A 55,837-nucleotide genomic window follows, 5' to 3' on the forward strand; every position below is an offset into this window, starting at 1 on the left:
GAAGCCCACACCGCCCCCCGCCCCGCCCAACCCCGATCGAACAAACTATCCTTCTGATAGGTCAACCTTTAGGCGCGTCATCGCCGGCCCGTTAGCGCCGGATGACAGACCCGAAGACGATCCCGGAGGGATGCTGATCGTGCACATCGCCGACATCACCATGTTCTACGCCCCCGCCAGTGGCGGCGTACGTACCTATCTTGATGCCAAACACCACCGCCTCGACGCCATCCAGGGCGTCCGCCACAGCTTGCTGATACCCGGTGCCAGTGCCCAACACGCCGATGGCATCTACCAGGTGCCCGCACCGCCGCTGCCGTTCGGCAATGGCTACCGCTTCCCGGTGCGCCTGGCCCCCTGGTGCAATGTGCTGCGCAGGCTCAAGCCCGACCTGATCGAAGTCGGCGACCCCTACCTGACCGCCTGGGCTGCGCTGGAAGCGCGGCGCAAGCTCGATGTGCCGGTGATCGGCTTCTACCATTCGGATCTGCCGCTGCTGGTCAGCAACCGCATGGGTAACTGGTTCACCCCCAATGTAGAGGCCTATGTCAGCAAGCTGTACGGCAATTTCGACCGGGTCCTGGCCCCCAGCCAGGTCATGGCCGACAAGTTGCGCCGCCTGGGGGTGCGCGATGTGCACGTGCAGCGCCTGGGCGTCGACCTGGCCACCTTCCACCCCAGCCAGCGCGACCCGCAGCTGCGTGCCGAACTGGGCATTGCCGACACCAGTCGCCTGCTGATCTACGCCGGCCGTGGCTCGCGGGAAAAGAACCTGCCGGTGCTGCTCGAGTGCATGCAGCACCTGGGCCACCCCTACCACTTGCTGCTGGTGGGTTCGAACATGCCGGCCAACGTGCCGCAGAACGTCAGTGTGATCGATCACTTCTGCCCGGCTCCGGAAGTCGCCCGGCTGATGGCCAGCGCCGACCTGCTGGTGCACGCCGGCGACCAGGAAACCTTCGGCCTGGTCATTCTCGAAGCGATGGCCAGCGCCACGCCGGTGGTGGCCGTGCGCGCCGGTGCTTTCGGCGAAATCGTCAACGAACAGTGCGGGCGCCTGTGCCGCCCCAACGATAGCAAGGCCATGGCGACGGCCGTGCAGGAGGCGTTCGAGGCCGGCGTGCGCAAGCTCGGGGCTCAGGCCCGTCGCCATGCCGAGCAGCAGTATTCGTGGGACCACGTGGTCGCCGGCCTGCTGCAGCACTACCAGGCCGTGCTTGGCCACCAGCCGCAGGTCCGTGCCCATGGCTGAGCCACTGCCGCCAGCGCGCAGCCTGATGCTGGTGCTGCACGATGTTGCGCCCGAGACCTGGCCCGACTATCAACCCTTCGTCCAGGCCGTCGACGCCATCGGCGGCATCCCCATGACCTGGCTGGTGGTGCCGGACTTTCACCACCGCAACCCGCTGCAGCGCTCGCCCACCTTCTGCCGCTTGCTCGAACGGCGCCTGGCCCAGGGCGACGAGCTTGCCCTGCACGGCTTCTACCATGCCGACAACGGCCCGCCACCACGCACGCCCGGCGAATACTTCATGCGCCGCATCTATACCCACGAAGGCGAGTTCTACGCCCTGGACCAGCAGCAGGCCCTGCAACGTCTGGAGCACGGCCTGGCCCTGTTCGCCCAGCAGGGCTGGCCGGTGGCCGGCTTCGTCGCGCCTGCCTGGCTGATGAGCGAAGGCACCCGCCAGGCACTGCGCCGCCTGCCGCTGCGCTACACCAGCACGCCACAGCACTTGTACCGTTTACCAGACTTCACCGCGTTCAAGGCCCCGGGGCTGGTCTGGAGTGCCCGCAGCGCCTGGCGTCGCGGCCTGTCACGGGTGCTGTGCGACTGGCAATGCCGGCGCTGGCACGACGCCCAGACCCTGCGCCTGGGCCTGCACCCGGTGGACATGCGCCATCGCGCCTCCCGCGACTATTGGCTGAACACCTTGAACACGCTACTGGCACAGGGCCGCGAGCCCCTGACCAAGTCCACCTGGCTCGACCGCCAGGCCAACGCATGAACCGCCTGGCCTGGCTGGCCCTGGCACTGCTCGGTGCCGTGCTGGTGCCGGCCCTGCTCGGTGGCAGCGAGTTGCTGCCGAGGCTGCAGCGCTTCGCACCCAGCCTGATGTTGACCCTGCTGGGCATGATCTTGCTGTGCTGGGTCATCAACGCCATCCGCTTGCGCCTGTTGCTCGGCCAGCAAGGAGCAAGGCTTGGGCGCCTGCGCAGCCTGGGTGTGGTGATGGCCACCGAGTTCGCCATCTGTACCACCCCCGGCGGCAGCGGCGGCCCCTTGACCCTGATGGCCCTGCTGGCACGCGACCGGATCGGCCCGGCGCGCAGCGGCGCGGTGTTTGCCATGGACCAGCTGAACGACCTGGTGTTCTTTTTCTGCGCGATGCTGGCGATTGCCGGCTATGCACTGTTCCACAGCCTGGGCCGCAGCCAGGAAAGCATGTTGCTGGGCAGCGCGTTGCTGCTGTGCACGGCACTGGCCGGGGTGATCGGCCTGCTGCGCTACCGGCGCACGGTGATGCGCGTGAACGGCAGGTTGCTGCGCCGCCTGGGCATGAGCCGCCAGCGCAAGTGGCGCTGGGCGCGCAAGCTGCTGCGCTTCATCGACGCACTGGCGCAGACCTGGCGCCTGCCCAAGCGCACGCTGACCCTGGTGTTCACCCTGACCTGCGCCCACTGGGGCCTGCGCTACAGCGTGTTGTATCTGGTATTGAGGGGGTTGGGGGTAGACCTGGCGTGGATTCCCAGCTTTTTGGTGCAGATGCTCTCGCTCAGTGCCGGCCAGTTCAGCCTGCTGCCTGGCGGTGCCGGTGCCGCCGAGCTGACTTCGGCCAGCTTGCTGACGCCACTGGTGGGCAGTTCGACCGCGGCTGCGGCGATCCTGATATGGCGGGCGGTCACTTACTACTTTTATCTGCTGGCGGGTGGGCCGGTGTTTGTGTGCCTGCTGGCGCGCCCGCTGCTGGAGCGCTGGCGGCGTCAGGCGGGTTGAGCTGCTGCCAGAGTTCGGCGGCGCCGGGGAAATCGGTGCCATCGGTGTCGGCCAGGGCTTCGGGGTCGTAGCGGGCCAGGCAGCCTTCACCGAGGGTGGGTGGGGGTGAAGCGGTGGGGTTGTTACGGGTCTTCGCCATTGCATATCCCTCAAGATTGCCGGGGGCGCTTTGCGCCCCTTTCGCCGGCAAGCCAGCTCCCACACCGACCGCATCGACCTCAAGCCAGGTGCAAACCTGTGAGAGCTGGCTTGCCGGCGATGGGCTGCAAAGCAGCCCCAAGGCCATCAATCAAAAACTACAGTCTTGTTGCCATGCACCAGCACCCGGTCTTCCAGGTGATAACGCAGGCCACGGGCCAGCACCATCTTCTCCACATCACGGCCAAAGCGGACCATGTCGTCGATGCTGTCGGCATGGCTGACACGCACCACGTCCTGCTCGATGATCGGGCCGGCGTCCAGCTCTTCGGTGACGTAGTGGCAGGTCGCGCCGATCAGCTTCACACCACGCAGGGCGGCCTGGTGATACGGCTTGGCGCCGACGAACGACGGCAGGAAGCTGTGGTGGATGTTGATCACCTTTTCAGCATAGTCCTGGCACAGTTGCGGCGGCAGGATCTGCATGTAGCGGGCCAGCACCACCACATCGGCGGCATGCTCCTGCACCAGGCGCGACACTTCGGCAAAGGCCGGGGCCTTGTCCTTGGGGTCGACCGGTACATGGAAGAACGGAATACCGTGCCACTCGACCATGCTGCGCAGGTCGTTGTGGTTGGAGATCACGCAAGGGATCTCGCAGTCCAGTTCATCGGTGTGCCAGCGGTGCAGCAGGTCGGCCAGGCAGTGCGACTCGCGGCTGGCCATCAGCACCACGCGCTTTTTCTGCGCCGAGTCGGTAATGCGCCAGGTCATGGAGAACTCTTCGGCGATCGGCGCAAACGCCTCGCGGAAGGCTTCGATACCGAATGGCAGCGATTCGGCGCGGATTTCATGGCGCATGAAGAACCAACCGCTCTGCTCATCGGAGTGGTGGCTGGCTTCGTTGATCCAGCCATTGTACAAGGCCAGGAAATTACTGACTTTCGCCACGATGCCAACACGGTCGGGGCAGGCGATCACCAGACGATAGGTGCGCATGAATGAGACTCCAGAACTTCGCAAAGGCGCTCATTCTAGCGGCCCGCCAGGAAAAACGCAGTATTGATCGCAGCGGCCGTCGCCTGTGTTCCTGACGAGATGCACTGCCGGCATTCTCTGACAGACATGACGAAATGCAGGGTTAATTGTAAATTTTTGTTCACGTAGAGAAATGGTTGTCACAGCTTAGTTAACAGTTAATTGCCCAACAATATGTTTACTTGCGAGTATTGCCTGTCTATTATTGCCCCACACATTTCTGAACACGCATTAAGGAACACTCCATGTCCCTGATCAACGAGTACCGCGCTACCGAAGAAGCCATCAAGGAACTTCAGGCCCGCCTGGCCAACCTGTCGCAGGATGACAAGCTGAAGAAAGAACTGGAGTTCGAAGGCAAACTGCGCACACTGATGGGCGAGTACTCCAAGTCGCTGCGCGACGTGATTGCCCTGCTCGACCCAGAGTCGAAACTGAGCAAGGCACCTCGTGGTGCGGTCAAGACTACCGCCACCAAGCGTGCACGCAAGGTCAAGCAATACAAGAACCCGCACAACAATGAAGTGATCGAAACCAAAGGCGGCAACCACAAGACCCTGAAAGAATGGAAAGCCAAGTGGGGTGGCGATGTGGTTGAAAGCTGGGCGACCCTGCTGGACTGATTGTCCGCACACGCCTGCTGCTTATCGCAACAAGAACGCCGGCATATTGCCGGCGTTTTTGTTTGTCCGCGTTTTGTGTCGGCGCTCAGCCAATTGCAAACTGTGCCTGCAATTGCCGGGCATGTACCTGCCACGCGTCCAGCACGCGCCGCCCCGCCTCGTCGGCGCCCTCCCAGGCCTGCTGCCGCGCCTGTTCGAAGTCGCCCAGCGTATTCGGCGCGCCCCAATGCGGGTCGCTCAGGCGCTGCTGGCAGAAGCTGAACCAGCGTTGCCGCTCTTCGCCGGTCAGGGTCTCGGGGAAGTTGCGCGCCCGATAGCGGAACAACAGTTCAGGCAGGCGCGGGTCATCGAACATCCACTGCCCACGGCCCAACTGCGCCGGTTCCAGTGCACGAACTTGCTCACATAAGCGGCGGTCACGGTCCCCCAGAAAACCGTCATACAACTGTTGTTCCGGGTCTTCACTCGGGGCGAAGTCTTCCTTGCCATAGATGTTTTCCAGCTTGTCTTGCCATTGCGCCTGCTGCTTGGCCAATTCTTCGCCGCGCAATTGTAACAACGTCAAGTCCAGACCCAACCGTTGTTGATCAGCCGGGCGCAATACCGAAAGTGGCGCCAGTACCGGGCAGCGATTGATCTGCACCAATTTGAGCGGCACGGGTAATTCGCCTTCGGCCAGTTCTTCATGGCGGGTATACAAACGCTGGCGTAGAACTTCAGCACTTTCCCGTAGTAACGGTAGGGTTTCCTGATGCAGGTCGCACACAATCAGTGCATTGCGATTACGCGGGTGCCAGGCCAGTGGCAATACGACACCAAGGTAATTGCGTGCCGCCGAGAAGCGTCCGGATATATGCACCAGTGGCTGCAACAAACGGATCTGCTCCATCACTTTATGCTTGCTGCGCAACTGGAACAGCCAGTCATACAACTTGGGCTGTTTTTGCCGGATCAGGCGGGCCAGGGCGATGGTTGCCCGCACGTCGGAAAGCGCTTCGTGGGCATGCCCATGGTCGATGCCATTGGCCTTGCTCAGCAGCTCCAGGCGCAGGCTGGTGCGCCCGTCCTGCTGCGGCCACTCGATGCCGTCCGGGCGCAATGCATAGGCCGTGCGTACGATGTCGATCAGGTCCCAGCGGCTGTTGCCACCCTGCCACTCTCGGGCATAAGGGTCGAAAAAGTTGCGGTACAGGCTGTAGCGGGTCACTTCGTCGTCGAAGCGCAGGGTGTTGTAGCCGGCGCCACAGGTACCAGGGTGCGCCAGTTGTGCGTGCACCCGGGTCATGAACTCGGCTTCGCACAAGCCCTGCTCGGCCAGCAGTTGCGGGGTGATGCCGGTCACCAGGCAGGCGGCCGGGTGCGGCAGGATATCGTCGGAGGGCCGGCAATAAAGGCTGATCGGCTCGTCGATTTCGTTGAGGTCGAAGTCGGTGCGCACGCCGGCCACCTGCAGCGGCCGGTCGCAGCGCGGGTTGATGCCGGTGGTTTCGTAGTCGTGCCAGAAAATGCTGGAGGTCACGGGGTCGTCCTGTATCGAGGTCGACCCGATTCTAGCGCGATTCTGGCGCGACTCCAGCGAGCCTGGGCCCGAGGCTCAGGCAGAGGCGTTGGCGGGGCGGAAACTGAAATAGTCGCGCAACGAGCGGACGAATTCGTCGTACTCGCGGGGCGCCTGCAGCAGCATGAAGCCCGAATCGTAGTGCCCGGGCGTCTGGTCTTCACGGCACCACAGGCAGCTGGCGGTAAGGTTGACGAACTGATGCCCGCCACCAACCAGCGGCAGGCGTAATTGCAGATCGTAGTCGGGCCCGACCAGCACAGGTAGCTGGCTTATCAGCATCAGCCCGTCTTCGGAGGCGTTGCCCAGCTGGCCGATGGCCTGGCCGGTAATGCGGTTGAACACCTTGAGAACACAAGGCAGCTGATGGCGTTCGATGTGGCGCTTGTTGAACATGATCGCAAGTGCAGTCCGTATCCGATGCCAGGAATACGTGGAACTGGCGGTTGTTGTAACAGCTGAGTTACAGATTAGCGCAGCACGCGCGGCAAATCCCGTGAAATAAATCACACCTTGGTGTTAACGCCAAGGTGCGGCGCTCACCGGGTTTGCCACGGCGGCTTCGGCGCCGCGCAAATGGCCGAGTTTCTCCAGGGTCTGCAGGCGAGCCTGGGCGCGATAGGCGTATTCATTGCCCGGGTACTGCTGAATCAGGTACTGGTAGGTCTGCGCCGCATCCACGTACAAGGCCTGGCGCTCCAGGCACTGGCCGCGCAGCAGCGACACCTCGGGGTGGATGAACGGTCGCGCACGGCTGGTGCGGTCGACCTGCGACAGCTCGAGCATGACCCGTGCGCAATCACCACGGTCGTAGGCGCGGTAGGCATTGTTCAGGTGGTGGTCCATGGACCAGCGGGTGCAGCCGACGGCGCTGGCCGCCAGGGCTAAAACGATCAGGGCTCGCATGGGGGTCTCCTTTGATGCCAGTGTATCGGCCTTTGCCGGCAAATCTTCACACCCTTTTGCAAGGATACCCTGCCCGTTCAAATGCCACCCTGCCTTGGTCGCAGGTAGTGCAACGGAACAATGACTACAGCGAGATTCAGGAGTAGCCTTTCGCTGCGCTTCACTATAGGAGTCTGTGCATGAGCATCCGCCGTACCAAAATCGTCGCCACCCTTGGCCCCGCCAGCAACTCGCCGGAAGTGATCGAACAGCTGATCCTCGCCGGCCTGGACGTGGCACGCCTGAACTTCTCCCACGGCACTCCGGACGAGCACAAGGCCCGCGCGCGCCTGATCCGTGACATCGCCGCCAAGAACGGCCGCCATGTTGCACTGCTGGGCGACCTGCAGGGTCCGAAGATCCGCATCGCCAAGTTCGCCAACAAGCGCATCGAATTGAAGATCGGTGACAAGTTCACCTTCTCCACCGCCCACCCGCTGACCGAAGGCAACCAGGACATCGTCGGTATCGACTACCCCGACCTGGTCAAGGACTGCGGCGTTGGTGACGAACTGCTGCTCGACGATGGCCGCGTGGTGATGCGCGTCGAGACCGCCACCGCAGATGCCCTGCACTGCGTGGTGATCATCGGTGGCCCGCTGTCGGACCACAAAGGCATCAACCGTAAAGGTGGCGGCCTGACCGCACCGGCCCTGACCGAGAAAGACAAGGCCGACATCAAGCTGGCCGCGGAAATGGACCTGGACTACCTGGCCGTGTCCTTCCCACGTGACGCCAGCGACATGGAATACGCACGCAAGCTGCGTGACGAAGCTGGCGGCAGCGCCTGGCTGGTGGCCAAGATCGAACGCGCCGAAGCGGTGGCCGACGACGAAACCCTCGACAAGCTGATCCTCGCCTCCGACGCCGTCATGGTCGCCCGTGGCGACCTGGGCGTGGAAATCGGCGACGCCGAGCTGATCGCCATCCAGAAGAAGATCATCCAGCACGCCCGCCGCAACAACAAGGCGGTGATCGTGGCGACCCAGATGATGGAGTCGATGATCCAGAACCCGATGCCGACCCGTGCCGAAGTGTCCGACGTGGCCAACGCCGTGCTGGACAACACCGACGCGGTGATGCTGTCGGCCGAGAGTGCCGCCGGTGCCTACCCGATCGAAGCCGTCCAGGCCATGGCCCGCATCTGCCTGGGTGCCGAAAAGCACCCGACCAGCCAGAAGTCCAGCCACCGCCTGCACACCACCTTCGAGCGCTGCGACGAGAGCATCGCGCTGGCGGCCATGTACACCGCCAACCACTTCCCGGGCGTGAAGGCGATCATCGCCCTGACCGAGAGTGGCTACACCCCGTTGATCATGTCGCGCCTGCGTTCGCACGTGCCGATCTTCGCCCTGTCGCCGCACCGCGCTACCCAGGCCCGTGCCAACATGTTCCGCGGCGTGTACCCGATCGCCTTCGACCCGGCCTCGCTGCCGGCCGACAAGGTGAGCCAGGCAGCGGTCGACGAACTGCTCAAGCGTGGCCTGGTGGAGCAAGGTGACTGGGTAATCCTGACCAAGGGTGACAGCTACCACACCATCGGTGGCACCAATGGCATGAAGATCCTGCATGTCGGTGATCCGCTGGTCGGTTGATCTGCTTCAGAGGGGGCCGCTCTGCGGCCCAATCGCCGGCAAGCCAGCTCCCACAGGTACCGCGCAGGCCCAGGTCTGATGCAATCCTGTGGGAGCTGGCTTGCCGGCGATGAGGCCAGCCCAGGCTACACAAATGCCTCAGGCATGCTCGACAAACACATCGGCAAACACCTGCCCCCGCGGCACCCCGGCAATGAACAGCCGCCGGGCAAACCGCTCGACACTCCCCGGCGCCCCGCACACCAGCGCCACCGTCTGCCGCGATGATGGCCGCAACCCGGCCAACGCTTCATCCAGTTGCTCTGCCAGTACCAACTCGACATTCACATCCGCCATCTCCCGCAACGGCTCGGCCAGATAATGCCCAACGCCCTCGCGCGCCACATGCATGACCCTGATTTCCCCTTGGTGCCCCTGCCGCAGAGCCTCGCGCAAGATGCCCCACAACGGCGCCAGCCCGGTCCCCGCCGCCAGCAACCACAGCGGCCGCTGCTGCCAGTCCGGGTCGTAATGCAAGGCCCCACCCCTTAGCTCGCCCAGGCGCAGCACATCACCCAGCTGCAAGCCACGGGCCTTGTCACAAAAGGCGCCGGGGCGCTGGCAGTCGATATGAAACTCGAGAAAATCATCTTCGCCCGGCAGGCTGGCCAAGGAGTAAGGCCGCGCCACCGCGCCATTCCACAGCACCACATGCTGCCCCGCCTGGTAACGCATTGCCCGTTCGGGCCGCAGCCGCACGCGCAGCACATCGCCGAACCAGTCCAGGGCACAGACCTGCGCAGGCACGCCATCCTGCTGCGGGTCGAACAGCGCCACGCGCAGGTCCTCGACTACCCGGCACTGGCAGGCCAGGCGCCAGCCCTGGGCATGCTTGTCCTGCGCCAGGGCCTCGGGCATGGCATCCAGCGGTTGCCCGCCCAGGCAGTGCACCAGGCAGGCATGGCAACTGCCGGCGCGGCAACTGTAGGGCACGTTCAGCCCGGCCTCGTTCAAGGCATCGAGCAGGTTGCTGCCGGTCGGCACCGCCCAGCGGCGCTCGCCCACGCAAAGTTCGGGCATTTTCAGCTATCTCTTCCAGCTCTTGAGTTTCTGGGGCCGCTTTGCGGCCCTTCGCCGGCAAGCCAGCTCCCACAGTTAATGTGCAGGCTTCAGGCCTGGTGCAATCCTGTGGGAGCTGGCTTGCCGGCGAAGGGGCTGCAGGGCAGCCCCCTCCAAGCATCCTATCTCTACAACAAGTCAGCAAGAACAATGCCTGCCACCTGCCGACCATGGTCCAGACCGGCCGCAGGTGTGCCCGGCACGGATGCGCGCTATACTGCCGCGCCTTTTTCCGTCGGCCTGACCTGCCGGCGCCTTGCAAGGCGCTTCGACACGCTGGTCGGCACCGTCGAGCGCCGTAATGAATGTTCCCGTCTTTAAGAGGAGCGCGCTGCATGACCGTGATCAAGCAAGACGACCTGATTCAGAGCGTCGCCGACGCCCTGCAATTCATTTCGTACTACCACCCCGTCGATTTCATCCAGGCCATGCACGAGGCCTATCTGCGTGAAGAGTCGCCTGCTGCGCGCGATTCCATCGCCCAGATCCTGATCAACTCGCGCATGTGCGCCACCGGCCACCGCCCGATCTGCCAGGACACCGGTATCGTCACCGTGTTCGTGCGCGTGGGCATGGACGTGCGCTGGGACGGCGCCACCCTGAGCGTCGACGACATGATCAACGAAGGTGTGCGTCGCGCCTACAACCTGCCTGAAAACGTCCTGCGCGCTTCGATCCTGGCCGACCCGGCCGGTGCCCGCAAGAACACCAAGGACAACACCCCGGCAGTGATCCACTACTCCATCGTCCCCGGCGACAAGGTCGAGGTCGATGTCGCAGCCAAGGGCGGCGGCTCGGAGAACAAGTCGAAGATGGCCATGCTCAACCCGTCCGACTCGATCGTCGACTGGGTACTGAAGACCGTCCCGACCATGGGCGCTGGCTGGTGCCCGCCTGGCATGCTCGGCATTGGCATCGGCGGTACCGCCGAGAAGGCCGCCGTGATGGCCAAGGAAGTGTTGATGGAGTCCATCGACATCCACGAACTGAAAGCCCGTGGCCCGCAGAACCGCCTGGAAGAAATCCGCCTGGAGCTGTTCGAGAAGGTCAACCAGCTGGGCATTGGCGCCCAGGGCCTGGGTGGCCTGACCACCGTGCTCGACGTCAAGATCATGGACTACCCGACTCACGCCGCTTCGCTGCCGGTGTGCATGATCCCCAACTGCGCCGCCACCCGCCACGCCCACTTCGTGCTCGATGGCTCCGGCCCGGCCGAGCTGGAAGCGCCGTCACTGGACGCCTACCCGGAAATCGTCTGGGAAGCCGGCCCGAGCGCCCGTCGCGTCAACCTCGACGCCATCACCCCGGAAGAGGTCGCCAGCTGGAAGCCGGGCGAAACCATCCTGCTCAACGGCAAGATGCTGACCGGCCGCGATGCCGCGCACAAGCGCATGGTCGAAATGCTCAACCGTGGCGAAGAGCTGCCGGTGGACCTGAAAGGCCGCTTCATCTACTACGTTGGCCCGGTCGACCCGGTCGGTGACGAAGTGGTAGGCCCAGCCGGCCCGACCACCGCCACCCGCATGGACAAGTTCACCCGCCAGATCCTCGAGCAGACCGGCCTGCTGGGCATGATCGGCAAGTCCGAGCGCGGCCCTGCCGCCATCGAAGCGATCAAGGACAACAAGGCCGTGTACCTGATGGCCGTCGGCGGCGCTGCCTACCTGGTGGCCCAGGCCATCCGCAAGTCGAAGGTCCTGGCCTTCGCCGAGCTGGGCATGGAAGCGATCTACGAGTTCGAGGTCAAGGACATGCCGGTGACCGTCGCCGTGGACAGCAACGGTGAGTCGGTACACATCACTGGCCCTGCCCTGTGGCAGAGCAAGATTGCCCAGAGCCTGGCAGTCGAAGTGAAGTAAGCCTGATGTAACGGCGGCGGCCTCTTCGCGGGCTTGCCCGCTCCCACAGGTACAGCGCAAGCCCGAGGGCTACGCGTTACCTGTGGGAGCGGGCAAGCCCGCGAAGAGGCCGCCGCTGTTTTCACAGGACTCTGTCAAACTGCTCCGGCCAATCCCTGCGGGTAAACACCTGCCCTTCCCGCCTCACCCGCCGTACTTCCTCAAGGTCCACCTCACAGACCAGCCACTGACTAGTGGCAGGGCTCGATTCTTCACTCAAGGCCACCACCCCATCCCCCGGCATCCCATGATCCGGCGGCACGAACAGTCCTGCCCGGCCGATATTCTCGTCCAGCGCCGGCGACCAGGGCGCCAGCCCGACCGTAGGGCTCTGCAACACCGCAATCTGGTTCTCCAGCGCCCGCGCCTGGGCACCGATACGCACCCGGTGGTAACCCGCCTCGGTGTCGGTACAGCTCGGGGCGAGGATCAGGTCGGCACCACCCTCGGCCAGGCGCCGCGCCAGCATCGGGAATTCGTTGTCGTAGCAGATCAGGATGCCCAGGCGCCCCAGTTCGGTGTCGAACACCTGCAACCCCTGGCCCGCCGCGATGTCCCATTGCTCCCGTTCGAAACGGGTCATCATCAGCTTGTCCTGGTAACCCAGCACGCCCTTGGGGCCGAACAGCCAGGCACGGTTACGGTAGCGCCCATCGCTGTCCAGCACCGGTACGCTACCCGGTTGAAGGTAGATACCCCAACGCCTGGCAATGCCTTCGCACAGTGCCTTCCAGGGCTCGATCAGCGGCTGGATACCGGCGATGGAGGCCTTCAGGTCACCCCGCTGCTCGGCACTCAGCTGCCCGCTGAGCACCAGCCCGGCGTACTCCGGCAACAGCAGCAGGCGGGCCCCCGCCTCCACCGCTTCGGCACACAGGCCTTGCAGGTGGTCGGCGTAGGCCTCCCAGGTTTCATGCAGCTCGATGGCGTACTGGCAGGCCGCCAGGCGGATCATATCGGCAGTTCCTTGAGCCAGAACGACATCAGCTTGTCGGAGCTTTCCTGCTCGTCCAAGTCGCGCCAGGCGTAGCTGGTGCGCAGCGACGGGTCGTGCAGGAAGCCGCGGTTTCGCCAGAAGCCATGCAATGGCTTGTAGTCCGCTGGCCGCCGTGGATGCACGCCTGGCCGCTCGACCGCACAGAACGCGCAGTAGTCGAACTCGGCCAGCTTGTGGGCGTAGGACTCGCGCTCGATGAAAAAGCGCACCCCCAGGCCCTGGCCACGGTACTCGGGCAGTACCACCGATTCACCAAAGTAGTACACGCTGGCCGGGTCGCGCCCCTGGGCCAGGAACGGCTGCTGGAACTCGGGGGCGACATCCACCAGCGGCAGGCCGGTGGAGGCGCCAACGACCTTGCCGTCGTCCAGTGCCAGCACCACCAGGCTGCGCCCGGAGCGGGCATAGGTGGCCAGGTAGTCGGCCTCGTACTCCGGGGTGCCGTCGTAAAGGTAGGGAAACTCGCGGAACACGGTAAGGCGCAGGCGAGCGAGGTCATCGATGTAAGGCGCGATAGCGGCGCCGTGCAACAGGCGTATTTCCATGCTTGGCGGTCGTTTTGTCGATGTGGATGACGCGCTCGGCTAAGCCGGGCTTGAGGGGAAACCCTATCATCCGGAGCAACGACCCGCCTTTTCCCTCCACGACAGGTATTGTTCCATGACCGCTACCGAACTGGTAAATGCTTACTACGCCGCCTTCAATGCGGGCGACATGCCGGCCTTTCTCGCCCTGCTCAGCGAGGATGTGATCCACGACATCAACCAGGGCGAGCGGCAGATGGGCAAGGCCCGGTTTGCAGCGTTCATGGACAAGATGAACCGCTGCTACCGCGAGCGCCTGGCCGATATCGTGGTGATGCAGAACGCCGACGGCAGCCGCGCGGCGGCGGAGTTCACCGTGCATGGGGAATATCTGGCCGATGACGAAGGGTTGCCGGCGGCCAACGGGCAGACCTATGTACTGCCGGCGGGGGCGTTCTTCTATATCCATTGCGGGAAGATTGCCCGGGTGACCAACTACTACAACCTCAATGACTGGGTCGAGCAGGTGGGTTAAGCCTGGTTGACTGGGCTGCCTGTACTGGCCTCATCGCCGGCAAGCCAGCTCCCACAAGTACTCCACAGGTCTTGAAACCTTCGCTAAACCTGTGGGAGCGGGCATGCCCGCGAAGAGGCCCTGTCAGGCAATACGGGTACCAAGCACCTTGAGGAATGCCGCCAACCACGCCGGATGCGCCGGCCATGCCGGTGCCGTCACCAGGTTGCCCTCCACATGCGCCTGGTCCACCGCGATATCGATGAATGTCCCGCCCGCCAAGCGCACTTCCGGGGCGCACGCCGGGTACGCACTGCATTCGCGCCCTTCCAGCACGCCGGCCGCCGCCAGCAACTGGGCACCATGGCATACCGCCGCGATCGGCTTGCCGGCCTGGTCGAACGCCCGCACCAGCTCCAGCACCCGCTCATCCAGGCGCAGGTACTCCGGTGCACGTCCACCCGGGATCAGCAACGCGTCGTAACCCTCGGCACGCACCCGCACGAAATCGTAGTTCAGGGCAAAGTTGTGCCCCGGCTTTTCGCTGTAGGTCTGTTCGCCCTCGAAATCATGAATCGCGGTACGCACAGTCTGCCCCGCGACCTTTTCCGGGCATACCGCATGCACCGTGTGCCCGACCATGCTCAGCGCCTGGAACGGCACCATGACTTCGTAATCTTCGACGTAGTCGCCGACCAACATGAGAATTTTCTTCGCCGTCATCGCACCCACTCCTTCGATTGCCTTGAGACAGTCACTGCACGATAGCCGGTCTCAGTCGCGACGGTCGAGCAAGTTGACCACCAACCGGTCCAGCCACCCCCACAACCGCTGCTTCACCCGGCGCCACAGCGGCCGGGCATTCCAGTGGCCCAGGTCGACCACCTCGCTCAAGGCGAAATCACGCTCGAAACTGGCCTGCACGGCAGCCGTCAGCGGCGGGTCGAGTGCCTCGATATTGGCCTCGAGGTTGAAGCGCAGGTTCCAGTGATCGAAGTTGCATGAGCCGATACTGACCCAGTCGTCGATCAGCACCATCTTCAGGTGCAGGAAACACGGCTGGTACTCATAGATGCGCACCCCGGCGCGCAGCAGACGTGGGTAATAGCGGTGGCCGGCGTAACGTACCGAGGGGTGATCGGTGCGCGGCCCGGTCAGCAGCAGCCGCACATCGACCCCCTTGCCGGCAGCCCGGCGCAGCGACCGGCGCACGCTCCAGGTCGGCAGGAAGTAAGGCGTGGCCAGCCAAACTCGCTGCTTGCCACTGTTGATCGCCCGCACCAGCGAATGCAGGATGTCCTGGTGCTGGCGGGCGTCGGCATAGGCCACCCGGCCCATGCCCTGCCCCTGCGCAGGCACCTTGGGCAGGCGCGGCAGGCCAAAGCCCTCGGCGGGGCGCCAGGCGGTGCGACGGTTGTTGGCGTGCCACTGGCGGTCGAACAGCAACTGCCAGTCGCTTACCACCGGCCCCTGCAGCTGCACCATCACCTCGTGCCATTCACTGGTCGCCTCGCCCGGTGTCCAGAACTCGTCGGTGACGCCCGTGCCGCCCACCACTGCCCAGCGCTCGTCCACCAGCAGCAACTTGCGGTGATCGCGGTACAGGTTGCGCAGGCCACGCTTCCAGCGCAGGCGGTTGTACCAGCGCAGGTACACACCTGCGTCCAGCAGGCGCTGACGCAACTGGCTGTTGAAAGCCAACGAGCCATAGTCGTCGAACAGGCAGCGCACCCGCACGCCACGTCGGGCAGCCTGCTCCAGCGCTTCGACCACCGCATCTGCGCAGTCACCGGCCTCGACCAGGTACAGCTCCAGGTCGACCTGGAACTCGGCGCGCATGATCGCCAGGAGCATGCGCGGAAAAAACTCGGGGCCGTCGATCAGCAGTTCGAACTGGTTGCCATCCCGCCAGGGAAAGACCGGCCCCGGCATGTCAGCGGGCGGTGAAGATCAGCACCGCGCTAACCGGCACCGACGGGTTGATGGACTTGAGCCCGGCGAGCTTGCGCAGGCGTTGCAGCCCCGGCAGCAGGCCGAAATCCTCGGCGCGCAGCACCAGGGGCTCAAGGGTCACCACCTGGAAGCGTCGCTCGTCCAGGCGGGTGGCCAGCAGCAAGGCGTTGTAGCTGTGCGACTGGCCATGCAGGGTCACGGTCAATGGCAGGCGCAGTTCGATCTGGGCACCATTGGCCAGGTCGTTGATCGGCCGCAGGTCCAGTTGCGCCTGCACCTTGGCTTCGGCAAAGCGCTCGACCTCGAACAGGTCCTCGCGCATGCGTTCATCACGCAGCGGAATACCGCTGCTCACGGAGTCCATCTCGATGCTCAACCCGGCCACACCCTTGCGGTCGACCGTGCCATGCAGCACCAGAAAGCGGTGCACTTCGGCGGTGTTACCGTTCTTGCCGGTAATGAACGAAAGGCGCGAAGACTCGCCATCGAGGTGCCAGTTGGCATGGGCGGGCAGGCAAAAAGCCAGCAACAAGGCGGGCAGCAGGCGGGGCAGCTTGAACATGACAGATCTCGTGAAACCAGGCCGCCAACCTTACCCGCCCGCCTTCACGGCAGCAAGCGGCAGCCCTCGCGCGGGCCTTGCCAGGTGGCCTGATTGCGACGGCCCAGGCCTTCGGCGGTAACCTGCCGCTTTTGGCTGTCTTCCTCCAGCAGGCTCAGCGGCAGCCATTGCTTCACGTAGCCTTGGCAATACGCCGGCTCGAACCCCATGACGAAGCGGCACGAGCAATATTCCTTGGCCGAGTAGGCCGAAAGGATACCGGGGAAGTCCGCCAGGGCCTGGCGCTCGTGCCAAGCCCAGTACACCAGCCCCAGCAACACCACCAGCAGCACCCGCTTCATGCCCCCTCCCCGGCCAGCGCCGCGAGTATCCGCTTGAGCAGTTCGTCGTGCTGGTAGCTGCCGTCGCGGTCATCGGCGTAACGCACGATCACCAGCTTTTGCGCGGGCAGCACGTACAGCGCCTGGCCCCAGTGGCCAAGGGCGGCATAGGTGTCTGTGGGTGCACTCGGCCAAGGCCGTGCAGCGCCGGCCAGCGGCTGGTTGAGCCACCAGTGGCCACCGGGGTTGGCCTCGCCGGGCAGCGCTTGGGCCGCGGCAAACGGCGTGCGGTTGAAAGCCACCCAGGGCTTGGGCAGCAATTGCCGATCCTGCCAACGCCCGTCGCGCTGCATCAGCAGGCCGATGCGCGCCAGGTCGCGAGCGCTGAGGTACAGGTAGGACGAACCCACATAGGTACCCGCGCGGTCACGCTCCCATACCGCGCTGTCGATTCCCAACGGGGTGAACAGTGCATGCCAGGGGTAGTCGGCGTACTGACCGGCATCGAGCATGCCGCGCAACGCGGCGGCCAGCAGGTTGCTGTCGCCACTGGAATAGAGAAACCGCTGGCCCGGGCTGGCCACCGCTTCCCGCGCCGCCGTATAGGCCGCCATGTCCTCGCGGCCACGGGTATACAGCATGGCCACCACCGAGGACTTGAGCGGGGCGTACTCGTAGTCTTCCTGCCAGTCCAGGCCGCTGGCCCAATGCAGCAGATCGGCCATGCGCACGCCGGGATGGGCGTGCATGGCCGGGTAGAAGCGGGTGACCGGGTCTTGCAGCTGGAAGCGGCCTTCGCCCTGGGCTACGCCCAATAGCGTGGCGAGTACGCTCTTGCTGATCGACCAGGTCAGGTGGGCGGTGGCGGCAGTGCTGGGGGCGGCGTAGCGTTCGTGGAGGATGCGGCCGTCGCGGATGATCAGCAAGGCGTCGGTGCGGATGCCGCTGCGTTCGGGGGTGGTGTGTGTGGGGAAGGCGTAGGCGTCGACGGCTTGCCAGTCGAGGGGGGCAGGGTCGTCATGCCAGTCAGGGTCAGGCCAGACCTCAGCCTTGGCAGGGGCCATGGCCATGCAAAAAAACAGCAGCAGACCTTTCAGCATCCCAGTACAGGCTCGCGTTTTTGGGGCTGCCTTGCAGCCCTTCGCGGGCCCGCCCGCTCCTACAGGGATCGCACCATTCATGGGGTAGGCGACATACCTGTGGGAGCGGGCAAGCCCGCGAAGGGCCGCAAAGCGGCCCCAGGATTCATCGGATCACACAAACCTATCAGGCATTCATGACAATCCCGCAGCAGCCCAAGCCTTGTTCAGCCGCTTCTCCCGCGCCGCCGCCGCCAGCGCCATCACCCCCTGGTCACGCTGCCAGATCTGCGCCCACTGCGCCGGCCCCGCCGCCAACGCAGCATCGATCTCCCCTCGCAGCGCCTGGAACTGTGCAAACAATCCCCCCAGCAACAAATGGCAACCAACGCTATCGGCGCACTGCCGGCTACCTTCGGCACACCCGGCCAGCAGCCCAAGCAACTGCAGGCGCAGGGCCTGCGGCCAGGCGCACTCCTGCCCCACGCCATACAGCCAGGCCGTCAACGCCGTAAGCACATACAAGTCCTCCAGCGAACGGAACGGCTTCACATAGGCATCCCAACCATCACCGGCCAGCAACTCGCACGCCGCCTGGTCCAGCACCAGTCGCCCATGGCCCACCTCCGGCATCAGCGGCAGGGTCGGTAGCGCTTCCAGCGTCACACCTGGCTCCCCGGGGTAGACCACCGCCAGGTTCAACTGCGGCGCCGCGCCCGTCGCCTCGCAGCGCGCCGCCACCAGCAGCCATTCCGCCTCCAGGCCGGCAGTGACGAAGTCCTTGCTGCCGGTCAGCCGCAAGCCGTCCAGGCGCGTGCGCATGTCCGCCGGCCGCACGCTGCGCCGCTCGGTGGCGCACAGGGCACCAAGGCTCGGTGGAGCACTGGGCCACAGCACGCGCAAGGCGGCCTGGTAGCCGACCAGGAAGGCCAGGCCCGGGGTGGCCATCGCGCGCCCGCCGCGCACCGCCAGTTCGAACGGGGCAACCGGGCCAAGGCGTTCGAGCAGCGCGGCATAGGTTTCGCCCAGGGTGCCCGCCAGCGCTTGGCGAAGCGGGTCGTTGAGTCGTTGCAACCAGGCCATCGGTCGGCTCCTTGCTGAAGGGCTTTCAGTTGAGGCTCAGGGGGTGTCACGCAAGCATCACCAAAGATTCACAGGGGTGACACCCCATCTACCTAGGCTGACTTTGCACAACAAAGCCGACCGGCCGCAACCCTTCATGGCTGGCTTATGGAGACTCGTAATGACTCGGATCGCTCACGCTGGCGACAACAGCACCGAACGCCGTCTGCAAGCCGAACGCCTGGTTGGCGCCGCGGCCCTGCAGGAAGCCCAGGCCCTGCGCTACAAAGTGTTCAGCGCCGAATTCAAGGCCAAGCTCAAAGGAGCCGAGCAAGGCCTGGACATGGACGACTACGACGTGCACTGCCGCCACATTGGCGTACGCGACCTGAGCACCGGCGAGCTGGTTGCCACCACCCGCCTGCTCGACCATCAGGCCGCCAGCAGCCTGGGCCGCTTCTATAGCGAAGAAGAATTCAGCCTGCACGGCCTGTTGCAGCTGCAGGGCCCGATCCTGGAGCTGGGCCGCACCTGCGTAGCCCCCGATTACCGCAACGGCGGCACCATCGCCGTGCTCTGGGGCGAACTGGCCGAAGTGCTCAACGAAGGCCGCTACAGCTACCTGATGGGCTGCGCCAGCATCCCGATGCAGGATGGCGGGGTGCAGGCCCACGCGGTGATGCAGCGCCTGCGTGACCGCTACCTGTGCACCGAGCACCTGCGCGCCGAGCCGAAGAACCCGTTGCCCAACCTGGCCCTGCCGAACAACGTCATCGCCGAAATGCCACCGTTGCTCAAGGCGTACATGCGCCTGGGCGCGAAGATCTGCGGCGAGCCGTGCTGGGACGAAGACTTCCAGGTGGCCGATGTGTTCATCCTGCTCAAGCGCGACGAACTGTGCCCACGCTACGCCCGCCACTTCAAGGCAGCGGTCTGATGCCGAAGCTGCGGGTAATGGCCCGCCTGACTCGACTGCTGCTGGTACTGCTGCTGGGCATGCTGATGGCCAGTGTGATCGCCCTGGGCGAACGCCTGGGGTTCAAGGCGCCCATCGAGCGCCGCCAGCGCTGGACCTGCCTGTTCATGAAGCGCCTGGTCGCGGCCCTGCCCTTCGATGTGCGGGTGGTCGGCGAGCTGCCGCAGCGGCCGATGCTGTGGGTCAGCAACCACGTGTCCTGGACCGATATCCCGCTGCTCGGCATGCTGCTGCCGCTGTCGTTCCTGTCCAAGGCCGAAGTGCGCCACTGGCCGGTGGCCGGCTGGCTGGCGGAAAAGGCCGGCACCCTGTTCATCCGCCGCGGCGGGGGCGACAGCCAGCGCCTGCGTGAACAGATCGCCGGGCAGCTGGGCCTTGCCCGGCCGCTGCTGATCTTCCCGGAAGGCACCACCACCAGCGGCCGTACCCTGCGCACCTTCCATGGTCGCCTGCTGGCAGGCGCCATCGACCGTGGCGTGGCGGTGCAGCCGGTCGCTATCCAGTACCTGCGCGATGGCCAGATTGACCCGATTGCACCGTTCATTGGTGACGATGACCTGGTGTCGCACCTGATTCGCCTGTTTGCCCTGCCGCGGGGCGAGGTATGCATTCACCTGCTACAGCCGATCGGCAGCGTGGGCAAGGAGCGAGCGGTGCTGGCGTTGCAGGCGCAGCAGGCGATTCACCTGGCGTTGTTCGGGGTTGAAGAAGTTGAGCTGGCGCCACGGCGGCAAGCACGGGCTGCCTGAATTCTTGCACTGCCAGTACCGGCCTCTTCGCGGGCTTGCCCGCTCCCACAGAGACCGCGCATATCTTGAGAACTGCGCCAACCTGTGGGAGCGGGCAGGCCCGCGAAGAAGCCAGCGCAGGACTAACTGCCAGACAACCGGCCAGCCGCTGCAAACGCCTGCAACTGTGGATAAAACTCCCTGAAGTCCGCCAGCAATGGCTCATACAGCCGCTCCAGCTCCCCCATCACCCCAACCATCCCCTCCGGCCGCGACAAGCGCCGGGCAATGCCGTTGAACACCTGCTCCAGCGTGGCAAAGTCGCCATACGCCCCCAGCCAGTCATCCGCCGCCATGAACGGCGCAATCCGCGCCAGCCGCCCCGGCAACTCGGGCTCCGCCAGCAACACCCGATAAAAGTCCCCGGTGAACTGCGCCAGCGGCTGCTCGGCATAATCCCGCCAATGCCGGGCCAGGCAATGGTCGAAAAACACATCCAGAACAATGCCGGCAAAGCGCCGCCGCTCCCGCGGAAAGCGCGCCAGTGCCGCCAGCACCAACGGGTGCTGGTCGGTATAGCTGTCGATATGCCGGTGCAGCCGGATGGCCGCCTCCAGCGCAGGCGGGAAGCGCCCTTCCAGCGAGCCTTTGACGAAGTCGCCATACAGGCTGCCAAGCAGTTGTTGCGGCGCCGGGCCGCCGAGGTGCAGGTGTGCGAGGTAGTTCATGAGCGCAGTCTAGCACCGCAGCCCCTATATCGTTATAACGCGATATAGCGATTCGTGCTCAGCTCAGAACCTCTTCATATTTGTATATCGGTAATCCACGATTTACATTTCGCCCTATCGCGATATACCGCTACAACGAGCCTCAACCCATGCCTCTCGATCTCGACGAAATCATAAAAGCGCTGGCCCACCCGGTCAGGCGAGAAATCCTCAGCTGGCTGAAGGACCCGGCAACGCAATTCCCCGACCAGTACCACAGCACCGAGAACGGTGTGTGTGCCGGGCAGATCGACCAACGCTGCGGCCTGTCGCAGTCGACCGTCTCCGCCCACCTGGCCACGCTGCAGCGCGCCGGGCTGATCAGCAGCCAGAAGATCGGCCAATGGCACTTCTTCAAACGCAACGAAGCCACTATCCAGGCGTTTCTCGAACAACTGCGCCAAGCACTCTGAACAGGCAGGTAACCGTCATGACCACGCTTTTCGATCCGATCACCCTGGGCGACCTGCAACTGCCCAACCGCATCATCATGGCCCCGCTCACCCGCTGCCGGGCCGACGAAGGCCGCGTGCCCAATGCGCTGATGGCCGAGTACTACGTGCAGCGCGCCAGCGCCGGGCTGATCCTCAGCGAGGCGACCTCGGTCAGCGCCATGGGCGTCGGCTACCCGGATACCCCTGGTATCTGGAACGACGAGCAAGTGCGTGGCTGGAACAATGTGACCAAGGCCGTGCATGCCGCTGGCGGGCGCATCTTTCTGCAGCTGTGGCACGTTGGCCGCATCTCCCACCCCAGCTACCTGAACGGCGAGCTGCCGGTTGCCCCCAGCGCGATCCAGCCCAAGGGCCATGTAAGCCTGGTGCGCCCGCTCAGCGACTACCCCACCCCACGCGCGCTGGAAACCGAAGAAATCATCGACATCGTCGAGGCCTACCGCAGCGGTGCCGAGAATGCCAAGGCTGCCGGTTTCGATGGCGTGGAGATCCACGGTGCCAACGGCTACCTGCTCGACCAGTTCCTGCAGAGCAGCACCAACCAGCGCACCGACCGCTACGGCGGCTCGCTGGAAAACCGTGCGCGGCTGCTGCTGGAAGTGACCGATGCGGCCATCGAGGTGTGGGGCGCAAACCGCGTGGGCGTGCACCTGGCGCCGCGTGCCGATGCCCATGACATGGGCGATGCCGACCGTGCCGAAACCTTTACCTACGTGGCCCGTGAGCTGGGCAAGCGGGGTATTGCCTTCATCTGCTCGCGGGAAAAGGAAGCCGATGACAGTATCGGCCCGCTGATCAAGGAAGCGTTCGGTGGCCCGTACATCGTCAATGAGCGGTTTGACAAGGCCAGTGCCAATGCAGCCCTGGCCAATGGCAAGGCCGACGCCGTGGCGTTTGGCGTGCCGTTCATTGCCAACCCTGACCTGCCGGCGCGGCTGGCGGCGGATGCGCCGTTGAACGAGGCGCGGCCGGAGACTTTCTATGGCAAGGGGCCGGTGGGGTACATCGATTATCCGCGGTTGTGATTCAGGGCCATTCGCGGGCACGCCCGCTCCCACAGGGTCAGCACAATCCTCAAGCTTGTCGCTGTACCTGTGGGAGCGGGCGTGCCCGCGAAGAAGGCTCAGGTGATCTCACGGCCGGGCATTGATCTGCTGCTGCAGGTTCTGGATCTGGCTCTGCAAGGTATTCAGGTTGCGGGTCGTCTGCGCCCGGAAGGCGTCGAATTCCTGCACCGAAGCACCACTGGACGCCGCCGCGGCCGGGCGGTTGTCGATCTGGCTCTTGAGCACCAGGATGTCCTGCTCCAGGTCCTGGATGGCCGCGCTCGGGTTACCCTGCTTCTTCAGCGCTGCCACCTCGTTGCCCAGGCTCTTGAGCTGCCCGTCCAGCTTGGCGCCATCAGCCTGCGCGGCCTTCAGCGCAGCAACCTGTTCGTTCAGGCCCTTGAACTGCGTATCCAGCTTGCCACCATCGACCTGCCCCGAGCGCAACGCGGCCAGCTCGCCATTCACCGCCTTGAGCTGCGCCTGCAACTGGGTTTGCAGCTGGGTCACGACCTTCTGCTGTTCACGGGTATCGGCCAGTACCTGCTCCAGGCGCTTGCCCAGGTCGCCGGTCTGCCCGGCCACACCCTTCTGCAACTGGCGCAGCTGCAGCTTCAACGCCTCGCTGTTGGTAGTGGCGCCGGATTCGCTGGCTGCCACCTTGCCGCTGATCGCCTGCAGGCGCCCGGCAGCCTCTTCGCTGATGCGGGCGAAGCTTTCCTGGGTCGCCACCAGTTGCTGCTCCATCAGCGAGATCTGCTGGAAGCTCCACCAGCCAAGGCCCGCCAAGGCGATGAACGAGGCCCCGAGCAATGCCCACAGCGGCGCCGTGCTGGCACCGCGAGCGGCTTTCTGGCGGCTGCGCACCACGTGCGCCGGCATCAGTTCGTCATCGTCATGGGTGCCGGCCCGCAGGCTAGGCACGTCATCGTAGTCATCGTGAGCATGGTTACGCATGGATACATTCAACCGCGGTAGTCGCAAAGAGGCACGAGTATAAACCGCCAGCGCAGCGCGTTGATGACCATTGTCAGCCGAGAGGCTTCACTGCCCCGGCGGCTGGTGCTTCCACCAGGCACAGAATTCATCCAGCGCCGTCCACAGGCTGACCTTGGGCTGGTAGTCCAGGTACTGCCGGGCGCGGCTGATATCCAGGGTGAAATCGCGGCTCATCACCTGCATCCCCAGGCGCGACAGGGTCGGTTGCGGGCGCCCCGGCCACAACATGCAGGCCGCCTCGTTCAGCGCGGCCAGGCTGTAGGCCAGGCCGTAGGAACGGTAGCGGGTAACCTGCGGCAACTGCATCTGGCGCATCACGTAGTTGACCACGTCCCACAGCGGCAGCGGCTGGCCGTTGCTGATGTTATAGGCCTGGCCCAGCGCCCGGTCGTCGGCGAACAGGGCACTGAGCAGCGCTTCGTTGAGGTTGTGCACGCTGGTGAAATCGACTTTGTTCAGGCCGTTGCCGATGATCGCCACACGCCCCTTGCGCTGCATCTGCATCAGCCGCGGGAAGATACTGGCATCGCCGGCGCCAGTGACGAAGCGCGGGCGCAGCGCCAGCACCTCGAGGCCGAACTCCTGGGCACCGAACACTTTCTGCTCGGCCATGTGCTTGGTCTGCCCGTAGTGGTCATGGAAGCGGCGCGGCACCTGCTCTTCCCGGATGTCCAGGCGCGAGCGGCCATTGAAGTAGATCGACGGCGACGACAGGTGTACCAGCCGCCGTACGTGCTCCTTCAAGCAGCCCTCGACCACGTTTTCGGTGACCACCACATTGCCTTGATAGAAGTCCTGGTAGCGCCCCCAGTTGCCCACTGCGCCAGCGCAGTGCACCACCGCCTCGACGCCCTGGCACAGGCGGCGTGCCAGCTCGGCATCACCCAGGTCGCCGGGGATGAACTGGGCGCCGCGCTTGACCAGGTGCTCGACCCCTTCGGCTCGACGGCCGCTGACCCGCACGTCCAGGCCCTGCTCCAGGGCAAAGCGCGCAAAGCGCCCGCCAATGAAGCCACTCGCGCCGGTGACCAGAATTCGCATGTAAGACTCCGTCTTGCCAGATTTCAGATGCAACTGACGCCAGCCGTGGCTACAAGGGCACCAGCCATTGCCGTGCGGTGTGCCGCAGGTGGTCGGTCAGTTGCGCGAGCAGTTGCCCGCCATTGCGCCAATGATGCCAGTACAGCGGCACATCGATGGGGGTATCGCTGCAGATTTCCACCAACTGGCCGCTGGCCAGTTGCTCGCGAGCCTGCAGTTCCGGCACCAGGCCCCAGCCCAGGCCGGCTTCGGTCATGCGCAGGAAGCCTTCGGACGACGGGCACAAGTGGTGCAGGAAGCCATCCTCGATGCCCAGCGATGCCAGGTAGCGGTGTTGCAGGAAGTCGTCCGGGCCGTACACGATCGCCGGGGTACGGGCCAGGCGGCTGGCAGCGAAGCCCTGCGGAAAATGCCGCGCCATGAACCCGGGGCTGGCCAGCGCCCGGTAGCGCATGGCGCCCAGCGGCAGGCTGCGCGCGCCGGCGACCGGCCGCTCGCTGCCACACAGGCAGGCCGCCACTTCGCCCGCACGCATGCGTTTCAGGCCCACTTCCTGGTCTTCCACCACCAGGTCGGTCAGCACGTTCTGCTGTGCGCAGAAGTTGCCCACTGCGCCGGCCCACCAGGTAGCCAGGCTGTCGGCGTTGAGGGCGATGCGCAGGCGCTCCGGCATGCCCTCCTCGTCCAGCGCCGGCACCTGGCGCTGCAGGTCGCGTTCGAGCAGGCGCACCTGCTGCACATGGTTGAGCAACTGGCGGCCGACTTCGGTCGGGCTTGGCGGTGTGGCACGCACCAGCACCGGCTGGCCGACCCGCGCCTCGAGCAGCTTGATGCGCTGGGAGATGGCCGACTGCGACAAGCCCAGCACCTGCGCCGCGCGTTCGAAACCGCCCTGCTCGATCACCGCGGCAAGGGCGGCCAGCAGCTTGTAGTCGAACATCGATTTTCCTAATGACGGATCAGCTCTATTTGTTTTTCTTATACAGCGTGGTTCATCACAATGACCAGCATCTTTTGGACTCTTTGGAGAGCACGCCATGTGGCAAAGCTATCTCAACGGCATGCTCGTGGCCTTCGGCCTGATCATGGCCATCGGTGCACAGAACGCTTTCGTCCTCGCCCAGAGCTTGCGCCGCGAGCATCATTTGCCGGTGGCGGCACTGTGCATCGTCTGTGACGCCATCCTGGTGGCGGCCGGAGTGTTCGGCCTGGCCACCGTGCTGGCGCACAACCCGACGTTGCTGGCGGTCGCCCGCTGGGGCGGTGCGGTGTTCCTGATCTGGTACGGCGCCAAGGCTTTGCGCAGCGCCTGCTCCAGGCAGAGCCTGCAACACCAGCAAGGCCAGGGTGCGCGCTCACGCCGCGCGGTACTGCTCAGCGCCCTGGCGGTGACCCTGCTGAACCCGCACGTATACCTCGACACGGTGCTGCTGATCGGCTCGCTGGGCGCCCAGCAGGCTGCGCCTGGCGCCTACGTGGCCGGCGCTGCCAGCGCCTCGCTGCTGTGGTTCTCGACCCTGGCGATCGGTGCGGCCTGGCTGGCACCGTGGCTGGCCCGGCCGGCGACCTGGCGCATGCTCGACCTGATGGTGGCGGTGATGATGTTCGCGGTGGCGGCGCAGTTGATCTTCAACTGACCTCAAGGGCCCTATCGCCGGCAAGCCAGCTCCCACAGGGATATCACCAGGCCTGAGGTCGGTGATATCCCTGTGGGAGCTGGCTTGCCGGTGATGAGGCCCTTGCAGGCAATAGCTGACGCCACTGGTCGGCACGCCCCAACCGCTCTGGAACCTCTATTCCCTATCTTTGTTGCGTGGTTATGCGCCGGGCCCGGTGCTATGATCCAGCCCTTGCGTCGCAAAGAGTACAAACTCGCCGACGCTCATCGGGCCGCCCGTGATCGGCCTTGCGCAAACCGCAAACAGACCTGAATCAGGAGATCCACCATGGCTTTTGAATTGCCGCCGCTGCCGTACGCCCACGATGCCCTGCAGCCGCACATCTCCAAGGAAACCCTGGAGTATCACCACGACAAGCACCACAACACCTATGTCGTGAACCTGAACAACCTGGTCCCAGGCACCGAATTCGAAGGCAAGACCCTGGAAGAGATCGTCAAGAGCTCTTCGGGCGGCATCTTCAACAACGCCGCTCAAGTCTGGAACCACACCTTCTACTGGAACTGCCTGGCACCAAACGCCGGTGGCCAGCCGACCGGTGCCCTGGCTGACGCCATCAACGCCGCTTTCGGTTCCTTCGACAAGTTCAAGGAAGAGTTCACCAAGACTTCGGTTGGCACCTTCGGTTCCGGCTGGGGCTGGCTGGTGAAGAAGGCTGACGGTTCCCTGGCCCTGGCCAGCACCATCGGCGCCGGCTGCCCGCTGACCAGCGGCGACACCCCGCTGCTGACCTGCGACGTCTGGGAACACGCCTACTACATCGACTACCGCAACCTGCGTCCGAAGTACGTCGAGGCGTTCTGGAACCTGGTCAACTGGGCCTTCGTTGCCGAACAGTTCGAAGGCAAGACCTTCAAGGCCTGAGTCATTCAGCCCTGAACGAAAAACCCGGCCCGGTGCCGGGTTTTTTTATGCCTGTACCGGCCTCTTCGCGGGTGAACCCGCTCCCACAGGTACGGCGCAGCTTGTGGACTTGATGCTATCCCTGTGGGAGCGGGTTTACCCGCGAAAAAGCCAGCACGGTTTTGCTTGCTCAGCCCGCATAGCACGCTAACATCAAACCTCTGGAAGATTGTTACAGCGCATTCAAGTTGCGGGGTCAGGCAACCGATACACTATTGATGGTCGGCCGATAGTGTATCGTCATCGTTGATGGCAAAATGATGCCATGCGCATGGATTAAGGAAACCCCATTGAAGCTGGAATTGCGGAACAGCTTGTCGGTCAAGTTGCTCAGGGTCGTGCTGCTGTCGGCGCTAGCGGTCGGTGTCGTGCTCAGCTGTGCGCAAATCGTCTACGACACCTACAAGACCCGCCAGGCCGTGAACAACGATGCCCAGCGCATCCTCGACATGTTCCGCGACCCCTCGACCCAGGCGGTATACAGCCTCGACCGCGAAATGGGCATGCAGGTGATGGAAGGCCTGTTCCAGGACGAATCGGTACGCATGGCCTCCATCGGCCACCCCAACGAAACCATGCTGGCGGAAAAGTCCCGCCCGTTGCAGGACATGTCCATGCGCTGGCTGACCGACCTGATCCTCGGCCAGGAACGTACCTACACCACGCAACTGGTCGGCCGCGGCCCCTACAGCGAATACTACGGCGACCTGAGCATCACCCTGGACACCTCGTCCTACGGCGAAGATTTCCTGATCAACGCCGTGATCATCTTCATCTCCGGTGTGCTGCGGGCCCTGGCCATGGGCCTGGTGCTGTACCTGGTCTACCACTGGCTGCTGACCAAACCGCTGTCGAAGATCATCGAGCACCTCACCCAGATCAACCCCGACCGCCCCAGCCAGCACCAGCTGCCGCTGCTCAAGGGCCACGAGAAGAACGAGCTGGGCCTTTGGGTAAATACCGCCAACCAGTTGCTGGCCTCGATCGAGCGCAACACCCATCTGCGCCACGAGGCGGAAAACAGCCTGCAACGCATGGCCCAGTACGACTTCCTCACCGGCCTGCCCAACCGCCAGCAGCTGCAGCAGCAACTGGACAAGATCCTGGTCGACGGCGGCCGCCTGCAACACCGCGTGGCGGTACTGTGCGTAGGCCTGGACGACTTCAAGGGCATCAACGAGCAGTTCAGCTACCAGGTCGGCGACCAGTTGCTGCTGGCCTTGGCCGACCGCCTGCGCGCCCACAGTGGCCGCCTGGGCGCCCTGGCACGCCTGGGTGGTGACCAGTTCGCCCTGGTGCAGGCCAATATCGAGCAGCCCTACGAGGCGGCCGAACTGGCGCAGAGTATCCTCGACGACCTGGAAGTGCCGTTCGACCTCGACCACCACCAGCAGATCCGCCTGCGCGCCACCATCGGCATCACCCTGTTCCCGGAAGACGGCGACAGCACCGAGAAGCTGCTGCAGAAAGCCGAACAGACCATGACCCTGGCCAAGGCCCGTTCGCGCAACCGCTACCAGTTCTACATCGCCAGCGTCGACAGCGAGATGCGCCGCCGTCGCGAGCTGGAAAAGGACCTGCGCGAAGCCCTGCCGCGCAACCAGCTGTACCTGGTGTACCAGCCACAGATCAGCTACCGCGACCACCGCGTGGTCGGTGTCGAGGCATTGCTGCGCTGGCAGCACCCGGAGCTGGGCATGGTGCCGCCAGATCAGTTCATCCCCCTGGCTGAACAGAACGGCAGCATCATCAGCATCGGCGAATGGGTGCTCGACCAGGCCTGCCGGCAATTGCGCGAATGGCACGACATGGGCTTCAGCGAGCTGCGCATGGCGGTCAACCTGTCGACCGTGCAGCTGCACCACAACGAACTGCCGCGGGTGGTCAACAACCTGCTGCAGGCCTATCGCCTGCCGCCGCGCAGCCTGGAGCTGGAAGTCACCGAGACCGGCCTGATGGAAGACATCAGCACCGCCGCCCAGCACCTGCTGAGCCTGCGCCGCTCCGGAGCACTGATTGCCATCGACGACTTCGGCACCGGCTACTCATCGCTCAGCTACCTGAAATCGCTGCCGCTGGACAAGATCAAGATCGACAAGAGCTTCGTCCAGGACCTGCTGGACGACGATGACGACGCCACCATCGTTCGCGCCATCATCCAGCTGGGCAAGAGCCTGGGGATGCAGGTGATCGCCGAGGGCGTGGAAACCGCCGAACAGGAAACCTACATCGTCGCCCAGGGCTGCCACGAGGGCCAGGGCTACCACTACAGCAAGCCGCTGTCGGCCCGTGAGCTGACCAACTTCCTCAAGCAGGCACAGCGAAACCAGGTTTCGATGTTCTGAGCCGCCTGCCCGGTTACAGGCCGTGACCGGCATTTACACGAATTGCATGCCCGCCCCCTTTACAGCAAATGCAAATCTTTCGCATGATGTTGCGGTTTCGCGTGCCACGGCGCACGGTCCACCCCTTGGTCCAACCACACGACGCAGGAAAACCAATAATGATTCGAATGCCTCTGGCCTCCGCCAGTCTGCTGGCCATTGCCATCGCTCTCGCCGGTTGCGGTGAAGGCAAGGACGACAAGGCCGCCGCGCCGCAAGCCCAGGCACCTGCTGCCGCCAGCACCACCGCTGCGGCGCCCGGGGCTGTCGACGAAGCCGCCGGCAAAGCCGTGGTCAAACATTACGCCGAGCTGGTCTACGCCGTGTACAGCGACTCGCTGAGCACCGCCAAGACCCTGCAGACCGCAGTCGACGCGTTCCTGGCCAAGCCCAACGACGAAACCCTGAAGGCAGCCAAAGAAGCCTGGGTCGCCTCGCGCGTACCGTACCTGCAGAGCGAAGCCTTCCGCTTCGGCAACACCATCATCGACGACTGGGAAGGCCAGGTGAACGCCTGGCCGCTGGACGAAGGCCTGATCGACTACGTCGACAAGAGCTATGAGCACGCCTTGGGCAACCCGGCGGCCAACGCCAACATCATCGCCAACACCGAGATCCAGGTGGGCGAAGAGAAGATCGACGTCAAGGACATCACCCCCGAGAAGCTGGCCAGCCTGAACGAACTGGGCGGCTCCGAGGCCAACGTCGCCACCGGCTACCACGCCATCGAGTTCCTGCTCTGGGGCCAGGACCTGAACGGCACCGGCCCGGGCGCGGGCAACCGTCCGGCGTCGGACTACCTGGAAGGCAAGGGCGCCACCGGTGGCCACAATGAGCGCCGCCGTGCCTACCTGAAAGCGGTCACCGACCTGCTGGTCAAGGACCTCGAAGAGATGGTCGGCAACTGGGCACCGAACGTCGCCGACAACTACCGCGCCAAGCTGGAAGCCGAGTCGGTCAACGACGGCCTGCGCAAGATGCTGTTCGGCATGGGCAGCCTGTCGCTGGGCGAACTGGCTGGCGAACGCATGAAGGTTTCGCTGGAAGCCAACTCGCCGGAAGACGAGCACGACTGCTTCAGCGACAACACCCACTACTCGCACTTCTACGACGCCAAGGGCATCCGCAACGTCTACCTGGGCGAGTACACCCGCCCGGACGGCAGCAAGGTGACCGGCCCGAGCCTGTCGTCGCTGGTGGCCAAGGTAGACCCGGCCGCCGACGCCACCCTCAAGGCCGACCTGGAAGCCACCGAAGCCAAGATCCAGGTGATCGTCGACCACGCCCTCAAGGGCGAGCACTACGACCAGCTGATCGCTGCCGACAACGCAGCCGGCAACCAGATCGTGCGTGACGCCATCGCCTCCCTGGTCAAGCAGACCGGTGCGATCGAGCAGGCCGCGGGCAAGCTGGGCATTGCCAACCTGAACCCGGATACCGCGGATCACGAGTTCTGATCCTGCTGTAGAGGTTCTGAAAGAGGCGGCCTTCGGGTCGCCTTTTTTGCTTCCGGCCCTATCGCCGGCAAGCCAGCTCCCACAGGGCTCAAGGGCTGTGAAGTACCTGTGGGAGCTGGCTTGCCGGCGATAGGGCCCGACCAGGCAACCACAGACCATGGCCAACTGACACCGATTTCATCCAGCAATTGCAAATTGCTCTTATTCAAACTCCCTCACCCTGCTAAGCTTGCACGCCGGTTTTTCGCTCACGCCCAGGATTCTCGATGTCCTTGTCGCTGTCCCGACTCTCCCCCCTGCTGCTGGCCTTTGCCCTCGCCGCCTGTGACGACGCCCCGCGTTTCACCCAGGCCGAGCCCGGCGAAGCGTTGTCGGGCGGCAAAGCCACCGTGCAGCGCACTGACCGCAATGCCTATTCCCTGCCCTCGGCCAACCTCTCGCCCGAGCGGCGCCTGGACTTCGCCGTAGGCAACAGCTTCTTCCGCAACCCCTGGGTGATCGCCCCGTCCACCACCACCGCCCGTGACGGCCTGGGCCCGCTGTTCAACACCAATGCCTGCCAGAACTGCCACGTGCGCGACGGCCGCGGCCACCCGCCAGAGCCGGGCGACAGCAACGCCGTATCGATGCTGGTACGCCTGTCGATCCCCGACCAGCCCTACCTGGCCAAGGTGGTCGAACGCCTCGGCGTGGTGCCGGAGCCGGTCTATGGCACCCAGCTGCAGGACATGGCCATCCCCGGCGTGACGCCGGAAGGCAAGGTGCGGGTGAGCTACACCAGCGAAACGGTGTCGTTCGAGGACGGCCACCAGGTCGAGCTGCGCAAGCCGGCCCTGCAGATCACCCAACTCGGCTATGGCGTGATGCACCCCGACACGCGCTTTTCGGCGCGGGTGGCGCCGCCAATGATCGGCCTGGGCCTGCTCGAAGCCATCCCCGAAGCCGATCTGCTGGCCAACGAAGACCCGGATGACCGCAACCGCGACGGCATCCGCGGCCGGGCCAACCGGGTGTGGGACGACGCCCAGGGCAAGACCGTGGTCGGCCGCTTCGGCTGGAAGGCCGGGCAGCCCAACGTCAACCAGCAGAACGTGCACGCCTTTGCCGGCGACATGGGCCTGACCACCACCCTGCAGCCCAACGACGACTGTACCCCGGCGCAGGCCGACTGCCTGGCCGCGCCCAACGGGGACGGTGCCAATGGCGAGAAGGAAGTCAGCGACAACATCCTGCGCCTGGTCACCTTCTACACCCGCAACCTGGCCGTGCCGGCCCGCCGCGACGTGGGCTCGCCGCAGGTACTGGCAGGCAAGAACCTGTTCTACCAGGCCGGCTGCCAGGGCTGCCATACACCGCAGTTCACCACCGCCGCCAATGCCGCCGAGCCGGAGCTGGCCAACCAGCTGATCCGTCCCTACAGCGACCTGCTGCTGCATGACATGGGCCCGGGCCTGGCCGACGAGCGCACCGAATTTGCCGCCAACGGCCAGGACTGGCGCACCCCGCCACTGTGGGGCATCGGCCTGAGCGAAACGGTCAGTGGCCACAGCCAGTTCCTGCACGACGGCCGCGCCCGCAACCTGCTCGAAGCCGTGCTCTGGCACGGTGGCGAGGCCGAGGCGGCACGCAATTTCGTACTCACTTTCAATGCCGAGCAGCGTGCCGCGTTGCTGGCTTTCCTGAACTCACTTTAAAAAGCGCAAAGGAGCCGGGCATGTTCCGACCCAAACTGTTGTTCACCAGCCTCGCCGCACTCGCCCTCGGCGCCTGCTCGCCGCAGGACCCGCAAGCCGTGACCTCCGCTGCCATCGCCAAGCAGGTGATCCTGCCCACCTACAGCCGCTGGGTCGAAGCCGACCGCACGCTGGCCGCCAGCGCCCTGGCCTACTGCGAAGGCAAGGAAACCCTGGACAAGGCCCGTGCCGACTTCCTCAACGCGCAAAAGGCCTGGGCCGAGCTGCAACCGCTGCTGGTCGGCCCGCTGGCCGAAGGCAACCGCGCCTGGCAGGTACAGTTCTGGCCCGACAAGAAGAACCTGGTCGGCCGCCAGGTCGAGCAGCTGGTCAACGCCGACCAGCCGGTCGATGCCGCGGCCCTTGGCAAGGCCAGCGTGGTGGTACGTGGCCTGTCGGCCTACGAGTACATCCTGTTCGACAGCAAGCCGGACATCGCCACAGCCGAGCAGAAAGCTCGCTACTGCCCGTTGCTGGTGGCCATTGCTGAACACCAGAAGGCCCTGGCCGAAGAGATCCTCAAGGGCTGGAACAGCACCGACGGCATGCTCTCGCAGATGACCAAGTTCCCCAACCAGCGCTACGCCGACTCCCACGAGGCCATCGCCGACCTGTTGCGCGCTCAGGTCACCGCCCTGGACAGCCTGAAGAAAAAGCTCGGTGCGCCGATGGGCCGCCAGAGCAAGGGTATCCCGCAGCCACTGCAGGCCGAAGCCTGGCGCAGCCACAGCTCGCTCAAGAGCCTGGAGGCCAGCCTCAAGGCCGCCGAAGCGGTCTGGGTCGGGGTCGACAACCAAGGCCTGCGCGGCTTGCTGTCCAGCGATCAGAAAGCCCTGGCGGACAAGATCGATGCCGCCTACGCTGCCTCGCTCAAACTGCTGGCCGCCAACCAGAAGACCCTGGGCGAGCTGCTGGCCGACGACGCCGGCCAGCAAACCCTGAACCAGATCTACGACAGCCTCAACGCCGTCCACCGCCTGCACGAAGGCGAGCTGGCCAAGGCGTTGAACATCCAGCTGGGCTTCAATGCCAACGACGGTGACTGATCATGCTGCGACGCCAGGCCCTCAAACTCGGTAGCGTATTGCTCAGCGCCCTCACCCTGGGCGGCTGGAGCCTGTTCCGCAACAAAGGCAGCGAGCCCCTGCTGCTGTCGGCGCGTGACGACGGCGACGGCAAGCACTATGCGGTCGGGTTCCGCCTGGACGGCACCCAGGTGTTCAGCACCCAGGTCGCCCAACGTTGCCATGCCATCATCCATCACCCGGACCTGCCGATCGCCCTGTTCGTCGCCCGCCGTCCCGGCACCGAAAGCTACCTGGTCGACCTGCGCGACGGGCGCCTGCTGCAGACCGTCACCTCGCAGCCGAACCGGCACTTCTACGGCCACGCGGTCATCCACAAAGGTGGCGAATGGCTGTATGCCACCGAGAACGACACCACCGACCCGGGGCGTGGCGTACTCGGTGTGTACCGCTTCGAAGGCGAGCGCCTGGTGCACAGCGGGGAGATTCCGACCCACGGTATCGGCCCGCACGAAGTGGCCTGGCTGCCGGACGGCGAAACGCTGATCGTGGCCAACGGCGGTATCCGCACCGAAGCCGAAAGCCGGGTGGAGATGAACCTCGACGCCATGGAACCGAGCCTGGTGCTGATGCAGCGCGACGGTACCCTGCTGAGCAAGGAAACCCTGGCCCAGCAGATGAACAGCGTGCGCCACCTGGCGGTAGGCAGCGATGGCACCATCGCCGCCTGCCAACAGTTCATGGGTGATGCCGATGAAACCGCAGAGCTGCTGGCGATCAAGCGCCCGGGCGAGCCGTTCAAGGCCTTCCCGGTGCCGGAGCGGCAGTTGCAGGCCATGGCCCAGTACACCGCCAGCGTGGCTATCCACAGCGAGCTGCGGCTGGTGGCGCTGACCGCGCCACGGGCCAACCGCCTGTTCGTCTGGGACCTGGACAGCGGCGCGGTGCGGCTGGATGCGCCAATGCCCGATTGCGCGGGGGTGGGCGCGGTACAGGACGGCTTTGTCGTCACCTCCGGGCAGGGCCGTTGCCGGTTCTATGATTGCCGCAAGGCCGAGCTGGTCGGGCAACCGATGAACCTGCCGTCCGGTTTCTGGGACAACCACCTGCATCTGGTCTGATTTTTCTGCTGCCTTCACCGGCCTCTTCGCGGGCACGCCCGCTCCCACAGGGACCGCGCAACCCACTGACTGCGCGGTTCCTGTGGGAGCGGGCGTGCCCGTGAAGAAGCCGGCCCAGGCATTCCACTCCCCTTCCCCCAAAAAACAGTCAATACTTCCCCCATCCACACGTGGGCAGGATCGCCCGTTGTCGTGTCTAAGCGAATAACAACCGCATCCAAGGAACCGGACTATGCTGCGCCGCCGCATGCTCATCATGTTGGCCGTGGTTCTGCTGATCGTGCTGGCCCTGGGGGGCTACAAAGCCTTTTCGATCTACCAGCAGATCCAGATGTTCACTGCCCCCAAGCCGCCTATCACCGTGGCGGCCGCCTTGGCCGAACAGCGCCCGTGGCAAGAGCGCCTGCCCGCCGTCGGCAGCCTCAAGGCGCTACAGGGCGTGGAGCTGAGCCTGGAGGTGGAAGGTATCGTCAAGGCCCTGCACTTCGACTCGGGCCAGCAGGTCAAGGCCGGGCAACTGTTGCTGCAACTCAACGACGACCAGGAAACCGCCCTGCTCGGCACCGCCCAGGCTGACCTGGGCCTGGCCAAGGTCGATTTCGGCCGTGGCAGCCAGCTGGTCGGCGACTCGGCCATCTCCCGCGGCGAGTTCGACCGCCTCACCGCCCAGTACCGGCGCAACCAGGCGGTGGTCGACCAGCTCAAGGCATCGAAGACCAAGAAGAGCATCAGCGCCCCGTTCAGCGGCACCATCGGCATTCGCCAGGTGGACGTCGGCGACTACCTGGCCGCCGGCACGGTGATCGCCACCCTGCAGGACACATCCAGCCTCTACGTCGACTTCAACGTACCGGAACAGGCCCTGCCGCACCTCAGCCTGGGCCAGCAGGTGCTGGTGCAGGTGGCCGCCTACCCGGGCCAGACCTTCCCCGCCAGCCTCAGCGCCATCAACCCCAAGGTCGAGGAAACCACGCGCAACCTGCTGGTGCGCGCGACCATGGCCAACCCGGACGGCAAGCTGCTGCCGGGCATGTTCGCCAGCCTGCTGATCCTGCTACCCAACCCGCAGCCACAAGTGGTAGTGCCGGAAAGCGCCATCACCTACACCCTGTATGGCAACTCGGTGTACGTCGCCACGCCGAAAAAGGACAAGGACGGCAAGCCGGAAAACGACGACAAGGGCCAGCCGCAGCTCACCGCCGAGCAGCGCACGGTGCAGACCGGCGAGCGCCGTGACGGCGTGGTGGTGGTCAGCAAGGGCCTGCAGGCCGGGGAACAGGTGGTCACCGCCGGCCAACTGAAGCTCACCCCCGGCGCCGCGATCCGCATCGGCCAGGACAAAGCCCTCAAGCCCGCACAGGGCGCGCCGGGCAAGGACTGACAGGAGGCTGGCATGGCGTTCACCGACCCGTTCATCCGCCGACCGGTGCTGGCCAGCGTGGTCAGCCTGCTGATCCTGCTGCTGGGCTTCCAGGCCTGGAACAAGCTGCAGATCCGCCAGTACCCGCAAATGGAAAACGCCCTGATCACGGTGACCACCGCCTACCCCGGCGCCAACGCCGAGACCATCCAGGGCTATATCACCCAACCGCTGCAGCAAAGCCTGGCCAGCGCCGAAGGCATCGACTACATGACCTCGGTGAGCCGGCAGAACTTCTCGATCATTTCCATTTACGCCCGCATCGGCGCCGACAGCGACCGGTTGTTCACCGAACTGCTGGCCAAGGCCAACGAAGTGCGCAACAAGCTGCCCCAGGACTCGGAAGACCCGGTACTGAGCAAGGAAGCCGCCGATGCCTCGGCGCTGATGTACATCAGTTTCTACAGCAAGGAGATGAGCAACCCGCAAATCACCGACTATCTGTCACGGGTGATCCAGCCCAAGCTGGCGACCCTGCCGGGCATGGCCGAAGCGGAAATCCTCGGCAACCAAGTTTTCGCCATGCGCATCTGGATCGACCCGGTGAAACTGGCAGGCTATGGCCTGTCGGCCACCGACGTGACCAATGCCGTGCGCCGCTACAACTTCCTTTCCGCGGCCGGCGAGGTGAAGGGCGAATACGTGGTCACCAGCATCAACGCCAGCACCGAGCTGAAGTCGGCCGAGGCGTTCGCCGCCCTGCCGGTCAAGACCAGTGGCGACAGCCGCGTGCTGCTGGGCGATGTGGCACGGGTCGAGATGGGGGCGGAAAACTACGACACGGTCAGCTCGTTCGACGGCACCCCATCGGTGTACATCGGCATCAAGGCCACACCGGCCGCCAACCCGCTGGATGTCATCAAGGAAGTGCGGCGCATCATGCCCGAGCTGGAAAGCCAGCTGCCCTCGGCACTGAAGGTATCGATCGCCTACGACGCCACGCTGTTCATCCAGGCCTCCATCGACGAAGTGATCAAGACCCTCGGCGAAGCGGTACTGATCGTCATCGTGGTGGTGTTCCTGTTCCTCGGTGCCCTGCGTTCGGTGCTGATCCCGGTGGTAACCATTCCGCTGTCGATGATCGGTGTGCTGTTCTTCATGCAGATGATGGGCTACTCGCTCAACCTGCTGACCCTGCTGGCCATGGTGCTGGCCATCGGCCTGGTGGTGGACGACGCGATTGTCGTGGTGGAGAACATCCACCGGCACATGGAAGAAGGCAAGTCACCGTTCGACGCCGCCCTCGAGGGCGCCCGCGAAATCGCCATGCCGGTGGTGTCGATGACCATCACCCTGGCGGCGGTGTATGCACCGATCGGCTTCCTTACCGGGCTCACCGGCGCGCTGTTCAAGGAGTTTGCCCTGACCCTGGCCGGTGCGGTGATCATCTCCGGCATCGTTGCCCTCACCCTGTCACCGATGATGTGCGCGCTGCTACTGCGCCAGGAACAGAACCCCAGCGGTCTGGCCCACCGCCTGGACATGCTGTTCGAACGCCTGAAGGTGCGCTACCAGCGCCTGCTGCACACCACCCTCGACAGCCGGCCTGTAGTGCTGGTGTTTGCCGTGATCATCCTGTGCCTGATTCCGGTACTGCTGAAGTTTACCCAGAACGAACTGGCGCCCAACGAGGACCAGGGGGTGATCTTCATGATGAGCAGTTCGCCGCAGCCGGCCAACCTTGATTACCTCAACGCCTATACCGACGAATTCACCCCGCTGTTCAAGGCTTTCCCCGAGTACTACTCATCGTTCCAGATCAACGGTTTCAATGGCGTGCAGACCGGCATCGGCGGCTTTCTGCTCAAGCCCTGGAACGAGCGCGAGCGCACGCAGATGGAGCTGCTGCCGCTGGTGCAGAGCAAGCTCGAGGAAATCAGCGGCCTGCAGATCTTCGGCTTCAACCTGCCGTCGCTGCCCGGCACCGGCGAGGGCCTGCCATTCCAGTTCGTCATCAACAGCGCTGGCGACTACCCGGCACTGCTGGATGTGGCCCAGCGCATCAAGGCCCGCGCCCAGGAATCCGGCAAGTTCGCCTTCCTCGACATCGACCTGGCCTTCGACAAGCCCGAGGTGGTGGTGGATATCGACCGGGCCAAGGCGGCGCAGATGGGGGTTTCGATGGACACCTTGGGCAGCACCCTTGCTACCTTGCTGGGCGAGGCGGAAATCAACCGCTTCACCCTCGAAGGCCGCAGCTACAAGGTGATTGCCCAGGTCGAGCGGCCGTACCGCGACAACCCCGGCTGGCTGAACAACTACTACGTGAAGAACGACCAGGGCCAGCTGCTGCCACTATCCACCCTCATCACCCTCACCGACCGCGCCCGCCCGCGCCAGCTCAACCAGTTCCAGCAGCTGAACTCGGCGATCATCCAGGGCGTGCCCATGGTCAGCCTGGGCGAGGCGCTGCAGACCGTGCAGGGCATCGCCCGCGAAGAGGCTCCGGAAGGCTTCGCCTTCGACTATGCCGGCGTGGCGCGCCAGTACGTACAGGAAGGCAGCGCGCTGTGGGTGACCTTCGGCCTGGCGTTGGCGATCATCTTCCTGGTGCTGGCGGCGCAGTTCGAAAGCTTCCGCGACCCGCTGGTGATTCTGGTGACGGTGCCGTTGTCGATCTGTGGCGCGCTGTTGCCGCTGTTCCTGGGCGTATCGAGCATGAACATCTACACCCAGGTCGGGCTGGTGACGCTGATCGGGCTGATCAGCAAGCACGGCATCCTCATTGTCGAGTTTGCCAACCAGTTGCGTGAGGAGCGCGGCCTGAGCGTGCGCGAGGCGATCGAGGAAGCCGCGGCGATTCGCCTGCGGCCGGTGCTGATGACCACGGCGGCAATGGTGTTCGGCATGGTGCCGCTGATCCTGGCGACCGGGGCGGGGGCGGTCAGCCGCTTCGACATCGGTACGGTGATTGCCACCGGGATGTCGATCGGCACGCTGTTTACCCTGTTCGTGTTGCCTTGTATCTACACCCTGCTGGCGCACAAGGCGGTTGCCAGGGAAACATCGGTTGCCTGAACCGGCCTCTTCGCGGGCTCGCCCGCTCCCACAGGTGCGGCACCAGTTTCAGGACCGGAGTCATACCTGTGGGAGCGGGCAAGCCGCGAAGAGGCCGGCAAGGCATTTCCATCTCCACAGGTGCGGCACCAGTTTCAGGACCGGTGCCATACCTGTGGGAGCGGGCAAGCCCGCGAAGAGGCCGGCAAGGCAGATGCAAAAATGCCAGAGGCCCCGCAATCGCGAGGCCTCTGGCATTTCCATCTACACCGGGTTCAACCGAACGGCCGCAACCCCTGGCGCATGCCGAACAGGAACAGCAACAGGTCCTGATCCGGCGCGGCCTCGGCCTGTTGCTGCGGTTTCACATCCCGCGGCAACGCGCACTGGTCGGCCAGTTCGGCCTTGCTGAACACTGTCGGCCTCGGCTCTTCCCACGCAGCCACCGCCGCGGTGGTCACCGCCAGGCCAGCTACCAGGAACAAAGCTCGAGCTATTTCTAGTTTCATTGCCCTAACCCTTTGACAGCGCTGCCAAACGCCATCTGGTAAAAGTAGAGCAGTGTTTGCCATTCCGCGTCATTGATCGACGAATGGCGACGCAGCTGGCGCAGGTCATTGCCCGCCGCGCGCTGGCAGCTGATGCGCCGCCGGCATTTTTCCAGGTCCAGCAGGGCGACCTCGACCCGGGCCTGCTCGCCCTCGCCAATCACCTTGATGAACACGTGCTTGCCATACAGGCAGCCGTGCTGCCAGTGCCCCAGGTGCATGCGCGCCAGGTTGTCCGCCAGGTCCTTGAGCATGCGCTCATGCACCACCTGCGGGTAACGCTCGCGGGCACCTTCGGCATGCCAGGTGTCGAGTTCGACGAAGCCGTCGAGTGCTTCGCTCACCAGCAGCGCACGCCACTGCTGGTCGGCACCACGCTCGGCGCCACAGAAGACGATGCGCGGTACACGTACGCCCAGTTGCTCGAAGCTGTTCAACGCATCGAGTTCACGCAATACCGTCGGCCGGCCGAAAGGGTGCAGCAGGCTACGGTAGATATGCCCGACCTGGCGCTTGGCATACAGCAACTTGCCATTGCCATCGTCGAGGCGTTGCACACCACTCTCGCCACCACGGCGCTGGTTAGGCTCCTCGACCCACTCGCCCTGCTGGCGCCAGTAAAAATCGAACCGCGACTCCCCTCTCTGGGCTACAGCCATCAAACACTACCCCTTACGCAATACATATACCCGCCACATGGCATAGAACGGCAGGAAGTCGAGGCGTTCCTGGATTCTGAAGCCGGCGGCTCGGAATTCTTCTTCGACCGTGTCGGCCGGTAACACAAAACGGTTCTGGTAATTGTCCTGGTCGCCCTTTCTGGCGCTGCGACGCTGTTCCAGTTTTTTCCGGCGCCAGGCCTTGAAGTTACCATCCACCCACAATGACAGGATCACACTATCACGGCTAACCCGTTGAAATTCCGAAAGAATGGTCTTTCTGTGCGCCGCTTCGCCAATGTGGTGGAACAGGCGCATGCAGAAAATGCTGTCCACCGAGTTGTCCGGCAAGTCGATGGCAAATGCCGAAGTCTGCAAAGGGCGTACCCGTGCAACCACCTCTGGCGCTTGCGCGGTACAGGCTGTCTCGATCATCGCTTCGGAGTTGTCGGCGCCGATGATCACCCGGTTGGGCTTTTCTGCCAGCAATGGCCAGAAGCGGCCGGCACCGCATGGCAGGTCGAGGACTAGCCCAGGCTCACCAGCCAATGCCAAGGCGCGACGCGCCAGCTGCTCATCACGCTTGTGGGAAAGGCGTCGCGCCAGGCCATCCTGGTGCTTGAGAAAGTACTCGCGCGCATGTTCTTTGTCGTACTTCTCGGAAAATTCAAGCTTGATGGGGCTACGCATTGGGCATCTCCTGACTCCATTCCGCCCACATTAGGTAAGCAAGCGTAGGAATCAGGTCATGCCGATGTGAAAAATATGTTGAGCGCCGAATGACCTGTTACAACAGATTACTCGACCAAAGCCTCCGGGTCGCCCTTGGCCGCGGTATTGCTCAGGTCCACCATGAAACGGCAGCCGTGCGGCAAGGTCGAGGTCAGGGTGACATGCCAGCCCTGGTCGTCGCAGATCCGCTGTACCAACGACAGGCCCAGGCCCAGGCCCTCGCCGCGCCGCTCGTCGCCGCGCACGAACGGCCGGAACATCGCCTCGCGCTGCTCCTCCGGGATACCTACACCGCTATCCTCCACGCTGAAGCCGTTGGCTTCCAGGCTCAGGCGGATGTAGCCGCTGTCGGTGTAGTGCGCGGCATTGCGCAGCAGGTTGCCCATCACCGATTGCAGGAAGGTGGCGTTGTACAGCACCGGGCTGGCACTGACGCGACCATCGAAATACAGGGCCAGGCCCTTTTGCTCGATGGTGTCGCGCCAGACCCCGACCAGTTCGTCCGCCACTTCCCGCAGGGTGGCCCGCGAAGCCACGGCGCCCTCGTCGCGCTGTGCCCGGGCCAGCATCAGGAAGGTCTTGACCAGTTCGCGCATTTCTTCCGTGGCCCGCGCCACGCGCTCCACCTGGCTGCGCGAGCGGGCGTCCAGCGTCGGGTTTTCCATCAGCAGTTCGCACGAGGTGGCCAGCACCATCAAGGGCGTGCGCAGTTCATGGCTGACATCGCTGGTGAACAACCGTTCGCGGGTCAGCGCATCGCGCAGGCGGCCCAGGGTATCGTCGAAGGCTACCGCCAGCTGGCCGACTTCGTCCGCGGCATAGTCCGGCGCCAGCGGCGGGGCCAGGCCCAGCAACTGATCACGGTGGCGTACCTGGCGCGCCAGGCGGATCACCGGCGCCATCACTCGGCGCGCCACCAGCCAGCCGAGGATGGCCGCCAGCACCAGGCTGAGCAGGAAGCCCACCACCACCACCGCGAACAGCACGCGCTCGCGTTCCTCGAAGTCGCTCTGGTCCTGCAGCAGCACATAGCGGCGGCCATCGACGATCTCGACCATGGCGTGGTACGACAGCTGATCGCGGAATACCTCGTGGAAGCCGCGGTCGAGGTGGCGCAGGTCCTTGGGCAGCTCGAAGTCGTCACGCCCGCCGCTGAAGTAGAACAGCTGGTCGGGGCGTGGCCGGTGGCTCCAGTCGCTGACGCTGTCCATGCGCAGCAGGCGTTGCAGGTCACCGCCCAGCACCGAGGAAATCAGCCGCTCTTCGACCAGGTGCACGGTGCCGACGATGCCGAAGGCGAAGGCCCCGGCCACCAGCGCGCTCATCAGGGCAAAGGCGATGATGATGCGCTGGGCAAGGCTTTGCTTAAACTCCATCACGGCCCTCGGCGAGGCGATAGCCGACGCCATGGACGGTATGCAGCAACGGTTTTTCGAACGGCTTGTCGATCACCTGGCGCAGCTGGTGCACATGGCTGCGCAGGCTGTCGCTGTCAGGGCAGTCATCGCCCCACAGGGCTTCTTCCAGCACTTCGCGACGCAATACGTGCGGGCTCTTCTGCATCAGCACCGCCAGCAGCTTGAGGCCGACCGGGTTGAGCTTGAGCAAGCGGCCCTGGCGGGTGACTTCGAGGGTGTCGAGGTCATAGCTGAGGTCGGCCACCTGCAAGGTGCGGCGCCCGCCGCCTTGGGCCCGGCGCAGCACCGCTTCGATGCGGGCGGCCAGCTCCGACAGGGCGAAGGGCTTGAGCAGGTAATCGTCGGCACCGGAGCGGAAGCCTTGCAGGCGGTCGTCCAGTTGGTCGCGGGCGGTGAGCATGATCACCGGCGTATCGCGGCGGGCGTCTTCGCGCAGGCGCTTGCACAGGGTGTAGCCGTCGATGCCCGGCAACATGATGTCAAGCACGATCAGGTCGTAGTGCTCGGTGGCAGCCAGGTGCAGGCCGGACAGGCCATCCTGGGCGCAGTCGACGGTGTAGCCCTTCATGCCCAGGTAATCGGCCAGGTTGGCCAGGATATCGCGGTTGTCTTCAACCAAAAGAATGCGCATCGGTTTCTCCTGTGCGGCGCTTCTCGCTGTGGTGCGCGGCAGGCGCAGCTTAAGGCCTATGCCTGCAGGGTGCCAGCCCCAGGGAAAATTCAGCGCACTTGACGGTTTTTTCACTGATCCTTCACGGACACAGGATAGCGGGCGGCCGACAATGCCCGTTCTTTTTCGCGCCCTGGAGCCGTCATGCAGCAACCAACCCGCCCTCGCCCGATCAATTTCTGGCTGTACCTTGGGCTACCCCTGGCGACCGCGCTTGGCTTGATCCTGCTGGAACTGACCTCGGTCGACATGGACATTGCCAACCTGTTCTTCGACCCTGCTGCCGGGCAATTCATCGGCCGCCACAGCTATTTGCTGGAGAACATCCTGCATGACCGGGTCAAGCAGGGGGTGATCCTGCTGGGGGTGATGTCACTGGTGACCTTTGCTGCCAGCTTCTTCTGGAAGCGCCTGTTCGGCTGGCGCCGTGAGCTGGGCTGCCTGGTGCTGGCACTGGGCCTGTCCACGGCGTTTGTCACACCGCTGAAGAAAGTGACCCAGGTGCAATGCCCGTGGAGCCTGACCCAGTTTGGCGGGAAGGAAACCTACAGCAAGCTGCTGGAGCCGCGGCCGGCGACCGACAAGCCCGGGCTGTGCTGGCCGGGCGGGCATGCCGCCACCGGGTTCTGCCTGTTCGGGCTGTTCTTCATGTTGCGTGATCGCAAGCCGAGGCTGGCGCGGGTCGCGTTGGCGGTGGCCTTAGTGGCCGGGTCGGTGCTTTCGCTGGGGAGGATGATGCAAGGGGCGCACTTTCTTTCGCACAACGTGTGGACGGCGGTGTTCTGCTGGTTGATCGGCTTGGGGTCGTATTACCTGGTTCTGTATCGTCGGGGAATGGCTGAGGTGCCTGCTGCCGAGCGTAGCGTCGCCTGAACCAGGGGCCGCTTTGCGGCCCTTTCGCCGGCAAGCCAGCTCCCACAGGTACAGCGCAAGTCCCAGTGTTGGCGCAATCCTGTAGGAGCGGCCTTGTGTCGCGATGGGCTGCAAAGCAGCCCCAATGGCCCTCACAGGAAAACAAAAAAGCCCCGACTCTCGCGAACCGGGGCTTTCTGATGGTGCAGGGGGTAAGGCTGGCTTACGGCATGCCAGCATGCCTGCAGCATCGCCTGAACCAGGGGCCGCTTTGCGGCCCTTTCGCCGGCAAGCCAGCTCCCACAGGTACAGCGCAAGTCCCAGTGTTGGCACAATCCTGTGGGAGCTGGCTTGCCGGCGATGGGCTGCGCAGCAGCCCCGATGGCCCTCACTGGCAAACGAAAAAGCCCCCGACTCTCGCGAACCGGGGCTTTCTGATGGTGCAGGGGGTAAGACTGGCTTGGCATGCCAGCATGCCTTCAGCATCGCCTGAACCAAGGGCCGCTTTGCGGCCCTTTCGCCGGCAAGCCAGCTCCCACAGGTACAGCGCAAGTCCCAGTGTTGGCGCAATCCTGTAGGAGCGGCCTTGTGTCGCGATGGGCTGCAAAGCAGCCCAAAAGGCCCCAACAGGAAAGCAAAAAAGCCCCGGTTCTCGCGAACCGGGGCTTTTCATGGTGCAGGGGGTAAGGCTGGCTTACATCATGCCGCCCATGCCACCCATGCCGCCCATGTCAGGCATGCCAGCAGCTGGCTTGTCTTCCGGCAGGTCGGCAACCATGGCTTCGGTGGTGATCATCAGACCGCCGATCGAAGCAGCAGCTTGCAGCGCCGAACGGGTGACCTTGGCTGGGTCCAGAATGCCCATCTCGATCATGTCGCCGTATTCGCCGGTAGCAGCGTTGTAACCGAAGTTACCCGAACCTTGCTTGACCTTGTCAGCGACAACGCTTGGCTCGTCGCCGGCGTTGGCAGTGATCTGGCGCAGCGGCGCTTCAACGGCGCGACGCAGCAGGGCGATACCGACGTTCTGGTCTTCGTTGTCGCCTTTGAGGTCGGCAATGGCAGCCAGGGAGCGAACCAGGGCCACACCACCGCCAGGCACCACGCCTTCTTCAACGGCTGCACGGGTAGCGTGCAGGGCGTCTTCAACGCGGGCTTTCTTCTCTTTCATTTCAACTTCGGTGCCAGCACCGACCTTGATCACGGCAACACCGCCAGCCAGCTTGGCCAGACGCTCTTGCAGCTTCTCACGGTCGTAGTCCGAGGAAGTCTCTTCGATCTGGGCACGGATCTGCTTGACGCGTGCTTCGATCTCGGTGTCGGCGCCAGCGCCGTCGATGATGGTGGTGTTTTCCTTGGACAGGATGACGCGCTTGGCGTTACCCAGGTGCTCCAGGGTAGCGGTTTCCAGGGACAGGCCGATTTCTTCGGAGATGACCTGGCCGCCAGTCAGGACGGCGATGTCCTGCAGCATGGCCTTGCGGCGGTCGCCGAAGCCCGGAGCCTTGACCGCAGCAACCTTGACGATGCCGCGCATGTTGTTGACTACCAGGGTAGCCAGGGCTTCGCCTTCAACGTCTTCGGCAACGATCAGCAGTGGGCGGCCGGCCTTGGCAACGGCTTCCAGAACTGGCAGCAGCTCACGGATGTTGGAGATTTTCTTGTCGACCAGCAGCAGCAGCGGGCCTTCCAGCTCGGCAACCATAGTGTCCGGCTTGTTGACGAAGTAGGGCGACAGGTAGCCACGGTCGAACTGCATGCCTTCCACGACCGACAGTTCGTTTTCCAGGCCCGAGCCTTCTTCAACGGTGATCACGCCTTCTTTACCGACTTTTTCCATGGCTTCGGCAATGATTTCACCGATGGAGTTGTCGGAGTTGGCGGAGATGGTACCTACCTGGGCAATGGCCTTGGAGTCGGCGCATGGCTTGGACAGGTTCTTCAGCTCGGCGACGACGGCAGCGGTGGCCTTGTCGATGCCGCGCTTCAGGTCCATCGGGTTCATGCCGGCAGCGACGGCTTTCAGGCCTTCGTTGACGATGGCCTGAGCCAGGACGGTAGCGGTGGTGGTGCCGTCACCGGCAGCGTCGTTGGCCTTGGAAGCAACTTCCTTGACCAGCTGGGCGCCCATGTTCTCGAAGGCGTCTTTCAGCTCGATTTCTTTGGCGACGGAAACGCCGTCCTTGGTGATGGTCGGCGCGCCGAAGCTCTTGGCCAGCACCACGTTACGGCCTTTCGGGCCCAGGGTCGCTTTTACCGCGTCAGCCAGAACGTTGACACCAACCAGCATTTTCTTACGAGCGGAGTCGCCGAATTTTACGTCTTTAGCAGCCATGATCGTTTAATCCTTGGAATTCTTTGGAGTAACGGGAAGTCGGGGAAATCAGCCTTCGATAACGGCGAGGATTTCGTTCTCGGCCATGACCAGCAGGTCTTCGCCATCGACTTTCACGGTGTTGCTGCCCGAGTAAGGGCCGAAAACCACTTTGTCACCCACTTTCACGGCCAGCGCGCGAACTTCGCCGTTGTCCAGGATGCGACCGGTGCCGACGGCGACGACTTCGCCGCGGTTTGGTTTTTCAGCGGCCGAACCCGGCAGGACGATACCGCCAGCGGTTTTCGATTCTTCTTCGCTGCGACGGATAACGACGCGGTCATGCAGAGGACGAAGCTTCATTGTCGATCTCTCCCAAATAGTGGTTTTCATCGGCCGGTGTCGACACCGGCGGTTTGATGCAGTCCGGCGTTGCCGGGGGTGATCCGCAATGGGCGAAGCACCTGTGTAATGTCTGGTGTCGCCACCAGAAACCTTGCGGTGACCACATACATGAGGCCGCCATATTCAATTACAAGGCTTGTTTCAGAAAATTTTTCATTAGCGCCTTGGCCCCGCAAAAAGCTGGGGCCGCTGCGCGCCCCTTTCGCGACACAAGGCCGCTCCCACAGGAGGTGTGCATTCCCTGTGGGAGCGGCCTTGTGTCGCGAAAGGGCCGCGAAGCGGCCCCCGGCTATTACTTGTCGCGGCGCTCGTACTCGCCTTCGATCACATTCGGCCGATGCCCGCCATCCTGCGGCCGGGCCTGGAACGGGTCGTCCTGGAAGGCGCGCTGGCGCATGGCCTGGGCCTCGGCACGCTCGCGCATCTTGCGCGCGGCCAGGTGACGGGTGAATGGCAGCAGGCACAGCAGGCCCAGCACGTCGCTGATGAAACCTGGCAGCAACAGCAGGCCACCACCAACGGCCAGCATCATGCCCTGGAACATGTCCTCGGCGGGCAGTTCGCCACGCTGCAGGCTTTCACGGGCGCGCAGTGCGGTGGCCAGACCGGCCACGCGCATCACCAGCACACCCAGGGCGGAGCCGGCGATGATCAGCAGCAGCGCCGGGAAGAAACCGATGGCGGCACTGACCTTCACGAAGACGAACAGCTCCAGCACGGGAAACAGTAGAAACAACAGTAGAAAAGCACGCATCAAAGCATTCCTCGTCGGAAGAGACCCTTCCTGTAAGACCAACAAATGGATGCGGGCGCTCGGCTTTTCAACCCTCGACTTCCGTCGCAACTGGCCACTGGTCGGCGCGTGCCAGCAAAACCAGGGCTTCGCGGACTTGTGTCGGCGTGTTGCAAGTACTTGGGAAAGGCAACCAGTGCACCGCCTGGCCGATACGCAGGTGCATGCCTTCGCTGTCTACCCCGACCATCTCCGCTGGCGCATGGCTTGGCAGCTCGGTCAGTTGCACATAGTGGGCGATGGCGTTGGCGTGGTCGTTGTTCATGTGCTCGACCATGCTCGCCTCGGCTTTACCGGCGAACGGGTTGGCCAGGGTTACCTGGTCAAGCCAGTGGATCGCGCCGAAGCCGCCGATGTAGCGGTGGCGCACCGGCTGCAGCACCCAGAAGTCGAAGTCGTGGGCCTTGTGGTAGTTGGCCGCGTCCGGGAAATAACGGTAGTAGCGCTCGGCGGCGGCCTCGATGGCGGCCTCCTCCACCAGCTTGTGCGCCTCGGCCATCACCGTCAGGCGCCCCACGGCCTGCACGTCCTCGGCTTCGCGTTCGCCCACCAGCAGCGAGCACTTGGGGTCTTTCTGCAGGTTGTGGGTGTGCTGGGCGATGCGGCTGATGAGGATCAGCGGGTTGCCCTGAGCGTCCAGGCAGTACGGCACGACCGAGCCGAAGGGGAAGCCGGGCATCGACTTGGAATGGGTCGAGAGCACGCCGCGGTACTCCTTGAGCAGCAGCTCCCGGGCGGGGCGGATGGCATTGGTACTCACTTGGGGGCGGCTCCTGATATCGGGCTGGATGGGACAAGATAAGCATTATCAGATCCAGTGCCAATGGGGCTGCTACGCAGCCCTATCGCCGGCAAGCCAGCTCCCACACTGACCGCGCAATGCCAAGGCCTGTGCAGTACCTGTGGGAGCTGGCTTGCCGGCGCTAGGGGCGCAACGCGCCCCCGGCGGTTTACCAGGTAACGCCGAAGCCTGCGGTATAGCGGGTCTTGTCCAGGTCACTGTCCCGCGTACCGGTGATGACGTCCTTCTCCGCCTTGAGGTTGAGCGAGGCCCACTCCGTGACCTTGTAGCGCAGGCCAATCTCGGCATCCAGCGCGTAGTCGGCCACGCCACCCAGCGGCTTGGCGAACTCGCCGTTGGTGAACAGCTGCACGTTCTTGCCAATCAGGTAGCGGGTGTAGTCCCACTTCACCGCCGCGGAATAGAAGTTGTCCTTGGCGCCATCCTGGTATTCGAAGTCGGTACGGTTGATCAGCGAACCCAGCGAGAATGCGCCCAGTTCGTCGTCCCAGAACTGGTAACCCGGGCCGGTACCCACGGTGCGCTGGCGGGCGAGGTCTTCGATGCGGTCGCGCTTGTACTCCACGCGCCCCTGCCAGAACCACTTCTCGGTGAGGAAGCGGTCCAGGGCGTACTCGGCACTCCAGTTGTCGGTGGTGGTGACGTCGTCCTTGGTCTCGCGGTTGTATTCGCCTTCGGCGTTGTGCCGCCAACGGCCATGGCGGGCGCTGGTCTTGAAGCCGACGTCGTAGTCGTCGGTATCGTTCTCGGCGCGCTTGTAGTCCAGCGCCACGTCGACGTTGCCCTTCCACACGAAGTCCTCGACCAGTGGCTTGGGCTTCATGATCTGCTCGATGCTGGCCAGCTCCACGGTCTTCGGCGCCTCGCCATTGGCCAAGGTCACCTTGCCGGGCTCGGCGGCCTTCAGCGACTTGGCGCGCTCACCGCTGTAGGCGTCCTGCTTGACCAGCATCTCCTGGTCGCTCTCCAGGGTCTGGACTTCTTTCCAGTCCAGGGCGATGGAACCGCCATAGGGGGTTTCCAGCAGCAGCTTGCCGCCGTCGAAGACTTTGATCTTGCCGCTGAGCCGGTCGCCGTTCTTCATCCACACGGTGTCGGCGAACACCGGGGAGGCGCACAGGGAAACAGCAAGCAGGCACAACAAGGATCTAGAATACATAAGCGGGCTATGATTTGCGGACTACGGGTTCGATTTGACGAAAAAAGCCGGGCATTATCCAGATAACCACGACCAGAGCAAGGAAAGACCGGGAGCATGCCGTTGAGTTCAACTCTCATTTGCCAGACCGCCGGTCCGGTTTCATCTGCAGCCCAGTGGGGGCCTGATGTCTGACGGATATGAGCACGCCCTGGACTCCGCCGAGGGCCGACGAACGGCGCTGTATTCGGTACTCGGCCAAGTGCCGGCCGGCAAGGTAGTCAGCTATGGCCAGTTGGCCGAACTGGCGGGGCTTGGGCGGGCGGCACGCTGGGTCGGGCGTACCCTCGGGCAACTGCCCGCGGACACTCGCCTGCCCTGGCACCGGGTGCTTGGCGCAGGTGGCCGGCTGAGCCTGGCACTGGGTACCCCGTCTGGGGATGAACAACGGGCGCGACTGCGTGCGGAGGGTGTAAATGTAACCAACAATCGTGTGGATATGACGCGCCATGGCTGGCGCCCGATGGAGCACAGCGGTTAGAGTGCGCGCTTTGTTTTCGCAAACTTGAGGCAGATGTTGGCCCATGCCCCGTAAAACCTGGCGCGCTGCGCTTGCTGCCTATGCCAGCCCGTCAACCTTGGTACTTTTGCTGCTCGGCTTCGCTGCCGGTCTGCCTTACATGCTGGTGTTCTCCACCCTTTCGGTGTGGTTGCGCGAAGCCGGCGTGGCCCGCGAGACCATTGGCTACGCCAGCCTGATCGGCCTGGCCTACGCCTTCAAGTGGGTGTGGTCGCCGCTGCTCGACCAATGGCGCCTGCCACTGCTCGGCAGCCTGGGGCGTCGGCGTTCGTGGCTGCTGCTGTCGCAGGCGCTGGTGGTGGTCGGGCTGGTCGGCATGAGCCTGTGCGATCCGCAGCAGCACCTGTCATGGCTGATCGCCCTGGCGGTGCTGGTAGCCTTCGCCTCCGCTACCCAGGACATCGCCGTCGATGCCTACCGCCTGGAAATCGCCGACGACCAGCGCCAGGCTGCGCTCGCTGCCAGCTACATGGCCGGCTACCGCGTGGCGGCCCTGCTGGCCACGGCTGGTGCACTGTTCTTCGCCGAGTGGTTCGGCTCCACCGGTTTCAGCTACCTGCACAAGGCCTGGGCCGGCACCTACGTCATGTTCGCGGTGATGATGCTGCCCGCCGTGTTCACCACCCTGATCATGCGCGAACCGCCCGTACCCATGCGTACCCAGCTGTCGGCAGCGCGCTATGGGCTGGTGCACCAGCTGGCCTCGGTGTTCGTACTGATCATCCTGCTGGTTTCGGTACCGGCCAGCTTCACCCAGATGTTCAATACCGGCTGGTCCAGCGTCATCTCCGGTGATGCCACGCCACTGGACCTGCTGCTGGAAGACCGCGCCTTCCTGCGCCTGATCCTCTACGTGCTGCTGACCTGGGCGTGCCTGTCGAGCCTGGGTCGTCGCGGCCTGGCCCCAGTACTGACCCCGGTCAACGACTTCATCGCCCGCTACCGCTGGCAGGCCCTGCTGCTGCTCGGCCTGATCGCCACCTATCGCATGTCGGACACGGTGATGGGCGTGATGGCCAACGTGTTCTACATCGACATGGGCTTCACCAAGGACCAGATCGCCAGCGTCAGCAAGATCTTCGGCCTGATCATGACCCTGGTCGGCGCCGGGGTTGGTGGCCTGCTGATCGTGCGCTTCGGCATCATGCCGATCCTGTTCATCGGCGGTGTGGCCTCGGCGGGCACCAACATCCTGTTCCTGATGCTGGCCGACATGGGCCCGAACCTGCAGATGCTGGTGGTGACCATCTCGCTGGACAACTTCAGCTCCGGCATGGCCACCTCGGCCTTCGTCGCCTACCTGTCGAGCCTGACCAACCTGAAGTTCTCGGCTACCCAGTACGCGTTGCTCAGTTCGATCATGCTGCTGTTGCCAAGGCTGATCGGGGGTTATTCGGGGGTGATGGTGGAGAAGTTCGGTTACCACGACTTCTTCCTGATCACTGCCCTGCTGGGCGTGCCGACCTTGATCCTGATTGCCCTGCAGTGGCGCCAGGAGGCCGGGCCGGGCAAACCGGTGGCAGAGGAAGGTTCGGCGGCCGAGCGGCCCTGACAGATTTGTATTGCCTGTACCGGCCTCTTCGCGGGCTTGCCCGCGAAGAGGCCGGTACAGGTAATCAAAGATTATTGAGTGACAGCCCCTTCCCCAGGCCTTCCACCCACCACAAACCACAGCGGCCACAGCGCCAAGGCCCCCGCCACACCCGCCGCCAGGGCAAAGTGCAGCAAGCTGGCCCCGGCGCCAATCATCGCCAGCACCGCCCCACCCAACCCCAGCAAGGCGATGGTGATCATCCCCAGCATGGCCGAGACCAGGCCCTTGCTCTGCTCGCTGGCGAACAGCGTCATGCGATACAGCACCGCGTTGGCCACGCCCAATCCCAATGCGTACAGCGACATGCCCGCCACCACGCTGGTCACGCTCGGCCAGTACCAGGTCGCCAGCACCATCAGGCACAAGCCGGCCAGGTATGGCCACAACGCACCCCGCACCAGCGCCGGCAGCGGATAGCGGTCGGCGATGCGGTTGATGATCAGGTTGCCCAGGATCAGCCCGCCAAACACCGGCAACTGCCACAAGGCGTACTCCATGGTGCTCAGCCCCTCGTCGTGGATCAGCAGCACCGGCGACAGGCCGATCCAGCCAATCAGCGGCAGACCGACCAGGCCCAGGGCCGCGCTACCAGCGACAAAGCGGCGGTTGGCCAGCAACTGGCCGTAACCGGCCAGCAGCGGCAGCAGGTGGATGGGCGTGAATGCCAGGCGCGAGCCATCACGGCGTTCCACGCCAAGGGTTTCCGGCATCAGCCGGTGCAGCAGCAGCCAGGCCAGAACCGCGCCGATGGCAAAGGCCACGAACAGCCAGCGCCAGTCCAGCCACTGCAGCAGCAAGGTGCCCACCAGCGGCCCGAGCAGTGGCGAGAGCAAGGCGATGTTGGCCAGCAGGGCCATCATACGCACGGCGTCCGCTTCGCTGAAGGCTTCGTTCAGGGCCGGGTAGCTGACCGTGACCACAAAGCCCAGGCCGATGCCCTGCAGCAGGCGCAGCAAGTTGAACAGGCCGATGTCGTGGACCCAGAAGGTGGCCAGGCAGGCCAGGCCGAAGAACGCGCAGCCAATCAGCAGCAACGGGCGCCGGCCATAACGGTCGGCCAGCGGGCCGATCAGCCATTGCAGCACCACGCCACCCAGCAGGTACAGGTTGAGGGCGTGGGGAATGTATTCGGGGCTGGCGTTCAGGTCGCCGACCACCACCGGCATGGCCGGCATGACGGCATCGCTGGCCAGGTAGGTGAGCAGCTCGAACAGCGCCAGGGTCAGGCCGAACAGCAAGGCGCGCAGGGGGGTGATGTACAGCAGTGGTTTCATGATGGCGTATCGGGTGTGGCAGGTGGGGTCAGGCTATATGCCAGAAATGGCGGGGTATTGCTGTGAACAAGTGTAAAAAGCCGGGGCCGCTTCGCGCCCCATCGCCGGCAAGCCGGCTCCCACAGGTACGACACAGGCCTGAAGACTGTGATAACCCTGTGGGAGCTGGCTTGCCGGCGATGGGGCGCGAAGCGGCCCCGGCTTCAACGCGGTATTACTGCGCTGCAGTCTCCTGCACCACGCGAATCACCCGCTGCGGGAACGGAATGTCGATCCCTTCAGCCTTCAATCGGTCGCGCGCATGCTCGTTGAGCATGAACATCACATCCCAGTAATCGGCAGTCTTGGTCCACAAGCGCAACGACACGGTGATCGAGCTGTCGCCCAGGGTCGCGACCACCGCCTGCGGCGCCGGGTCGGGCAGTACACGCGGGTCCTGCGCCAGCTCCAACAGCACGTTGCGGGCCTTCTGCAGGTCGGCCTCGTAGTCCACGCCCACATCGAACACCACCTTGCGCGTCGGCTGGCGGTTGGTGTTGGTGATGATGCCGTTGGACAGGCTGCCGTTGGGCATGATCACAGTCTTGTTGTCACCGGTGCGCAGCACGGTGTGGAAGATCTGGATGCTGTCGACGGTGCCAGCCACGCCTTGCGCCTCGATCCAGTCACCGATGCGGAACGGGCGGAACATCAGGATCAGCACACCGCCGGCGAAGTTCGCCAGGCTGCCCTGCAAAGCCAGGCCGATGGCCAGGCCCGCGGCACCGATGGCGGCAACGAACGAGGTGGTCTCGATACCGATCATCGATGCCACGCTGACGAACAGCAGCACTTTCAGCACGATATTCGACAGGGTGCTGATGAAGCCCTGCAGCGCCAGGTCGGCGTTGCGCAGGCCAACCAGCCTGCCCAGGCGGCCGCTGACCTTGTTGATGATCCACCAGCCGACCGCCAGGGTCAGCAGCGCCAGCAGCACACGGCTGCCGTATTCCATGATCAAGGGAATCCAGGTCTGGGATTGGCGGACCAGCTGATCGACTTCAGCGTTCAAATCCATATTCATCTCCTGATGCCGAGCGGCAAGTACACGGTAGAACAGGCCGCGCGCGATTGCGCAGCCCCGGCCCCCATGGACATCATTTCGCCATCGGGGTTCCGGGTGGTGCCCACATCAGTCGCGGAAGTTGTTGAACTGCAACGGCATGTCGAATTCCTTGGTACGCAGCAGGGCAATGGCTTCCTGCAGGTCGTCACGCTTTTTACCGGTAACGCGTACCTGTTCGCCCTGGATGGCGGCCTGCACTTTCAGCTTGCCATCCTTGATGGTGGCGACGATCTTCTTCGCCAGGTCCTTGTCGATGCCTTCGCGGAACTTGGCTTCCTGTTTCTTTTCCTTGCCCGAGGCGTACGGGTCCTTGGTTTCCAGGCACTTCACGTCGATCTTGCGCTTGACCAGCGCCAGGCGCAGGATTTCCAGCATCGCTTCGAGCTGGAACTCTTCCTCGGCGGTGAGCATCACGGTCTGCTCTTTGTCCTTGAACTCGAAGGTACCCTTGCCCTTGAGGTCGTAGCGGCGGTCCAGGTCCTTGATGGCGTTGTCGACCGCGTTCTGCACTTCGTGCTTGTCCAGTTCCGATACCACGTCGAACGAAGGCATGGTTGTTCTCCCAAAATAAAAGCGCGCTCAGGCTGAAGATGGAGCGCGCTGGGTTTGACGGTTAAAATGCGGGCTCATTATAACGGGTTGCGAAACGCATATGAGCAGCACCTGGCATATTCTCGGCGCCGGTAGCCTGGGCAGCCTGTGGGCTTGCCGCCTGGCGCGCGCGGGCAAGGCAGTACGCCTGATCCTGCGCGACGGGCAACGGCTGCAGGCCTACCAGCAGGCCGGCGGCCTTACCTTGGTCGAACAGGACCAGCCCCGCCACTACGCCATCCCCGCCGAAACCGCGCAGGCACACGGCCCGATCCACCGTCTGCTGGTGGCCTGCAAGGCCTACGACGCTGCCCCGGCCATTGCCGGCGTGGCAGCGCGCCTGGCCGAGGGCGCCGAGGTGGTGCTGCTGCAGAACGGTCTGGGCAGCCAGGACGAAGTCGCCGACCTGGTGCCCCACGCGCGCTGCATCTTCGCCTCCAGTACCGAAGGGGCGTTCCGCGAGGGTGACTGGCAGGTACGCTTTGCCGGCCACGGCTTCAACTGGCTGGGCGACCCACGCAACCCGACGATCCCGACCTGGTTCGATGACCTGCACGAGGCCGGCATACCCGCCGAATGGACGGTGGATATCCTCACCCGCCTGTGGCGCAAGCTGGCGCTCAATTGCGCCATCAACCCGCTGACCGTGCTGCACGACTGCCAGAACGGCGGGCTGCTAGGGCACCTGGGCGAAGTGGACGCCCTGTGCGTCGAGCTGGCCCAGCTGCT

At 64.3% G+C, this 55,837-nt stretch carries 54 protein-coding genes (1 of these 54 cut by a window edge); 24 read left to right on the top strand and 30 right to left on the bottom strand.

Translation table 11 applies throughout. The features are described from left to right. Positions 1 to 130: 130 nt before the first annotated feature. From CAG44_RS11355 to CAG44_RS11365, 3 genes are read left to right on the top strand one after another with little or no spacing between them, the layout of a single operon-like run. Positions 131 to 1,252: a glycosyltransferase family 1 protein gene (locus tag CAG44_RS11355; protein ID WP_025340498.1), complete on the top strand. Its 1,122-nt coding sequence runs from the start codon at positions 131 to 133 to the stop codon at positions 1,250 to 1,252. Next, positions 1,245 to 2,009, top strand: coding sequence for a DUF2334 domain-containing protein (locus CAG44_RS11360; RefSeq protein WP_085592060.1), 765 nt, complete (start codon positions 1,245 to 1,247; stop codon positions 2,007 to 2,009). The genes CAG44_RS11355 and CAG44_RS11360 overlap by 8 nt, the downstream gene beginning before the upstream one ends. Beyond that, entirely contained in the window at positions 2,006 to 2,998 is a 993-nt protein-coding gene (locus tag CAG44_RS11365) for a lysylphosphatidylglycerol synthase transmembrane domain-containing protein (RefSeq protein WP_085592062.1), read from the top strand. Before CAG44_RS11360 ends, CAG44_RS11365 begins: the two co-directional genes overlap by 4 nt. A 285-nt stretch (positions 2,999 to 3,283) precedes the next feature. Here the strand turns inward: CAG44_RS11365 and purU are convergent, their stop codons facing one another. Then, positions 3,284 to 4,135, bottom strand: a complete 852-nt coding sequence (purU, locus tag CAG44_RS11375) for a formyltetrahydrofolate deformylase (protein ID WP_023662871.1) — start codon at positions 4,133 to 4,135, stop codon at positions 3,284 to 3,286. 284 nt (positions 4,136 to 4,419) lie between these two features. Here purU and mvaT point away from each other — a divergent pair, with 284 nt between their 5' ends. Beyond that, a complete protein-coding gene (gene mvaT, locus CAG44_RS11380; RefSeq protein ID WP_003259590.1) occupies positions 4,420 to 4,797 on the top strand; it encodes a histone-like nucleoid-structuring protein MvaT in 378 nt (125 codons plus the stop codon). 85 nt (positions 4,798 to 4,882) lie between these two features. Here mvaT and sbcB read toward each other — a convergent pair whose 3' ends face one another. From sbcB to CAG44_RS11395, 3 genes are all read right to left on the bottom strand, one after another. Continuing rightward, positions 4,883 to 6,316: an exodeoxyribonuclease I gene (gene sbcB, locus CAG44_RS11385; RefSeq protein ID WP_085592066.1), complete on the bottom strand. Its 1,434-nt coding sequence runs from the start codon at positions 6,314 to 6,316 to the stop codon at positions 4,883 to 4,885. A gap of 75 nt (positions 6,317 to 6,391) precedes the next feature. Continuing rightward, a complete protein-coding gene (locus CAG44_RS11390) occupies positions 6,392 to 6,751 on the bottom strand; it encodes a PilZ domain-containing protein (RefSeq protein ID WP_025340502.1) in 360 nt (119 codons plus the stop codon). A gap of 123 nt (positions 6,752 to 6,874) precedes the next feature. Then, entirely contained in the window at positions 6,875 to 7,261 is a 387-nt protein-coding gene (locus tag CAG44_RS11395; protein ID WP_084785259.1) for a hypothetical protein, read from the bottom strand. A gap of 179 nt (positions 7,262 to 7,440) precedes the next feature. On the opposite strand from CAG44_RS11395, the gene pyk reads away from it, so the two are divergent. Continuing rightward, a complete protein-coding gene (gene pyk, locus CAG44_RS11400) occupies positions 7,441 to 8,895 on the top strand; it encodes a pyruvate kinase (protein WP_013974057.1) in 1,455 nt (484 codons plus the stop codon). 138 nt (positions 8,896 to 9,033) lie between these two features. Here pyk and CAG44_RS11405 read toward each other — a convergent pair whose 3' ends face one another. Then, a complete protein-coding gene (locus CAG44_RS11405; RefSeq protein ID WP_085592068.1) occupies positions 9,034 to 9,954 on the bottom strand; it encodes an iron-sulfur-binding ferredoxin reductase in 921 nt (306 codons plus the stop codon). 374 nt (positions 9,955 to 10,328) lie between these two features. Between CAG44_RS11405 and CAG44_RS11410 the strand changes: the two genes are divergently transcribed. Next, a complete protein-coding gene (locus tag CAG44_RS11410) occupies positions 10,329 to 11,852 on the top strand; it encodes a fumarate hydratase (protein WP_025340505.1) in 1,524 nt (507 codons plus the stop codon). 121 nt (positions 11,853 to 11,973) lie between these two features. Here CAG44_RS11410 and CAG44_RS11415 read toward each other — a convergent pair whose 3' ends face one another. Further along, entirely contained in the window at positions 11,974 to 12,846 is an 873-nt protein-coding gene (locus tag CAG44_RS11415; RefSeq protein ID WP_085592071.1) for a carbon-nitrogen hydrolase family protein, read from the bottom strand. Then, positions 12,843 to 13,433 carry a GNAT family N-acetyltransferase gene (locus CAG44_RS11420; RefSeq protein ID WP_013974061.1) on the bottom strand — a complete coding sequence of 197 codons (591 nt, stop codon included), beginning with the start codon at positions 13,431 to 13,433 and terminating at the stop codon, positions 12,843 to 12,845. Before CAG44_RS11420 ends, CAG44_RS11415 begins: the two co-directional genes overlap by 4 nt. Before the next feature lie 115 nt (positions 13,434 to 13,548). Between CAG44_RS11420 and CAG44_RS11425 the strand changes: the two genes are divergently transcribed. After that, positions 13,549 to 13,947, top strand: coding sequence for a nuclear transport factor 2 family protein (locus CAG44_RS11425; protein ID WP_015271666.1), 399 nt, complete (start codon positions 13,549 to 13,551; stop codon positions 13,945 to 13,947). Between the two features lie 123 nt (positions 13,948 to 14,070). Here the strand turns inward: CAG44_RS11425 and CAG44_RS11435 are convergent, their stop codons facing one another. The 6 genes from CAG44_RS11435 to CAG44_RS11460 form a co-directional block, all read right to left on the bottom strand. Then, positions 14,071 to 14,649 carry a DJ-1/PfpI family protein gene (locus CAG44_RS11435; RefSeq protein WP_085592073.1) on the bottom strand — a complete coding sequence of 193 codons (579 nt, stop codon included), beginning with the start codon at positions 14,647 to 14,649 and terminating at the stop codon, positions 14,071 to 14,073. Between the two features lie 51 nt (positions 14,650 to 14,700). After that, on the bottom strand, positions 14,701 to 15,858 hold the full coding sequence (locus CAG44_RS11440; RefSeq protein WP_085692163.1) for a phosphatidylserine/phosphatidylglycerophosphate/cardiolipin synthase family protein: 1,158 nt from the start codon (positions 15,856 to 15,858) through the stop codon (positions 14,701 to 14,703). A gap of 1 nt (position 15,859) precedes the next feature. Next, positions 15,860 to 16,441: a YceI family protein gene (locus CAG44_RS11445; protein WP_025340510.1), complete on the bottom strand. Its 582-nt coding sequence runs from the start codon at positions 16,439 to 16,441 to the stop codon at positions 15,860 to 15,862. Positions 16,442 to 16,485: 44 nt separating this feature from the next. Beyond that, positions 16,486 to 16,782 carry an amidase gene (locus CAG44_RS11450; RefSeq protein ID WP_085692164.1) on the bottom strand — a complete coding sequence of 99 codons (297 nt, stop codon included), beginning with the start codon at positions 16,780 to 16,782 and terminating at the stop codon, positions 16,486 to 16,488. Beyond that, a complete protein-coding gene (locus CAG44_RS11455) occupies positions 16,779 to 17,861 on the bottom strand; it encodes a serine hydrolase (protein ID WP_085692165.1) in 1,083 nt (360 codons plus the stop codon). Before CAG44_RS11455 ends, CAG44_RS11450 begins: the two co-directional genes overlap by 4 nt. A 174-nt stretch (positions 17,862 to 18,035) precedes the next feature. Continuing rightward, entirely contained in the window at positions 18,036 to 18,923 is an 888-nt protein-coding gene (locus CAG44_RS11460) for an acyl-CoA dehydrogenase (RefSeq protein WP_085592079.1), read from the bottom strand. 160 nt (positions 18,924 to 19,083) lie between these two features. Here CAG44_RS11460 and olsB point away from each other — a divergent pair, with 160 nt between their 5' ends. Together olsB and CAG44_RS11470 are read left to right on the top strand one after the other, a co-directional pair. Then, complete coding sequence (gene olsB / locus CAG44_RS11465) at positions 19,084 to 19,839, top strand: L-ornithine N(alpha)-acyltransferase (protein ID WP_015271672.1); 756 nt, start codon at positions 19,084 to 19,086, stop codon at positions 19,837 to 19,839. Continuing rightward, a complete protein-coding gene (locus CAG44_RS11470; RefSeq protein WP_085692166.1) occupies positions 19,839 to 20,627 on the top strand; it encodes a lysophospholipid acyltransferase family protein in 789 nt (262 codons plus the stop codon). The genes olsB and CAG44_RS11470 overlap by 1 nt, the downstream gene beginning before the upstream one ends. A 122-nt stretch (positions 20,628 to 20,749) precedes the next feature. Here CAG44_RS11470 and CAG44_RS11475 read toward each other — a convergent pair whose 3' ends face one another. Then, positions 20,750 to 21,334, bottom strand: coding sequence for an ACP phosphodiesterase (locus CAG44_RS11475; protein WP_085592081.1), 585 nt, complete (start codon positions 21,332 to 21,334; stop codon positions 20,750 to 20,752). Between the two features lie 149 nt (positions 21,335 to 21,483). Between CAG44_RS11475 and CAG44_RS11480 the strand changes: the two genes are divergently transcribed. Beyond that, positions 21,484 to 21,786, top strand: coding sequence for a helix-turn-helix transcriptional regulator (locus tag CAG44_RS11480; protein ID WP_003258229.1), 303 nt, complete (start codon positions 21,484 to 21,486; stop codon positions 21,784 to 21,786). Positions 21,787 to 21,803: 17 nt separating this feature from the next. After that, complete coding sequence (locus CAG44_RS11485; RefSeq protein ID WP_013974072.1) at positions 21,804 to 22,853, top strand: alkene reductase; 1,050 nt, start codon at positions 21,804 to 21,806, stop codon at positions 22,851 to 22,853. Between the two features lie 108 nt (positions 22,854 to 22,961). Here the strand turns inward: CAG44_RS11485 and CAG44_RS11490 are convergent, their stop codons facing one another. From CAG44_RS11490 to CAG44_RS11500, 3 genes are all read right to left on the bottom strand, one after another. Beyond that, positions 22,962 to 23,831, bottom strand: a complete 870-nt coding sequence (locus CAG44_RS11490) for an ATPase (RefSeq protein ID WP_085664401.1) — start codon at positions 23,829 to 23,831, stop codon at positions 22,962 to 22,964. An 87-nt stretch (positions 23,832 to 23,918) separates the two neighbouring features. Then, complete coding sequence (locus CAG44_RS11495) at positions 23,919 to 24,914, bottom strand: NAD(P)-dependent oxidoreductase (RefSeq protein ID WP_085614284.1); 996 nt, start codon at positions 24,912 to 24,914, stop codon at positions 23,919 to 23,921. 49 nt (positions 24,915 to 24,963) lie between these two features. Next, entirely contained in the window at positions 24,964 to 25,854 is an 891-nt protein-coding gene (locus CAG44_RS11500) for a LysR family transcriptional regulator ArgP (protein ID WP_054573319.1), read from the bottom strand. Positions 25,855 to 25,951: 97 nt separating this feature from the next. Between CAG44_RS11500 and CAG44_RS11505 the strand changes: the two genes are divergently transcribed. The 9 genes from CAG44_RS11505 (at position 25,952) to CAG44_RS11545 (ending at position 39,654) form a co-directional block, all read left to right on the top strand. Next, a complete protein-coding gene (locus CAG44_RS11505) occupies positions 25,952 to 26,551 on the top strand; it encodes a LysE/ArgO family amino acid transporter (RefSeq protein WP_085592088.1) in 600 nt (199 codons plus the stop codon). A 309-nt stretch (positions 26,552 to 26,860) separates the two neighbouring features. Beyond that, positions 26,861 to 27,457 (top strand): superoxide dismutase, encoded by a 597-nt coding sequence (locus CAG44_RS11510; RefSeq protein ID WP_013974076.1) that lies wholly within the window; start codon positions 26,861 to 26,863, stop codon positions 27,455 to 27,457. 329 nt (positions 27,458 to 27,786) lie between these two features. Beyond that, positions 27,787 to 29,841, top strand: a complete 2,055-nt coding sequence (locus CAG44_RS11515; RefSeq protein ID WP_085592090.1) for a bifunctional diguanylate cyclase/phosphodiesterase — start codon at positions 27,787 to 27,789, stop codon at positions 29,839 to 29,841. Positions 29,842 to 29,999: 158 nt separating this feature from the next. Further along, a complete protein-coding gene (locus tag CAG44_RS11520) occupies positions 30,000 to 31,337 on the top strand; it encodes an imelysin family protein (RefSeq protein WP_085692167.1) in 1,338 nt (445 codons plus the stop codon). Positions 31,338 to 31,603: 266 nt separating this feature from the next. Next, a complete protein-coding gene (locus tag CAG44_RS11525; RefSeq protein WP_025340521.1) occupies positions 31,604 to 33,031 on the top strand; it encodes a di-heme oxidoredictase family protein in 1,428 nt (475 codons plus the stop codon). Positions 33,032 to 33,051: 20 nt separating this feature from the next. Continuing rightward, the gene (locus CAG44_RS11530; protein ID WP_085692168.1) at positions 33,052 to 34,116 is read left to right on the top strand and encodes an imelysin family protein; all 1,065 of its coding nucleotides are present in this window, start codon (positions 33,052 to 33,054) and stop codon (positions 34,114 to 34,116) included. 2 nt (positions 34,117 to 34,118) lie between these two features. Continuing rightward, positions 34,119 to 35,216, top strand: a complete 1,098-nt coding sequence (locus CAG44_RS11535; RefSeq protein ID WP_013974083.1) for a DUF1513 domain-containing protein — start codon at positions 34,119 to 34,121, stop codon at positions 35,214 to 35,216. A 232-nt stretch (positions 35,217 to 35,448) separates the two neighbouring features. Beyond that, entirely contained in the window at positions 35,449 to 36,597 is a 1,149-nt protein-coding gene (locus CAG44_RS11540) for an efflux RND transporter periplasmic adaptor subunit (RefSeq protein ID WP_075046245.1), read from the top strand. Between the two features lie 12 nt (positions 36,598 to 36,609). Then, positions 36,610 to 39,654, top strand: a complete 3,045-nt coding sequence (locus CAG44_RS11545; protein ID WP_085692169.1) for a multidrug efflux RND transporter permease subunit — start codon at positions 36,610 to 36,612, stop codon at positions 39,652 to 39,654. 254 nt (positions 39,655 to 39,908) lie between these two features. On the opposite strand, the gene CAG44_RS11550 is transcribed toward CAG44_RS11545, so the two are convergent. The 5 genes from CAG44_RS11550 to colR form a co-directional block, all read right to left on the bottom strand. Beyond that, the gene (locus CAG44_RS11550) at positions 39,909 to 40,142 is read right to left on the bottom strand and encodes a hypothetical protein (protein WP_085592097.1); all 234 of its coding nucleotides are present in this window, start codon (positions 40,140 to 40,142) and stop codon (positions 39,909 to 39,911) included. After that, a complete protein-coding gene (locus CAG44_RS11555) occupies positions 40,139 to 40,840 on the bottom strand; it encodes a lipopolysaccharide kinase InaA family protein (RefSeq protein ID WP_025340526.1) in 702 nt (233 codons plus the stop codon). The genes CAG44_RS11550 and CAG44_RS11555 overlap by 4 nt, the downstream gene beginning before the upstream one ends. 6 nt (positions 40,841 to 40,846) lie before the next feature. Then, positions 40,847 to 41,530 carry a class I SAM-dependent methyltransferase gene (locus tag CAG44_RS11560; protein WP_025340527.1) on the bottom strand — a complete coding sequence of 228 codons (684 nt, stop codon included), beginning with the start codon at positions 41,528 to 41,530 and terminating at the stop codon, positions 40,847 to 40,849. 107 nt (positions 41,531 to 41,637) lie between these two features. Next, on the bottom strand, positions 41,638 to 42,948 hold the full coding sequence (locus CAG44_RS11565) for a HAMP domain-containing sensor histidine kinase (protein WP_085592102.1): 1,311 nt from the start codon (positions 42,946 to 42,948) through the stop codon (positions 41,638 to 41,640). Then, positions 42,938 to 43,621: a two-component system response regulator ColR gene (gene colR, locus CAG44_RS11570; protein ID WP_003255215.1), complete on the bottom strand. Its 684-nt coding sequence runs from the start codon at positions 43,619 to 43,621 to the stop codon at positions 42,938 to 42,940. Before colR ends, CAG44_RS11565 begins: the two co-directional genes overlap by 11 nt. Before the next feature lie 183 nt (positions 43,622 to 43,804). On the opposite strand from colR, the gene CAG44_RS11575 reads away from it, so the two are divergent. Further along, positions 43,805 to 44,533 (top strand): phosphatase PAP2 family protein, encoded by a 729-nt coding sequence (locus CAG44_RS11575; protein WP_085592104.1) that lies wholly within the window; start codon positions 43,805 to 43,807, stop codon positions 44,531 to 44,533. A gap of 673 nt (positions 44,534 to 45,206) precedes the next feature. Here the strand turns inward: CAG44_RS11575 and groL are convergent. From groL to CAG44_RS11600, 5 genes are all read right to left on the bottom strand, one after another. Further along, the gene (groL, locus tag CAG44_RS11580) at positions 45,207 to 46,847 is read right to left on the bottom strand and encodes a chaperonin GroEL (protein WP_085592107.1); all 1,641 of its coding nucleotides are present in this window, start codon (positions 46,845 to 46,847) and stop codon (positions 45,207 to 45,209) included. Between the two features lie 48 nt (positions 46,848 to 46,895). Then, positions 46,896 to 47,189 carry a co-chaperone GroES gene (locus CAG44_RS11585; protein ID WP_003260750.1) on the bottom strand — a complete coding sequence of 98 codons (294 nt, stop codon included), beginning with the start codon at positions 47,187 to 47,189 and terminating at the stop codon, positions 46,896 to 46,898. Between the two features lie 334 nt (positions 47,190 to 47,523). Then, complete coding sequence (locus CAG44_RS11590; RefSeq protein WP_025340530.1) at positions 47,524 to 47,985, bottom strand: FxsA family protein; 462 nt, start codon at positions 47,983 to 47,985, stop codon at positions 47,524 to 47,526. A 67-nt stretch (positions 47,986 to 48,052) separates the two neighbouring features. Beyond that, positions 48,053 to 48,784: a HugZ family protein gene (locus CAG44_RS11595; RefSeq protein ID WP_085692170.1), complete on the bottom strand. Its 732-nt coding sequence runs from the start codon at positions 48,782 to 48,784 to the stop codon at positions 48,053 to 48,055. 190 nt (positions 48,785 to 48,974) lie between these two features. Next, positions 48,975 to 49,985, bottom strand: coding sequence for a DUF481 domain-containing protein (locus CAG44_RS11600; protein WP_085692171.1), 1,011 nt, complete (start codon positions 49,983 to 49,985; stop codon positions 48,975 to 48,977). Between the two features lie 166 nt (positions 49,986 to 50,151). On the opposite strand from CAG44_RS11600, the gene CAG44_RS11605 reads away from it, so the two are divergent. Next, complete coding sequence (locus CAG44_RS11605; RefSeq protein WP_085592113.1) at positions 50,152 to 50,505, top strand: MGMT family protein; 354 nt, start codon at positions 50,152 to 50,154, stop codon at positions 50,503 to 50,505. A gap of 43 nt (positions 50,506 to 50,548) precedes the next feature. Beyond that, positions 50,549 to 52,096 carry an AmpG family muropeptide MFS transporter gene (locus tag CAG44_RS11610; protein ID WP_025340534.1) on the top strand — a complete coding sequence of 516 codons (1,548 nt, stop codon included), beginning with the start codon at positions 50,549 to 50,551 and terminating at the stop codon, positions 52,094 to 52,096. A gap of 71 nt (positions 52,097 to 52,167) precedes the next feature. Here the strand turns inward: CAG44_RS11610 and CAG44_RS11615 are convergent, their stop codons facing one another. From CAG44_RS11615 to CAG44_RS11625, 3 genes are all read right to left on the bottom strand, one after another. Continuing rightward, positions 52,168 to 53,412 carry an MFS transporter gene (locus tag CAG44_RS11615; protein WP_085692172.1) on the bottom strand — a complete coding sequence of 415 codons (1,245 nt, stop codon included), beginning with the start codon at positions 53,410 to 53,412 and terminating at the stop codon, positions 52,168 to 52,170. Positions 53,413 to 53,626: 214 nt separating this feature from the next. After that, positions 53,627 to 54,469, bottom strand: coding sequence for a mechanosensitive ion channel family protein (locus tag CAG44_RS11620; protein WP_085692173.1), 843 nt, complete (start codon positions 54,467 to 54,469; stop codon positions 53,627 to 53,629). A 114-nt stretch (positions 54,470 to 54,583) separates the two neighbouring features. Then, positions 54,584 to 55,069 carry a YajQ family cyclic di-GMP-binding protein gene (locus CAG44_RS11625; protein ID WP_016713577.1) on the bottom strand — a complete coding sequence of 162 codons (486 nt, stop codon included), beginning with the start codon at positions 55,067 to 55,069 and terminating at the stop codon, positions 54,584 to 54,586. A 100-nt stretch (positions 55,070 to 55,169) separates the two neighbouring features. Between CAG44_RS11625 and CAG44_RS11630 the strand changes: the two genes are divergently transcribed. Next, positions 55,170 to 55,837 carry the 5' portion of a putative 2-dehydropantoate 2-reductase gene (locus CAG44_RS11630; protein ID WP_085692174.1) on the top strand. Its footprint extends 250 nt past the window's final position, so the window shows 668 of its 918 coding nt (coding positions 1–668); it begins with the start codon at positions 55,170 to 55,172; its stop codon lies off the right edge, out of view.

The sequence above is a fragment of the Pseudomonas sp. B13(2017) genome (assembly GCF_002113245.1).
In the GTDB taxonomy this organism is placed as follows: Bacteria; Pseudomonadota; Gammaproteobacteria; order Pseudomonadales; family Pseudomonadaceae; genus Aquipseudomonas; species Aquipseudomonas putida_Z.

Excerpts from the sequence above, each read along its gene's own strand:
- CAG44_RS11455 (WP_085692165.1), bottom strand. The coding sequence starts at position 17,861 with ATGCTGAAAGGTCTGCTGCTGTTTTTTTGCATGGCCATGGCCCCTGCC.
- CAG44_RS11440 (WP_085692163.1), bottom strand. The coding sequence starts at position 15,858 with ATGCCGGGGCCGGTCTTTCCCTGGCGGGATGGCAACCAGTTCGAACTG.
- pyk (WP_013974057.1), top strand. The coding sequence starts at position 7,441 with ATGAGCATCCGCCGTACCAAAATCGTCGCCACCCTTGGCCCCGCCAGC.
- CAG44_RS11565 (WP_085592102.1), bottom strand. The coding sequence starts at position 42,948 with ATGGAGTTTAAGCAAAGCCTTGCCCAGCGCATCATCATCGCCTTTGCC.
- mvaT (WP_003259590.1), top strand. The coding sequence starts at position 4,420 with ATGTCCCTGATCAACGAGTACCGCGCTACCGAAGAAGCCATCAAGGAA.
- CAG44_RS11470 (WP_085692166.1), top strand. The coding sequence starts at position 19,839 with ATGCCGAAGCTGCGGGTAATGGCCCGCCTGACTCGACTGCTGCTGGTA.
- CAG44_RS11615 (WP_085692172.1), bottom strand. The coding sequence starts at position 53,412 with ATGAAACCACTGCTGTACATCACCCCCCTGCGCGCCTTGCTGTTCGGC.
- CAG44_RS11550 (WP_085592097.1), bottom strand. The coding sequence starts at position 40,142 with ATGAAACTAGAAATAGCTCGAGCTTTGTTCCTGGTAGCTGGCCTGGCG.
- CAG44_RS11420 (WP_013974061.1), bottom strand. The coding sequence starts at position 13,433 with ATGGAAATACGCCTGTTGCACGGCGCCGCTATCGCGCCTTACATCGAT.
- CAG44_RS11410 (WP_025340505.1), top strand. The coding sequence starts at position 10,329 with ATGACCGTGATCAAGCAAGACGACCTGATTCAGAGCGTCGCCGACGCC.
- colR (WP_003255215.1), bottom strand. The coding sequence starts at position 43,621 with ATGCGCATTCTTTTGGTTGAAGACAACCGCGATATCCTGGCCAACCTG.
- CAG44_RS11390 (WP_025340502.1), bottom strand. The coding sequence starts at position 6,751 with ATGTTCAACAAGCGCCACATCGAACGCCATCAGCTGCCTTGTGTTCTC.
- CAG44_RS11395 (WP_084785259.1), bottom strand. The coding sequence starts at position 7,261 with ATGCGAGCCCTGATCGTTTTAGCCCTGGCGGCCAGCGCCGTCGGCTGC.
- CAG44_RS11625 (WP_016713577.1), bottom strand. The coding sequence starts at position 55,069 with ATGCCTTCGTTCGACGTGGTATCGGAACTGGACAAGCACGAAGTGCAG.
- CAG44_RS11425 (WP_015271666.1), top strand. The coding sequence starts at position 13,549 with ATGACCGCTACCGAACTGGTAAATGCTTACTACGCCGCCTTCAATGCG.
- CAG44_RS11415 (WP_085592071.1), bottom strand. The coding sequence starts at position 12,846 with ATGATCCGCCTGGCGGCCTGCCAGTACGCCATCGAGCTGCATGAAACC.
- CAG44_RS11610 (WP_025340534.1), top strand. The coding sequence starts at position 50,549 with ATGCCCCGTAAAACCTGGCGCGCTGCGCTTGCTGCCTATGCCAGCCCG.
- CAG44_RS11575 (WP_085592104.1), top strand. The coding sequence starts at position 43,805 with ATGCAGCAACCAACCCGCCCTCGCCCGATCAATTTCTGGCTGTACCTT.
- CAG44_RS11490 (WP_085664401.1), bottom strand. The coding sequence starts at position 23,831 with ATGCGTAACCATGCTCACGATGACTACGATGACGTGCCTAGCCTGCGG.
- CAG44_RS11480 (WP_003258229.1), top strand. The coding sequence starts at position 21,484 with ATGCCTCTCGATCTCGACGAAATCATAAAAGCGCTGGCCCACCCGGTC.
- CAG44_RS11620 (WP_085692173.1), bottom strand. The coding sequence starts at position 54,469 with ATGGATTTGAACGCTGAAGTCGATCAGCTGGTCCGCCAATCCCAGACC.
- CAG44_RS11600 (WP_085692171.1), bottom strand. The coding sequence starts at position 49,985 with ATGTATTCTAGATCCTTGTTGTGCCTGCTTGCTGTTTCCCTGTGCGCC.
- purU (WP_023662871.1), bottom strand. The coding sequence starts at position 4,135 with ATGCGCACCTATCGTCTGGTGATCGCCTGCCCCGACCGTGTTGGCATC.
- CAG44_RS11530 (WP_085692168.1), top strand. The coding sequence starts at position 33,052 with ATGTTCCGACCCAAACTGTTGTTCACCAGCCTCGCCGCACTCGCCCTC.
- CAG44_RS11535 (WP_013974083.1), top strand. The coding sequence starts at position 34,119 with ATGCTGCGACGCCAGGCCCTCAAACTCGGTAGCGTATTGCTCAGCGCC.
- CAG44_RS11520 (WP_085692167.1), top strand. The coding sequence starts at position 30,000 with ATGATTCGAATGCCTCTGGCCTCCGCCAGTCTGCTGGCCATTGCCATC.
- olsB (WP_015271672.1), top strand. The coding sequence starts at position 19,084 with ATGACTCGGATCGCTCACGCTGGCGACAACAGCACCGAACGCCGTCTG.
- CAG44_RS11475 (WP_085592081.1), bottom strand. The coding sequence starts at position 21,334 with ATGAACTACCTCGCACACCTGCACCTCGGCGGCCCGGCGCCGCAACAA.
- CAG44_RS11365 (WP_085592062.1), top strand. The coding sequence starts at position 2,006 with ATGAACCGCCTGGCCTGGCTGGCCCTGGCACTGCTCGGTGCCGTGCTG.
- CAG44_RS11505 (WP_085592088.1), top strand. The coding sequence starts at position 25,952 with ATGTGGCAAAGCTATCTCAACGGCATGCTCGTGGCCTTCGGCCTGATC.
- CAG44_RS11460 (WP_085592079.1), bottom strand. The coding sequence starts at position 18,923 with ATGGCCTGGTTGCAACGACTCAACGACCCGCTTCGCCAAGCGCTGGCG.
- CAG44_RS11585 (WP_003260750.1), bottom strand. The coding sequence starts at position 47,189 with ATGAAGCTTCGTCCTCTGCATGACCGCGTCGTTATCCGTCGCAGCGAA.
- CAG44_RS11360 (WP_085592060.1), top strand. The coding sequence starts at position 1,245 with ATGGCTGAGCCACTGCCGCCAGCGCGCAGCCTGATGCTGGTGCTGCAC.
- CAG44_RS11560 (WP_025340527.1), bottom strand. The coding sequence starts at position 41,530 with ATGCGTAGCCCCATCAAGCTTGAATTTTCCGAGAAGTACGACAAAGAA.
- CAG44_RS11450 (WP_085692164.1), bottom strand. The coding sequence starts at position 16,782 with ATGAAGCGGGTGCTGCTGGTGGTGTTGCTGGGGCTGGTGTACTGGGCT.
- CAG44_RS11500 (WP_054573319.1), bottom strand. The coding sequence starts at position 25,854 with ATGTTCGACTACAAGCTGCTGGCCGCCCTTGCCGCGGTGATCGAGCAG.
- CAG44_RS11605 (WP_085592113.1), top strand. The coding sequence starts at position 50,152 with ATGTCTGACGGATATGAGCACGCCCTGGACTCCGCCGAGGGCCGACGA.
- CAG44_RS11545 (WP_085692169.1), top strand. The coding sequence starts at position 36,610 with ATGGCGTTCACCGACCCGTTCATCCGCCGACCGGTGCTGGCCAGCGTG.
- CAG44_RS11355 (WP_025340498.1), top strand. The coding sequence starts at position 131 with ATGCTGATCGTGCACATCGCCGACATCACCATGTTCTACGCCCCCGCC.
- CAG44_RS11555 (WP_025340526.1), bottom strand. The coding sequence starts at position 40,840 with ATGGCTGTAGCCCAGAGAGGGGAGTCGCGGTTCGATTTTTACTGGCGC.
- CAG44_RS11435 (WP_085592073.1), bottom strand. The coding sequence starts at position 14,649 with ATGACGGCGAAGAAAATTCTCATGTTGGTCGGCGACTACGTCGAAGAT.
- CAG44_RS11495 (WP_085614284.1), bottom strand. The coding sequence starts at position 24,914 with ATGCGAATTCTGGTCACCGGCGCGAGTGGCTTCATTGGCGGGCGCTTT.
- CAG44_RS11445 (WP_025340510.1), bottom strand. The coding sequence starts at position 16,441 with ATGTTCAAGCTGCCCCGCCTGCTGCCCGCCTTGTTGCTGGCTTTTTGC.
- CAG44_RS11525 (WP_025340521.1), top strand. The coding sequence starts at position 31,604 with ATGTCCTTGTCGCTGTCCCGACTCTCCCCCCTGCTGCTGGCCTTTGCC.
- CAG44_RS11485 (WP_013974072.1), top strand. The coding sequence starts at position 21,804 with ATGACCACGCTTTTCGATCCGATCACCCTGGGCGACCTGCAACTGCCC.
- CAG44_RS11405 (WP_085592068.1), bottom strand. The coding sequence starts at position 9,954 with ATGCCCGAACTTTGCGTGGGCGAGCGCCGCTGGGCGGTGCCGACCGGC.
- groL (WP_085592107.1), bottom strand. The coding sequence starts at position 46,847 with ATGGCTGCTAAAGACGTAAAATTCGGCGACTCCGCTCGTAAGAAAATG.
- CAG44_RS11510 (WP_013974076.1), top strand. The coding sequence starts at position 26,861 with ATGGCTTTTGAATTGCCGCCGCTGCCGTACGCCCACGATGCCCTGCAG.
- CAG44_RS11540 (WP_075046245.1), top strand. The coding sequence starts at position 35,449 with ATGCTGCGCCGCCGCATGCTCATCATGTTGGCCGTGGTTCTGCTGATC.
- CAG44_RS11590 (WP_025340530.1), bottom strand. The coding sequence starts at position 47,985 with ATGCGTGCTTTTCTACTGTTGTTTCTACTGTTTCCCGTGCTGGAGCTG.